Source organism: Pontibacter harenae (genome assembly GCF_020907245.1).
GTDB classification, from domain to species: Bacteria; Bacteroidota; Bacteroidia; order Cytophagales; family Hymenobacteraceae; genus Pontibacter; species Pontibacter harenae.
Genome location: NZ_JAJJWH010000016.1, coordinates 56,748 through 106,657 on the forward strand (window position 1 = coordinate 56,748; position 49,910 = coordinate 106,657).

At 43.1% G+C, this 49,910-nt stretch carries 42 protein-coding genes (1 of these 42 only partly in view); 20 read left to right on the forward strand and 22 right to left on the reverse strand.

Annotated features, from left to right (window positions below; translation table 11 throughout):
• From LN893_RS10450 to ffh, 3 genes are all read left to right on the forward strand, one after another.
• Positions 1-164, forward strand: the 3' end of a protein-coding gene (locus LN893_RS10450; protein WP_229969764.1) for a M14 family metallopeptidase. 2,632 nt of this gene lie to the left of the window's left edge; the window shows 164 of its 2,796 coding nt (coding positions 2,633-2,796); its start codon lies beyond the left edge, outside the window; it ends in the stop codon at positions 162-164.
• A 278-nt stretch (positions 165-442) separates the two neighbouring features.
• On the forward strand, positions 443-838 hold the full coding sequence (locus LN893_RS10455; RefSeq protein ID WP_229969765.1) for a hypothetical protein: 396 nt from the start codon (positions 443-445) through the stop codon (positions 836-838).
• Between the two features lie 329 nt (positions 839-1,167).
• Positions 1,168-2,502 carry a signal recognition particle protein gene (gene ffh / locus LN893_RS10460; protein WP_229969766.1) on the forward strand — a complete coding sequence of 445 codons (1,335 nt, stop codon included), beginning with the start codon at positions 1,168-1,170 and terminating at the stop codon, positions 2,500-2,502.
• A gap of 99 nt (positions 2,503-2,601) precedes the next feature.
• On the opposite strand, the gene LN893_RS10465 is transcribed toward ffh, so the two are convergent.
• The 5 genes from LN893_RS10465 to LN893_RS10485 all read right to left on the reverse strand — a co-directional run bounded on the left by LN893_RS10465 (position 2,602) and on the right by LN893_RS10485 (position 7,892).
• Entirely contained in the window at positions 2,602-4,587 is a 1,986-nt protein-coding gene (locus LN893_RS10465; RefSeq protein ID WP_229969767.1) for a hybrid sensor histidine kinase/response regulator, read from the reverse strand.
• Positions 4,588-4,626: 39 nt separating this feature from the next.
• On the reverse strand, positions 4,627-5,040 hold the full coding sequence (locus tag LN893_RS10470) for a response regulator (protein ID WP_229969768.1): 414 nt from the start codon (positions 5,038-5,040) through the stop codon (positions 4,627-4,629).
• Positions 5,041-5,064: 24 nt separating this feature from the next.
• Positions 5,065-5,772, reverse strand: a complete 708-nt coding sequence (locus LN893_RS10475; protein ID WP_229969769.1) for a sensor histidine kinase — start codon at positions 5,770-5,772, stop codon at positions 5,065-5,067.
• A gap of 5 nt (positions 5,773-5,777) precedes the next feature.
• On the reverse strand, positions 5,778-7,295 hold the full coding sequence (locus LN893_RS10480; RefSeq protein ID WP_229969770.1) for a sensor histidine kinase: 1,518 nt from the start codon (positions 7,293-7,295) through the stop codon (positions 5,778-5,780).
• Between the two features lie 126 nt (positions 7,296-7,421).
• Positions 7,422-7,892: a nucleoside deaminase gene (locus tag LN893_RS10485; protein ID WP_229969771.1), complete on the reverse strand. Its 471-nt coding sequence runs from the start codon at positions 7,890-7,892 to the stop codon at positions 7,422-7,424.
• A gap of 280 nt (positions 7,893-8,172) precedes the next feature.
• Between LN893_RS10485 and LN893_RS10490 the strand changes: the two genes are divergently transcribed.
• Both LN893_RS10490 and LN893_RS10495 read left to right on the forward strand, forming a co-directional pair.
• Positions 8,173-8,496 (forward strand): hypothetical protein, encoded by a 324-nt coding sequence (locus LN893_RS10490; protein ID WP_229969772.1) that lies wholly within the window; start codon positions 8,173-8,175, stop codon positions 8,494-8,496.
• A 395-nt stretch (positions 8,497-8,891) separates the two neighbouring features.
• Entirely contained in the window at positions 8,892-9,494 is a 603-nt protein-coding gene (locus LN893_RS10495; protein WP_229969773.1) for a hypothetical protein, read from the forward strand.
• Here the strand turns inward: LN893_RS10495 and LN893_RS10500 are convergent.
• Entirely contained in the window at positions 9,491-10,114 is a 624-nt protein-coding gene (locus LN893_RS10500; protein WP_229969774.1) for a hypothetical protein, read from the reverse strand. The two genes, LN893_RS10495 and LN893_RS10500, sit on opposite strands and share 4 nt — an antisense overlap.
• A gap of 109 nt (positions 10,115-10,223) precedes the next feature.
• Here LN893_RS10500 and LN893_RS10505 point away from each other — a divergent pair, with 109 nt between their 5' ends.
• Positions 10,224-11,105: a PhzF family phenazine biosynthesis protein gene (locus LN893_RS10505; RefSeq protein ID WP_229969775.1), complete on the forward strand. Its 882-nt coding sequence runs from the start codon at positions 10,224-10,226 to the stop codon at positions 11,103-11,105.
• Between the two features lie 159 nt (positions 11,106-11,264).
• Positions 11,265-12,905 carry a carboxylesterase/lipase family protein gene (locus LN893_RS10510; RefSeq protein ID WP_229969776.1) on the forward strand — a complete coding sequence of 547 codons (1,641 nt, stop codon included), beginning with the start codon at positions 11,265-11,267 and terminating at the stop codon, positions 12,903-12,905.
• A 123-nt stretch (positions 12,906-13,028) separates the two neighbouring features.
• Here the strand turns inward: LN893_RS10510 and LN893_RS10515 are convergent, their stop codons facing one another.
• The 4 genes from LN893_RS10515 to LN893_RS10530 all read right to left on the reverse strand — a co-directional run bounded on the left by LN893_RS10515 (position 13,029) and on the right by LN893_RS10530 (position 17,725).
• Positions 13,029-13,622: a super-infection exclusion protein B gene (locus LN893_RS10515; protein WP_229969777.1), complete on the reverse strand. Its 594-nt coding sequence runs from the start codon at positions 13,620-13,622 to the stop codon at positions 13,029-13,031.
• 135 nt (positions 13,623-13,757) lie between these two features.
• A complete protein-coding gene (locus LN893_RS10520; RefSeq protein ID WP_229969778.1) occupies positions 13,758-15,329 on the reverse strand; it encodes an amidase family protein in 1,572 nt (523 codons plus the stop codon).
• 105 nt (positions 15,330-15,434) lie between these two features.
• Entirely contained in the window at positions 15,435-16,295 is an 861-nt protein-coding gene (locus tag LN893_RS10525; RefSeq protein ID WP_229969779.1) for a M28 family peptidase, read from the reverse strand.
• Positions 16,296-16,408: 113 nt separating this feature from the next.
• Positions 16,409-17,725 carry an NCS2 family permease gene (locus LN893_RS10530; protein ID WP_229969780.1) on the reverse strand — a complete coding sequence of 439 codons (1,317 nt, stop codon included), beginning with the start codon at positions 17,723-17,725 and terminating at the stop codon, positions 16,409-16,411.
• A gap of 341 nt (positions 17,726-18,066) precedes the next feature.
• On the opposite strand from LN893_RS10530, the gene LN893_RS10535 reads away from it, so the two are divergent.
• On the forward strand, positions 18,067-18,831 hold the full coding sequence (locus LN893_RS10535; RefSeq protein ID WP_229969781.1) for an oxygenase MpaB family protein: 765 nt from the start codon (positions 18,067-18,069) through the stop codon (positions 18,829-18,831).
• A gap of 168 nt (positions 18,832-18,999) precedes the next feature.
• Here the strand turns inward: LN893_RS10535 and LN893_RS10540 are convergent, their stop codons facing one another.
• Positions 19,000-21,333, reverse strand: a complete 2,334-nt coding sequence (locus LN893_RS10540; protein WP_229969782.1) for a glycoside hydrolase family 95 protein — start codon at positions 21,331-21,333, stop codon at positions 19,000-19,002.
• Positions 21,334-21,715: 382 nt separating this feature from the next.
• Between LN893_RS10540 and LN893_RS10545 the strand changes: the two genes are divergently transcribed.
• Both LN893_RS10545 and LN893_RS10550 read left to right on the forward strand, forming a co-directional pair.
• A complete protein-coding gene (locus LN893_RS10545) occupies positions 21,716-24,235 on the forward strand; it encodes a glycoside hydrolase family 9 protein (protein ID WP_229969783.1) in 2,520 nt (839 codons plus the stop codon).
• Positions 24,236-24,420: 185 nt separating this feature from the next.
• Positions 24,421-25,785, forward strand: a complete 1,365-nt coding sequence (locus tag LN893_RS10550) for a hypothetical protein (protein ID WP_229969784.1) — start codon at positions 24,421-24,423, stop codon at positions 25,783-25,785.
• Between the two features lie 185 nt (positions 25,786-25,970).
• Here LN893_RS10550 and LN893_RS10555 read toward each other — a convergent pair whose 3' ends face one another.
• On the reverse strand, positions 25,971-27,902 hold the full coding sequence (locus LN893_RS10555; RefSeq protein ID WP_229969806.1) for a M13 family metallopeptidase: 1,932 nt from the start codon (positions 27,900-27,902) through the stop codon (positions 25,971-25,973).
• A gap of 618 nt (positions 27,903-28,520) precedes the next feature.
• Positions 28,521-28,862 carry an STAS domain-containing protein gene (locus tag LN893_RS10560; RefSeq protein WP_229969785.1) on the reverse strand — a complete coding sequence of 114 codons (342 nt, stop codon included), beginning with the start codon at positions 28,860-28,862 and terminating at the stop codon, positions 28,521-28,523.
• Positions 28,863-29,228: 366 nt separating this feature from the next.
• Here LN893_RS10560 and LN893_RS10565 point away from each other — a divergent pair, with 366 nt between their 5' ends.
• A complete protein-coding gene (locus tag LN893_RS10565; protein WP_229969786.1) occupies positions 29,229-29,891 on the forward strand; it encodes a response regulator in 663 nt (220 codons plus the stop codon).
• Between the two features lie 169 nt (positions 29,892-30,060).
• Here the strand turns inward: LN893_RS10565 and LN893_RS10570 are convergent, their stop codons facing one another.
• Positions 30,061-31,629 (reverse strand): N-acyl-D-amino-acid deacylase family protein, encoded by a 1,569-nt coding sequence (locus LN893_RS10570; RefSeq protein WP_229969787.1) that lies wholly within the window; start codon positions 31,627-31,629, stop codon positions 30,061-30,063.
• 388 nt (positions 31,630-32,017) lie between these two features.
• On the opposite strand from LN893_RS10570, the gene LN893_RS10575 reads away from it, so the two are divergent.
• Positions 32,018-32,272, forward strand: coding sequence for a hypothetical protein (locus LN893_RS10575; RefSeq protein WP_229969788.1), 255 nt, complete (start codon positions 32,018-32,020; stop codon positions 32,270-32,272).
• A gap of 129 nt (positions 32,273-32,401) precedes the next feature.
• Here LN893_RS10575 and LN893_RS10580 read toward each other — a convergent pair whose 3' ends face one another.
• Complete coding sequence (locus LN893_RS10580; RefSeq protein ID WP_229969789.1) at positions 32,402-33,955, reverse strand: M20/M25/M40 family metallo-hydrolase; 1,554 nt, start codon at positions 33,953-33,955, stop codon at positions 32,402-32,404.
• Positions 33,956-34,194: 239 nt separating this feature from the next.
• Here LN893_RS10580 and LN893_RS10585 point away from each other — a divergent pair, with 239 nt between their 5' ends.
• Entirely contained in the window at positions 34,195-35,112 is a 918-nt protein-coding gene (locus LN893_RS10585; RefSeq protein WP_229969790.1) for a lytic transglycosylase domain-containing protein, read from the forward strand.
• A gap of 199 nt (positions 35,113-35,311) precedes the next feature.
• Positions 35,312-36,904, forward strand: a complete 1,593-nt coding sequence (locus tag LN893_RS10590; RefSeq protein ID WP_229969791.1) for a hypothetical protein — start codon at positions 35,312-35,314, stop codon at positions 36,902-36,904.
• A 168-nt stretch (positions 36,905-37,072) separates the two neighbouring features.
• On the opposite strand, the gene LN893_RS10595 is transcribed toward LN893_RS10590, so the two are convergent.
• Both LN893_RS10595 and LN893_RS10600 read right to left on the reverse strand, forming a co-directional pair.
• Positions 37,073-37,456: a DUF3037 domain-containing protein gene (locus LN893_RS10595; RefSeq protein ID WP_229969792.1), complete on the reverse strand. Its 384-nt coding sequence runs from the start codon at positions 37,454-37,456 to the stop codon at positions 37,073-37,075.
• Positions 37,434-38,231 (reverse strand): HipA family kinase, encoded by a 798-nt coding sequence (locus LN893_RS10600; RefSeq protein WP_229969793.1) that lies wholly within the window; start codon positions 38,229-38,231, stop codon positions 37,434-37,436. The genes LN893_RS10595 and LN893_RS10600 overlap by 23 nt, the downstream gene beginning before the upstream one ends.
• Positions 38,232-38,786: 555 nt before the next feature.
• Between LN893_RS10600 and LN893_RS10605 the strand changes: the two genes are divergently transcribed.
• The 3 genes from LN893_RS10605 (at position 38,787) to LN893_RS10615 (ending at position 42,066) form a co-directional block, all read left to right on the forward strand.
• Positions 38,787-39,590, forward strand: coding sequence for a polysaccharide deacetylase family protein (locus tag LN893_RS10605; RefSeq protein ID WP_229969794.1), 804 nt, complete (start codon positions 38,787-38,789; stop codon positions 39,588-39,590).
• A gap of 121 nt (positions 39,591-39,711) precedes the next feature.
• Positions 39,712-41,043: a cytochrome ubiquinol oxidase subunit I gene (locus LN893_RS10610; RefSeq protein ID WP_229969795.1), complete on the forward strand. Its 1,332-nt coding sequence runs from the start codon at positions 39,712-39,714 to the stop codon at positions 41,041-41,043.
• A gap of 6 nt (positions 41,044-41,049) precedes the next feature.
• Entirely contained in the window at positions 41,050-42,066 is a 1,017-nt protein-coding gene (locus LN893_RS10615; RefSeq protein WP_229969796.1) for a cytochrome d ubiquinol oxidase subunit II, read from the forward strand.
• A 42-nt stretch (positions 42,067-42,108) separates the two neighbouring features.
• On the opposite strand, the gene LN893_RS10620 is transcribed toward LN893_RS10615, so the two are convergent.
• Together LN893_RS10620 and LN893_RS10625 are read right to left on the reverse strand one after the other, a co-directional pair.
• Positions 42,109-42,585: a redoxin domain-containing protein gene (locus LN893_RS10620; RefSeq protein ID WP_229969797.1), complete on the reverse strand. Its 477-nt coding sequence runs from the start codon at positions 42,583-42,585 to the stop codon at positions 42,109-42,111.
• Positions 42,586-42,708: 123 nt separating this feature from the next.
• Positions 42,709-43,857 carry a putative sensor domain DACNV-containing protein gene (locus tag LN893_RS10625; protein ID WP_229969798.1) on the reverse strand — a complete coding sequence of 383 codons (1,149 nt, stop codon included), beginning with the start codon at positions 43,855-43,857 and terminating at the stop codon, positions 42,709-42,711.
• 180 nt (positions 43,858-44,037) lie between these two features.
• Between LN893_RS10625 and LN893_RS10630 the strand changes: the two genes are divergently transcribed.
• Both LN893_RS10630 and LN893_RS10635 read left to right on the forward strand, forming a co-directional pair.
• Positions 44,038-45,681, forward strand: coding sequence for an ABC-F family ATP-binding cassette domain-containing protein (locus tag LN893_RS10630; protein WP_229969799.1), 1,644 nt, complete (start codon positions 44,038-44,040; stop codon positions 45,679-45,681).
• A 295-nt stretch (positions 45,682-45,976) separates the two neighbouring features.
• Positions 45,977-46,177, forward strand: coding sequence for a hypothetical protein (locus LN893_RS10635; RefSeq protein WP_229969800.1), 201 nt, complete (start codon positions 45,977-45,979; stop codon positions 46,175-46,177).
• A gap of 245 nt (positions 46,178-46,422) precedes the next feature.
• Here the strand turns inward: LN893_RS10635 and LN893_RS10640 are convergent, their stop codons facing one another.
• The 3 genes from LN893_RS10640 to LN893_RS10650 all read right to left on the reverse strand — a co-directional run bounded on the left by LN893_RS10640 (position 46,423) and on the right by LN893_RS10650 (position 48,791).
• Positions 46,423-47,310: a 3-keto-disaccharide hydrolase gene (locus LN893_RS10640; RefSeq protein WP_229969801.1), complete on the reverse strand. Its 888-nt coding sequence runs from the start codon at positions 47,308-47,310 to the stop codon at positions 46,423-46,425.
• Between the two features lie 152 nt (positions 47,311-47,462).
• Positions 47,463-48,185, reverse strand: coding sequence for a class I SAM-dependent methyltransferase (locus tag LN893_RS10645; protein ID WP_229969802.1), 723 nt, complete (start codon positions 48,183-48,185; stop codon positions 47,463-47,465).
• Positions 48,186-48,260: 75 nt separating this feature from the next.
• Positions 48,261-48,791, reverse strand: coding sequence for a carboxypeptidase-like regulatory domain-containing protein (locus tag LN893_RS10650; RefSeq protein ID WP_229969803.1), 531 nt, complete (start codon positions 48,789-48,791; stop codon positions 48,261-48,263).
• Positions 48,792-49,338: 547 nt separating this feature from the next.
• On the opposite strand from LN893_RS10650, the gene LN893_RS10655 reads away from it, so the two are divergent.
• A partial coding sequence (locus LN893_RS10655) for a reverse transcriptase domain-containing protein (protein WP_255709979.1) occupies positions 49,339-49,910 on the forward strand: 572 nt, incomplete at its 3' end.

Sequence of the window (49,910 nt, forward strand, 5' to 3'; positions counted from 1 at the left end):
ACCTACAAGATGGTGTTGCTGCCTTTGAGGCTTCGGTAGGAGCAGGCAAGTTATATGCTTTTGGACCTGAGATCACTTTCCGTAGCCAATCCCACGGTACGTTTAAGCTTCTTTTTAACCAATTATACAAGTTACAAGACCCAACTACGGCTAACTTGCAGTAGAAAAGTATTGTTTGTATCAGATACAAGAGCCCCTAGCGTGACAAATTACGCTAGGGGCTCTTGTATGATAGTTTTCTCCTTTTTAAAACAGGATGGTTGGAGAATGCATAAACCTGTAATTCAAAAAGAAAGGAATCTTTTTTAAGCGTAAATGGCTGGAACAGCTTGCGTTAAATATGTAGTTGATGGAGCTACTACGGTATTTAATTTTTAAAGTTGCGTTTCAGGAATTATTATTTTCTTTTTAATGTCATCTTTGCAGAAACAACTTTACTGTAATGATTATAGATAATCCAATAGTCAAACTAGACTACGATATTGCTAAAGATATATTATGCGTAGAGTGGCCTAATGTGCACGATTATTCCATAAGCGAGACGACTTATGTTTTAGATACTATTGTTAGCACCATCAGATACTATGATATAAAAAGTTTACTTACGGACACCAGAAAAGGAATCATTGGAATAACAAGTCAACAATACCTAGAGATCATCTTTAAGTTTGCTCAGGACTTAGCCAAGACGAGAATAGAAAAGCTCGCCAGGGTAGTAACAGAAGAGACGCTGCGGGCGCAGCAAATATCTGAGGTCTCACAAAAGGCAAATTTAACGGTGCCCATTAGAAACTTCTCAGATTTTGATGAAGCGGTGGCGTGGCTTTGCCAGCGATAGCGTTTTCCTTAAACCCTTGTTAAAAGGGTTCTTTTATGCACACGTAACAACTTATGTAAATACAAGGAGGTTAAGGCAATGTTTGTAGCAAAATCTAACTATAAAACATTCCCTTTTAGGCCTTATGTTACATTTTATACTTGTGCTTCCTTTAAAAATATTTCTGAAACCTTCATCAATATTTAGTAGTTTTGTCTTTAAGGATGGACTAATGAATCATTTTGCTCGTGCTAAAGCTCGCTTTATAATGTGCTTTATCTAATGTTTTGAGCTAAGGTAGGAGCCCATCTTATTGATTGCCTGTTTGATAAGTAAATCCAGAACAAGAGATGTTTGATAATTTAAGTAACAATATAGACCGCGCCTTTAAAACGCTGAAAGGGCAGGGAAGCATCACAGAGATAAACGTTGCGCAAACTATAAAGGAGGTACGCCGTGCCCTTGTAGACGCTGACGTTAACTATAAAGTAGCCAAAACTGTAACCGATAAAATCAAAGAAGAGGCCTTAGGTCGCGATGTATTGATAGCGGTATCTCCTGGTCAGTTGATGGTGAAGATCATGCATGAGGAATTGACAGAGCTCATGGGTGGTGAAAAGAAAGAAATCAATATCAAAGGCGATCCGGCAATTATTCTTATTGCTGGTCTGCAGGGTTCTGGTAAAACAACGTTTACTGGCAAGCTGGCCAACCACATCAAAAAGCAAGGTCGCAATGTATTAGTGGCTGCCTGCGATGTTTACCGTCCTGCTGCCATCAACCAGCTACAAGTGCTGGCAGAGCAGGTAGGAGTAGAGGCGTATACTGAACTGGAAAATAAGAATCCAGTGCAGATTGCTTTAAATGCCATTGAGTATGCTAAGAAAAACAACAAGAAAGTAGTCATCATAGATACCGCTGGTCGTTTGGCTGTGGATGAGGCGATGATGAAGGAAATTGCTGAGATTAAAGCAGCCGTTAAGCCTACCGAAACCCTGTTTGTGGTTGACTCTATGACAGGTCAGGATGCGGTTAACACAGCTAAAACCTTCAACGAACGCATCGACTTTGATGGCGTGGTACTTACCAAACTAGATGGTGACTCTCGTGGTGGTGCGGCTCTTTCTATCCGTGCCGTAGTTGAGAAACCTATCAAGTTTATTTCTACTGGTGAGAAAATGGAGGCGCTTGATCTGTTTTATCCTGATCGTATGGCGCAACGTATCTTGGGTATGGGTGACGTTATTTCCTTAGTAGAGCGTGCGCAGCAGGCTTTTGATGAGGATGAGGCGAAGCGCATAAACAAGAAGATCCGCAAAAACCAGTTCAACTTCGATGACTTCCTGACACAACTGGAGCAGATCAAAAAGATGGGCGATATTAAAGACCTTGTAGGTATGATACCTGGTGTAGGCAAGGCTTTGAAAGATGTAGAAATAGATGAGAATGCTTTCAAGCCTATTGAAGCTATCATTAAGTCGATGACGCCGCATGAACGTGAGAACCCAGATGTGATTAGCGGAAGTCGTCGTGCTCGCATTGCTAAGGGTAGCGGTACAGACATCACACAGGTAAACAACCTGATGAAGCAGTTTAATGACATGCGTAAGATGATGCGCTCTATGAATAAGATGTCAGGTAAACGAGGTGGCCTCGGAAACTTGGCAAATTTGATGAAGCGTTAAATTTTAATCTTTCTATAAAAGCAGAAGCCGCTGTACACAAAATGTACTGCGGCTTCTGCTTTTATAGAAACTTTTGTTAATGAATTAGCTGATTCAGAATTATGCAGGCTGCACTACAGATTTATCTTTTAAGAGCGTTAAAATAGCATCATGAAGATCTTCTGGCTCGAAAGGCTTTGAAATATGAGAATTTGCGCCTGCTTCCAGACATTTAGCTATTTCTTCGGCTGCAGCATGGGCTGTAAGCGCAATAATAGGTAAGTTATAACCCGCTTCAGAAGAAGTTCTAATTTTGCCTATAGCCTCATAGCCGTCCATTTCTGGCATTTGCATATCCATCAGTATGATGTCATAGCTTTGCTGGTTGTAATAAGCCAAAGCCTCGACACCGTTGTTAGCTATGTCAACTGTTACGCCCCAATCACTTAGCACCGTGTTAATGAGCAATTGGTTTATTTCATTATCCTCTGCTAGCAGCACACGAAGTGAACCCATGATCGAATCCACAGTACTAGCTGGTGCTTCGCTTTCTGATGAATGGTTACCTGCTGTCATTAGCTGCTTTTTAAATGGAAGTGTAAATGTAAACGTGCTACCTATATTGGGCTGGCTCTTAACAGAAATAAAACCTCCCTGCAACTCTACTAGATCTTTCGAAATAGTTAGTCCTAGTCCTGTGCCGCCGTATTTGCGAGTTGTATCATTGCTGCCCTGGTTAAAGCTTTCGAAAATAGAGCTAAGCTTATCAGCAGGTATACCAATGCCCGTGTCCTCTACTTTAAATTCTAAAAATGCCGCTTCTTCCGTTTCTGTATACATGTGCACGCTCAAGTTTATTTTACCATCTTGCGTAAACTTAATGGCATTCCCGATTAGGTTTAATAGAACCTGTTTTAAACGTAAAGCATCTCCCAGCACTGTTTGTGGCACAGACTGGCTACTGCTATAGGTAAGTGCGTTGTTTTTTTCTTGCGCTTTAGACTCTAATAGAAGAACAGTGTCTTCTGCTAGTTCTTCTATATTCAGTTCTTCCTGATCAAACGTAAGCTTCTTTGCTGAAATTTTTGAAAAATCCAGAAGGTCATTTATAATCACCATCAGGTTATCAGCAGAGGTTTGAATGGCTTTCAGATACTTCTTCTGGTGCAGGTCTAACGTAGTTTTCTGAAGTACATTTGCCAGCCCTAGAATACCGTTCATAGGTGTTCGTATTTCATGGCTCACACTGGCAATAAACTGCTCTTTAACCCTTACAGATTCCTCGGCAATTTCTTTCGCTTTTTCTAGGGCACGTTCGTTTAAAACGCTGTCTGTTATATCGAAAGCAAACCCTGTTATACCTGTAATCTGCTGCTTATCGTCTAGTATAGGTACATAGTGAGACCTGAAGTAAAAGCCTTTATATTCCAGCACACTTTGTATTGTTTCCCCAGAGAACGCACTTTTAAAACGTTGTACAATCGCTGGAGACTCAGCGAAACCTATACTGTAATGCTTTCCAAGCACGTAGGCAGCATCAATACCTACCATTTCAAAAACTTTTCCTTCTGCATAGGTAAGAACACCATTATGGTCTGTGCGCCAGAAGGACATTGGGGAGTTAGAGATGATAAACTCTAGCTGGTACTGTGACGATTTAAACTGTCTTTCTGCCTCCAGGCGGCTCTGCTCCACTTTATGTATACGCAGCGCCGAATTGATGCTGTGGTAAATACCTTCTGGCGTTAGAAAGTTTTTAGGAATATAATCGGCTGCACCAAGTCGTATGGCATTTGCGGCAATACGTTCGTCGCCGTGAGAAGTAACCACCAATATAGGCACAACGATTTCGATCTCCTGCACCTTCTGCAGAAGTTCTAAGCCATCCATATCTGGAAGTTTAAAATCCAGGAAAACGCAGTCAAAAGTTTTCTCCTGCAACATCTGTATGCCTTTGGAGGCTGTGTCGGCAGTGAAAACTTCTGTTAGAAGATCTGTTTTTCTAAGGGATCGCTTTATTGTCATCTGATCGACGTTATCATCGTCAATAATCAGAATCTTAAGAAGACCTAAATTCTCTTCTATTATAGCAGGGTAATTAATCACAGGCAAAAAAAGGTTGTAAGATATAGTATCAGTAAACGGCTATGGGCGTTCACATAATTTCCAGTAGCTGTTCAGCGTAGCTACTGAGCTGATAAACTTTTCGAAAGAAAGTGGCTTTAAGATATAACCAGCTACATTCAGGTTATAGGCTTTAAGCTTGTCAGAATCTTCGTTAGAGGTTGTCATCACAAAGACACTGGCACTCTTTAGCTTTTCGTCATCCCGAACCTCTTTTAGAAATTCTAAACCATTCATCTTTGGCATATTTATATCCAGGATGATGATATGAGGAAAAGGAACTTGCTCGGTACGAAGCATTTCAAGCGCTTCTAAACCGTTGCGGGCTATGAATAACGGATTCGTGATGCTGTTCTTCTTGAATGCGCGCTGCACATTCATAATATCTACTTCATCGTCCTCTACTAACAGGACATTTACCAGCTTTTCTGACATAAAAATCAATTTATACAAAGAATGTTAAAGTGCTTTTGGCCATGTAAAAGTAAGGGTTGTTCCACCCATTTGGTTCTGCATGGCCTCTATTTTTCCTCCAACAAATTGCACAATTTTCTTTGTAATGGCAAGGCCTGCACCACATGTATCAACCGTGTCTTTGGGTGCAACTGTATAAAAAAGCTTAAATATTTTTTTCAAAGCCTCGGCAGGCATCCCCTGTGCATTATCAGCAAATGAGAACCTATAGAAGCCTTCTTCTTCCTTAACTGCTACTTGTATGGTAGTAACAGGCTTTTGGGCAAAGGTGTAGGCATTGCTGATGATATGGGTGAAGACTCTTTCTAATTTTGCACCATATGTTTTAAAGGTTGGCAGGGAAGGCAGTACTTCTAGTGCTACGGCGTCTGGTTTTGGCAGCTTTGCCTTTACTTCTTGCAGGAGCACTGCCGTATCAACTTTGTTTATTTCTAATTCAGACCTGTTCACGCGCGAAAACTGTAATAAAGCTTCGATCATTCGCTCCATGCGCATAGCCCTGTTGCGTAGCAACTGCATATTTTGCTGTACGTCTTCAGGTATTTGGTCTCCCAAATCTTCTTCTATCCACATCGATAGATTATTGATCGCTCTAACAGGAGCTTTTAAATCATGAGAAACAATGTAAGCGAATTCTTCAAAGTCTTGCTTTAGTTGCGCTAGCTCATCTTCTGGTGAAACTATAAAGCCCATGCTGTTTAAACTGCGTTTAGGGTGGAGGAATAACCTGGTTGCTGTGCGGGTACTACTTGCTTAGGCCATGAAAAAGTAAAGCGGCTGCCTTTCCCTTCTTCAGAACTTATAGCAATAGAACCTCTTTTTTCTTCAATCACTTTCTTTACAATTGCCAAACCGATACCAGTGCTTTCTTTGGTGTCACGAGCTTCCATTGTCTGGAACACTCCGAATATCCTGTCATGAAAGGCTTTTGGTATACCTGGTCCATTGTCCTCTACAAAGAACTCATGAAAAGCATCCTGCTCTTTGTAACCTACATTAACTATAGGTTGTGGCTTATCGTTATACTTGATCGCATTGCTGATCAGGTTACTGAAAACCTGGTGCAACAGAATTTTTTCGGTAGTAAGTGTCGGTAATTCTTCAGGTATATTTACTGTTGCTTCCTGATTTGAAACGATGGATTCGGATATCTCATCCAGCAGTTTTGCGACACTAAAGGTAACCTGTGGCAATTCCTTTCGGCCGATTCTGGAATATTCAAGAATTCCGTCAATCAGGTTTCCCATTCTTTTAACACGCCCTTGCATCAAGTCCAGATTTCTGCTGATATCTGGGTCTACATCTGGTAAGTCTTCCTGTATCCATTCGGCTAAGCTGTTAATGGCGCGTAAGGGGGCTTTTAAGTCATGAGAAACAACGTAGGCAAATTGGTCTAGCTCCTTGTTCATTTTCTGCAGATTAGAGAAACTGTTGTTCAGCTTAGTGGCCATAACATTCAGAGATTGTGAAACCTGGCTGATTTCGTCGTCTTTATTATCTATAACGTGCACATTAAAATGCCCTTCTGCCACTTCGCCAGCCATCGTAGCTATTTCCCGAAGTCTTTTGCTTATTGCGTCCCCAAGTACAACAGCTACAATAGTGCCGAGTACCATACACAGAAGAGTAAGCGAAATAGCCAAGTCGTCAGTAAAAACCATAGTCTCGTTCATGTTGAGCAAAAACTGGTTTTTTATCTTTCTTTCCTTTTCCTCAAATTCTTTAATTTTACTTCGGATGCTGTCTATTACTTCTTTGCCTGCCCCTGTTAAAACAAAGTCCTGAAGAAACTGCTCATAGTCAGCTTTGCCAGCCTCAGATTTTAGGGCGCTCCTCTGAAGAGCAACTGAGCGTTCGGCAAAACTCTGCAGCCAATGCTGATAAGTCGAATCTATAGCCTGTAATCTGAGACGTTGCTGTGGATCTTTAACCAGCTTCTGCAGTAAATTTAAGTTTTCCTTGTATTCCTTCAGACCACTATAGTAAGGCTGCAGGAAAACCTCATTATCAGATAGCTGGAAACCACGTATTCCTGTTTCTGTATCTATAATTGCCTTTTCAAGTCCTTCTGCATGTGTCTGCACATCACTTGCTCTTAAAGCTTCCTGTACATCCTTTTCAACATTATCAGACTGCCGCACATACATAAAAGTTACTACCGCGAAGGTTAGTATAATAAACCCGAAAGATAAGTAGATCTTGGTTACAAGCTTCATTGCCTTTGTTGTCAATCCTTCATCTGAGTGAAAATAGCAGATTAGTGCTACTTCTATTTCAGCTATAAGGCCATAAAAAGTGCAATTTAGCTAATTATTTTAAAGGTCAAGTATTTTGTAATATTTTTAGTATTCCATTTTATCGTTTTTCTTTTGCCAAGCCTGAAAAGCAACCAGAGCTTCGTTCCGCAACAGTTGTTCCATCGGAATATGGCGTTCAGGAAGGGGTTTGTCAATCTCGTCGTAGATGAACTGATCGTCGAATCCTATTTGTGCTGCATCCTTTTTGTTATTGCCATAGTACACTTTTCGGAAGCGTGCCCAGTAGATAGCACCCAAACACATAGGGCAAGGCTCGCAACTTGTGTACAATTCGCAATCAGTCAGTTGGTAGGTGCCTAGGTGTTGGCAAGCTTTACGAATGGCGTCTACTTCGGCATGAGCAGTTGGGTCGTTAGAAGCAGTAACGTTGTTGTACCCATAGGCTACTATTTCTCCATTTCTAACTATAACTGCTCCAAAAGGGCCGCCGAAGTCAGCTTCCATCTTTTCTACTGAAAGCTGAATGGCCTTACGCATGAAATCTTCTTTCTCCATTTTTTTATTTTTTAGCCTATGTTAGCGGCTTAGCTTCAAATGTTTCATCGTTAGAACAATATGACAATCCTTTTCTTATTATTTCGTACTTTATACATGAAAATTATACGTATATGATAAAGCTGTTGAGTTAATTCTACTAAAGGTATTTAACGTTTCTTTGTAGAACCAAAGGTTACAACTGTGGCCAAAGAGCAGTGGTTCTGTATTTAAAAGTAAAAAGATACTGTTTGAATACAGGCCTGTTTGATATACTTGTATGAACAACCATTTTTAAGTAATGATAATATTGTTGTTTTTGTGTCTTCAGCTAAATGTTGGTGTAATAGAAACAGAAAATACGAATCCTCTACCAGCTCCACAACCAACATTTTCAATCACTAACGATACTGTTGCTCAGCTTACCAAAGTGTGGGTGCTTCGCAAAAAGCTTCAGCCAACAGATAACGAGCTTAAACCTGTTTATCCTTCAGAAAATATGGAGCTGATTTTTTACCCAGACTATTCCTACACTCTAATTCGACAAAATGAAATGCCAAACGCTGTAAACGGAGAGGAGATAGTAGAAGAGGGGAGATGGGAGATGGGAGCTGAAGGAGGATGAGGACGTAATAGGAGTAACTGTAAGAAGTGTGGACGGAAGATCTATACTCAGCCCTATGATGTACAGGTGGCAAATAGCTGAAATAGGCAGTAAGCAACTTGTTCTAAAACAATATGGACTAGGGCAGCAGTATCTTGTATTTGAAGAGAGAAGCTAAACTTCTACTCTTACAGCCTTATGCAACAGGTGTAATTTTATACCACTATAGAATTGCATTGAGTGCTACTGATTGAGTGCTACTGTTAGATCTGGTTCATTTTAGCTTTCAATGAACTGGGTGGTGTTTATGTACAGTATAAATGCTAGCTCGGTAGCTTAAACATCTTATGGTTTATTGTTTCGTATGGATATCTGTACAACAATTGATCATTTTAAACAAAATGTATATGAAAAGCATGGATAAACTCTGTTGGAGTTTGCTCATTTTAGTTGGAGTAGTTTTTTCAGCTTGTTCTACTACCAGAGAAGCAGACAACGAGGTGAAGGATGAGTTAACGGATTTTAGAAGCTGGATGAATACACAGAGCGGACAGCTAGCAGACAGAACAAAAGAGGACTGGAAGCAGGCTAAGCAGGACTTTCAGCAACGCACAAGCGAACTGGATAGCAAACAAGATAATTTTACGGATGAGCTAAAACAGGAATACCAACAGTTAAAACAAGAGTTCAGAGATATGGATGAGCGCCACGCCAAGATGGTTGAAGCGAACAGCCAGTCTGCCTGGGAAAAGAACTTGCTTGGGCGCTATGCCGACTTTGACAGTATTCTTCAGGAAAATGTGCGGGACGCTTATGTTGTCTTTATCGAAAACGTTCGGCAGCAGCGAGGCACCTGGGACAACGATGATTGGAAGATGGCCAAAAAGGTAATGGAAAAACTCAATTCCCGTAAAGATGAAGTGAACGATGGCTTGGCTACAGAAGACGAAATTAAAATTAAAGCCTTGCAAATGGAATTCAGGACGCTGGAAAATGCTGCTGATGTAGGAATAAATTAGACAATTATTCTGCCTTCTCTGGAATCGCCATATAGTATAGATATACCCTGCATGTGTCTGAAACCGCTATACCAGGCAAGCAGGGCATCGAATTGGTGCCAGTTCTGAGGAATAGTAGTAAGATTATAAGGTAAAAGGCCATGCAGCGCTTCTACATAAAGAGGCAAAGCTGCAAGGCTTTTTTTATAGCCTGTAAGCTCTGCAAAAAGTAGTTTATTAAGGGCGGCAGGATAAGCCTCCAACATGCCGATTCCTTTTGTTGCTAATTCTGTTCTCAGTTTTATAGCTCTGGCCGTAAGTCCTCCAATAAACATAGGCGACATGGCACCTACTTCAATGTCGCAAACACGATAAAAGAAGTTACTTTCAGGTAATGCTGGCTCCTGAAAGTAAGCTTTAGGCAAAGTGAGCGGAGCATCTATAAAAATCAGTTTAGAGTTGTACTTAGTTATTTGCTGCAATACCCACAAGTCGGCATCTGCTCCCTTAGAACTTTGCTCCACATAAAGTTTTTCTTCCGAAAGGTGCGCTATAGCTGTAGTACCAGCCGTTTTAGAACCATAATCTATTCCAATATGTGTCGAAGGAGCCTGCATCTTCTTAACTTTTAATTTCTTCACACTACGAACCTTTTGAGGTTATAGGTATTTAAAAGAACACGAAGTATAAAGTTTGGCTGTAAGCTGCCGTATCATTACTTTAGCTCTAAGCAACGACAATTAAAGAGAAATGAAGGCACAGGATATCCCAGCACTTTATCTGGTTAAAGCATTTACAGATTCTGCCGTAGGCGGAAACGCAGCAGGAGTAGTGCTAAATGCTGATAAACTAACTAAAGATCGAAAACAATCTATAGCAGCTAATCTGGGTCTTTCTGAAACTGCTTTTGTGTCTGCTTCTGAGGTTGGTGATGTGAAAGTGGAGTTCTTTACCCCAAACCGCCAAATACCGCATTGCGGACATGCGACCGTGGCCACATTTGGTCTACTATTGCACCAAGGTTTAGTTAAAGGAAAGAAAGCTATCAAAGAATCGATTGAAGGCCCACGACAAATTATGTTTGAAAATGGAAAAATTTTCCAATCGCAGTTAGCACCTAACTATACAGCACTTTCTGAAACAACTGTAACGCAAGCTGAAATTGCGGTTTCGTTAGGTCTACCAGAAGACTATTCTTTCTCCGCGACGCCAATGGTGGCAAACACAGGCGTTTCTTTTTTGCTTGTGCCAGTAGAAGGGGAGCAACAATTAAGAGCACTTGTTCCTGATCAGGAAAAAATAAAAGCCATTTCCGATCACCTGGACCTCGTGGGTTATTACGTTTTCACCACTGATCTGACACATGCTGATGCTACTGCCAGAATGTTTGCACCGAGCTATGGCATTCCTGAAGAGTCGGCAACAGGAATGGCCGCTGGTCCTCTGGCTTGTTACCTTCATGATTATGCAGGATTCTCTAAGACAAAATTTCTGATCCAGCAGGGCTACCTGATGCAGCCTTCATCTCCTAGCCAGATTGAAGTAACTTTGGATGTAGATGCTAATGAGAATATAATTGGGTTACGTGCTGGTGGTTATGCTTTTGTGGTGGAGCAGCTTATGTTGGAGTAGAAGGAAGAGAGGCCTCGGTTTAATCTTGTTGCTAATCTGTTTTTTAAAAACGTTTTTATGTTTATCACGTACTGCGACATCAATTAATCCTGTGCTAGTACAGCTGCCTTGTTTGTGCCAGCTGCCTACCTTTTGCTAACTATCATCTCTTTTTAACCCATGAAAAAGCTTCTTTTTCTTCTACTGCTTAGTGCCCAAACAGCGGTTATTGCAGTAGCCCAATCTAACAGAGCTTCCTCTACAAGCGCAAATCGAGTAAAGATAATCAACGGTATTTTAGAAGGAACTACAGAAAAAAGTGGTGTTCGCACCTTCAAAGGTATTCCTTTTGCTGCTGCTCCTGTGGGTGCGTTGCGTTGGAGGGAACCTCATCCAGTAAAAAACTGGAGTGGTGTGCGCAAAGCAGATAAGTTTGGTCCTAGAGCCATGCAGCGCGATATATTTGGTGACATGAACTTTAGGGCTGATGGCATGAGCGAAGACTGCCTTTACCTTAACGTCTGGACTCCTGCCAAAACAAACAAAGAACGCTTACCTGTGCTCGTGTACTTTTATGGTGGTGGTTTTATGGCTGGCGATGGTTCTGAGCCACGATATGACGGTGAAAGTATGGCACAAAAGGGTATTGTAACCCTGACGGTAAACTACAGACTCGGCGTGTACGGTTTCTTTGCGCATCCTGAATTAACAGAAGAATCTCCTAATAACGCGTCAGGTAACTATGGCTTGATGGATCAGGCGGCTGCTTTACAATGGGTAAAACAGAATATAGCTGCATTTGGCGGTGATCCCGAGAAAGTAACTATAGCTGGAGAGTCGGCTGGTTCATTTTCGGTCAGTGCGCAAATGGCTTCTCCTTTATCTAAAAAGTTGATAGCCGGTGCTATTGGGGAAAGTGGTTCGCTACTCTCTTTGCAGCCCCTAACATCTTTAGAGCAGGCAGAAGAGATTGGAGTTAAGTTTGCAAACATGGTCAGAGCTAATTCTCTAAAAGCCTTACGGGCTATGCCTGCTAAGCAATTATTGGAGGCAACAGCTAATCCAGAAGCCCCCCGCTTCTCAGCTATAGTAGACGGTTACTTTTTACCGAAATCTCCTGAGGCCATATTTCAGGCTGGAGAACAAGCGCAGGTGCCTTTGTTAGCTGGCTGGAATTCTGAAGAAATGAATTATAGAGCGCTGATGGGCCAGCTCCAACCGACACCAGAGAACTACAAAAAGACAGTTCAGAACCTGTACGGCAACAAAGCTGATGAGGCCCTACGTCTTTATCCAGGATCAACAGAAGAAGAAGTAATACAGTCTGCGACTGATTTGGCAGGAGATCGTTTTATTGGGTACAGTACCTGGAAATTGATTGATATGCATGCTAAAACCAGCAATAAGCCTGTTTTCCGCTACTACTATACACGCCCACGACCAGCCATGGTGCCAGAAATGGGTGATGCAGCACCTGGTCTTGCCGGTGGAGTCGTGCGCGGCAATGATCCATCCGCTGTTAAAATAGCGCCTTCGCAAGGAGCAGTACATTCAGCAGAAATAGAGTATGCCATGGGTAATCTGTCTTCGAACAAGGTTTACGCATGGACTCCCGACGATTATAAAGTGTCGCAGGTAATGCAGGACTACTTTGCAAATTTCATCAAAACAATAAATCCTAATGGTGCAGGTCTGCCTCAATGGCCAGCAGCTAACACTGGTGACAAAGTACAGGTGATGCATATTGATGTGAAATCCGAAGTTAAACCAGACGAAACAAGAGATCGCTACCTTTTCCTCGAAAGTGCAACAGGTAAATAAGAGAAAGAGTGTTCAACTTTACTAGCTGCGTTGATTAATATGATGAGTAGAGGCGAAACTTTGGGAATATGTATCTCAGAGCTTCGCCTCATTTTTTTTTCTACTTTCTGATTTGGAGAAGCACTAACTCATGAGGTTATCCAGCCTTTGTGCCCACTCGGGGCGGGAACTGAGAATGATAATTTTATCTGCTTCAGTAGGCTTTAAGGGTAAGTCAACATCACCTATAGTCAGCATTTCCGCTGCGTATTTATTTACCGACATCGGAAAGAACATGCCGACAATAAAAGTGCTCTCTCCAATTTGAGAGTTGATTTCTAAAATTTGCTTGTTTAGTAAGCCCGCAACAACAGGGTCATCTATTGGCATTTTAAGCGAGCTTTGCCCATTTATGCTAAACTCCCGCATAACGGCTTTTTCTTTCGCATCTAGCCTCTTTATCTCTTTTTGGAGATCTTTCTTTAGCTGCTTTACCTTAAAGCTGTTTCTAATTGCTTTGATCAGCCATATTACAAAGTTTACAACTATAACTCCTGCGGAAAAAAGAAACAGGCTGCCTACATAAGTGCCATAGGTTTCTAGTATAGGTGCTAAGTTAAGAGCTTGTAGTTGCGCCTCTTTCGCAAAGAGTAGAAAGCCAGTGATAACTGCAAGAAGAAGAAATATCTTAGTAGGCAGCTTAGTTACATCAAAGAATGACTTTACATGAGTCTTCACTTCCTTATCTATTTAGTTCTGTCTATTTTCTTATCAATTCATACATTCAGCTCTATGTTATTTACAGTTGTAAAATTTATTAGTTGTATAGTTACCTAAATTGCAGAAAATGTTTCTGTTTTTTCTGAGATTATACTATTTCTGCTCACTAAATTTAGCACAAGGCACTCTGTGCCTTGTGCCTTGCTCATAAGAGTAAGTTAGTTTTATCAATGTCGGCTCATCAAACATGCCTCCTAAAAACTGTAGGCCAGCAGGGAGGTTATTATATGTGAAACCCATCGGCACCGTGAAGGCAGGCAAACCTGTGTGCGGTGCTATTATCTGACTGTTGTCGCCTTTGTAACCTTTAAAATCACCAACTTTAGCTGGCGGATTGTTCCAGGTTGGGTAAACGATAGCATCTACCTTATACTTTTGCATAGCAGCTACAACAGCCTCTCTGAATGCTATTCTCTTTTTATCGTGGAAAGCGTCGGAGCAGGTCGTGCCGCCTTCTTCGGGAGCATCGTTTTGGTTTAAGTGATATTTTAAATTTTCTTCTATGTAAGGAGAATACTTACCTGAAGCCACAATTTCCTGTAGGTTCTTAACTGGCACATTCTCGCCTAATGAAGATAAGTATGCGTTTATGTCATGCTGAAATACCGAACACCATTGGTCTTTGCTCAGGCTATCAAAGTTGGTTACTTCGAATGGATCTACCACTTCGGCGCCTAAATTTTTAAGATCGGCAATTGCCTGCTCAAACAAAGCCTTCACCTGTGGATCAGGGTTTCTTTCGCTTAACGTTCTGAATATACCGATACGTGCCCCTTTCAGTCCGTTCTTGTCAAGGTACTGTAGGTAGTTATCAGGTACTTTTCCCTGACTATGAATAGTTAAAGGATCTGCTGGGTCGTAACCTGCTATCACTTCTAATATGCGTGTAGCATCTTCCACGGTTCTGGCAATAGGGCCGCCAACATCGTTTCGTAGGTAAAGCGGTGCTATACCATGGCGGCTGGTTAAGCCAAGCGTTGAACGGAAGCCAACGAGAGCGTTGTGCGAAGAGGGGCCTCGGATAGAATTGCCTGTGTCGGTGCCTAAACCCACCGTACCCATGTTAGCGGCTACAGCTGCTGCCGTACCTCCACTAGAGCCTGCAGGCACATGTTCTAAATTGTATGGGTTCAGTGTTTCGCCTGCTATAGAACTAATGGTAACCATAGGGCTGAATGCCCACTCCGCCATGTTAGACTTTGCCAGTATCAGCGCACCTGCTTCTTTTAGCACATGCACTTGGTAAGCATCTTCAGACGGCTCAAAACCTTTTAGAGCCAGTGAACCAGCGGTGGTTTGAAGGCCCTTGGTATTATAGTTATCCTTTACGATGAGCGGTACGCAGTGCAGCTTACGTAGCTTTTTTGTTCTCTTGTACTCCTCATCCAGTTCCCTTGCTATCTGCAAGGCCTCTGGGTTAGTAAGCACAATGGCATTCAGTTTTGTGGGTTGGTCATACTTCTCTATGCGCTGCAGGTAAGATGAAACCAGCTGCTCACAACTACAGCTGCCTTGCTCAAAAGCTGCATGTATCTCGGCAATGGTGGCTTCCTCTACTTTAAATACCTTTGTTGCTGTATCGCTTTTTGTGGTTTTGTTGGAACAATTCGATAGCAGGAGTAGGCAGCATAAATTCCATAGGGCAGCAGTTAAGGTGTTGCGCATGTGTTGGTGTCAGTATCTTTTTCTGTTGAGATTTTAAATTATGAATAATATTCGAATTCTCTACTATTGATGCGCAAAAGCACCAGAGACTTTAATTATTGAAAACTACATTTTGGTGATGCCTCTGTAGGCGCTATTGACTACCTCTGTTATTTTTTCAAAGTCGAGGGTGTCAATCGTGTCTCCTTTGGTGTGGTAGTTAGGGTTTCGGATAAAGGAAGAGTCGTTTATCATGAGCGCGTTATAGCCGAACTCGCAGTAGTTGCGCTGATCAGACAATCCTGCCAGTCCAGCACTAGCAGGAAAACTAATTACCTGTACATCTATAGCTGAGTCTGCTGCCATAAGCGCATGGAACTTTTCGTTGAATGCAGCATACTTTTCGATGCCTACTACAATAATAAAGTTCGCCGTGTGTGGGTATAGTTTTGCCAGTTCAGGAGAAGGAAAAGATTGAGATTCTGGCTCATCTGAAAAATAGCCGATCATCTCCAGGCATATCATCCCTATTACATCCGCTTTGGCATCATGCAATGATTTGGCGTGTACATAGCTTCCCATCTGCTTAGTGGCAAAATAAGGCGGCTCTTCTAAGCAGTATGCCACAAAATCAATCCGATAATCGAGTTCAGGCTGTTGTGCGAAAACTAATCGGGCCAGTTCCAGCATACCAGCTACCGCACTGGCATTGTCATCAGCACCAGGCTGCTCACCGCATACATCGTAATGTGCCCCCACAACCAACCTGTGAGATTTGTCAGAGTTATAAGATGTAATGATGTTTTTATACTTATTTCCGTCTGCTATCCAGGATTGTACTTCGGGTTTGCCGCCAGCTTTCTCAAACTCTTCCGCTATATAATTCGCCACTTTTTCCAAAGATTCTAAGTGTCTGTAGCTTCTTGGGGGATTGACAGATGTCATAAACTCAACATCCTTGTATAGTTGCTCTGTGCTTGCTTTCATGCTGCTAGTGGTTTAACGTCGACTTTTCTATTCCTTACTATTAGTTTTCAGAAGGCATAGTAAAATGTTTTACGGCAAATTGCAGCAGAGGTGTTCTATTAGCTAGCTGCTCGTTAGGCAAGTACCAGCGACAGAATGGCAAAGGCATTTATTACCCATAGAGCAAGGCTGATTTCATGGTGTTTTCCCATGGCTAGTTTTAGTGCAGTCCAGCTCAGGAAGCCCCAGATGATGCCTTGGGTTATGGAATAAGTGAAGGGGATGAGCACCATAGCAAGAAAAGCAGGAATGGCTTCGTCGAGTTGTAGCCAATTGATTTTAACAACAGGCCTTACCATGAAAGCACCGACAAGCACCAAAGCTGGTGCTGTGGCAATAGCAGGTACTACCGATAACAACGGTGCCAGAAACAGGAAGGGCAGAAACAGTACAGCGCCCACCACAGCCGTAAGCCCTGTACGGCCTCCTGCCTCTATGCCTACTGCCGATTCGATATACGCAGTACCTGGGCTAGAACCAATCAAACCAGCCAGGGTGGTGGCAAAAGCATCAGTGGTAAGAGAATTTCTAACATGCTTTGGTTCTCCTTTTTCATCCAGCAGGTTAGCTGCCTCTGCAAGTCCTATAAAGGTGGAGAGGCTGTCGAACATGTCGGTAAACACAAAGGCAAAAATGACAGGAAACACAGAGAGCTGGAAAGAGTTTACGAGGTCCAGTTGGAGGAGGAGACTAAAGTCTGGGGCAGCGAAAACCCCCTGCCAGTTTATAAGAGGAACGATGCCTGTGGCTGTTTCGCCTCCCCACCAACGGCCAATAGGATAAGCTGCCAGCGTAGTAAATAAAATACCAAAAAGAATGGCTCCTTTTACACCTCGGGCAAGTAACACAGCCGTTAGCAGTAGGCCAGCCAGAAAGGTAAGCAAGGTTGGGTTAAGAGGACTTAAGCCAACGATGGTAGCAGGATTAGCTACTATAAAGCCTGCATTGGCAAAACCGATCAAGGTAATAAATAAGCCGATACCAGTTGCAATGGCATAGCGGAGGGGACGCGGAATGGCCTGCACTATGAGGGCTCTGATATTGAACAGTGAAAGCAGCAGGAAAATAATGCCAGACCAAAACACAGCCCCTAACGCTACCTGCCAGGTTATTCCCATACCGATAACAGCTGAAAACGTGAAAAAGGCATTCAACCCCATACCTGGTGCCACCATAATAGGGTTACGGGCATAGAGGCCCATCATCAGGCTACTGAAGAAGCTAACCAAAACTGTGGCTGTAAGCACTCCAGAAAAAGGCATCCCTGCTTGGCTTAACACACTAGGATTTACAACAATAATGTAAGAAGTTGCCAGAAAAGAAGATACTCCTGCTAAGACTTCTGTGTAAAAGGTGGTGCCGTTTTTCCTCAGTTCAAAATAAGACTCCATTCTTGCTGTGTTGAATTCGTTGCGAAATGAAAGCTAAAGATACACTAATAGGTAAAGAAAGTCATAATACGAGAGCCGTGCCGATGGGTACTGAAGCTTCAGAAAGGATAATGGCGCAGTGGTTATGAAATTAATAGTTTAAGTATCAGATGGCTATAGTGTCTGTGCGGTATAATAAGCTAGTGACTTTAGGATAAGCATTTGTATCAGATGCAGCCTTATAGCCGTTTTTATAGTTGTTGCATGCTGCTTTTGAAGCTTGTGCAAAAGCGTTAAATACATTTAAGCTTTTTTCTGATGCTGAATCTGCACATTTGGTTGTGCTTTTGTGTTCTTATACTATGGAATATTTTGTAGACAAAGGATCTATTGTGAGGAAGATATGGGGGAAGGGCGATACCATCCTTTTCATATTTGCAGGAGCCTCTGCTGAGTTTGCCCTTAATAAAGCGGTAGATTGGTTATATTTTACGGGGCGCCTTCCGGCAGATCCATTAGGAAGGCTTTTTTCTACAGTTTCGTATGCCAGGCAAATCGTGTTTTCTGAAAAGCAAGCTGCTTGGAAGGCTATAGATACAATGGCTGCTATACATGGAGCAGTAGAAGCAAAGCGTAGTGCCCGTATACCTGATTGGGCCTACCGCGGTGTGCTTTTCATGCTAATAGACTATTCTATTCGTTCTTACGAAGTGTTGGAGCGAAAGCTGACGAAAACAGAGAAGCAGGAGGTGTTCTATGTTTTCAATAGGGTAGGCAGCCGAATGGGTATAAATGGACTTCCAGAATCTTTTGATGCATGGGTAAAAATGCGAAAGGAACACTTGCAGCAGGACCTGGTAAAGAGCTTGCATACAGAGGATTTGTTCAGGCAGTATCGGAAGCACTTAGGCCCTATACGCTACAGACTTTTAATTGAAGGACAGACACTCATAGCACCTGGCAAAGTGAAAAAACTACTGGGTTTCCGCAAAATATCGCTCCTGAAGCCAGTGCTTTCCGTTTATAAACTGAGCAGAAACATGAATGCTGATTGGCTGCTAAAGGCAATGATTTTGCCGCCAGCTTATAAATCAGAAATAAAAGCACTGGATAATATTCCTGCTTAAAAGAGGCCACTGCTGTTTAGTTAGTAGTGGCCTTTATGTATCGTCACTTAAATATGAACGATGTAGTGAGTTTAAAATTAGTTGCTTGTGGAAGCTGTAGCATAAATAAAATAACCCTGTGTACCTCATTTTTAATTCATAATTTCTAATTTTTAATTAGACAAAGTGTTAGTTCTTTTGAAGTTCCAGATGGCTATTCAACACATAGCTTTTGCCTCTCTCAGTTTTAAAGTTTACCACCTTTTCGCCGTAACGAATTTGGCAGGTGTTACCTAACTTTGATAGTATTTTTACGCCTTCCAGTTTTCCATCTTTCCAGTTCAGGTCCACTTCAAAACCACCACGAGCTACTATGCCGTGTATATAGCCGTTTTGCCAATTTTTAGGTAAGGCTGGCAACACATGTACTTCCCCTGCATGGCTCTGCATCAGCATTTCTGTAATGCCAGCTGTGGCACCAAAGTTACCGTCAATCTGAAAGGGAGGGTGTATATCGAACAAGTTTGGTAAAGTTGACTTCCGTAGTAAAGCCAGCAAATTATCGTAAGCTGCCTCACCGTCCTGCAGGCGTGCAAAAAAGTTAATGATCCAGGCACGGCTCCAACCCGTGTGCCCGCCGCCATGCGATAAACGGTAATCTAAGGTTTTACGAGCTGCTTCTAAAAGTTCTGGATTCTTCTGCTTTGTTATTTCCCGACCTGGGTGCAGTCCGTACAAGTGAGAGATATGGCGGTGACCTGGCTCTGGTTCCTCAAACTCCTCAGTCCATTCCATGATACGGCCATCGCTACCAATTTGGGTTGGGGCAAGCTTGCTCAGCACATTTTGCATTTTACGTCGGAAGGAGGCATCTTTCTTCAAAGCCTGACTTGCTTCTATCGTATTACGGAGCAGGTCGCGAATAATCATGTGGTCCATCGTTGGCCCCATCACCATAGTGGCCACTTCACCACCTGGAGTCTTGAAGGTATTTTCTGGTGAAATAGAAGGGCCAGATACAAGCTGCTTCGTCTCAGGGTGTTCCACTAACCAATCAACACAAAACTCTGCCGCTTCTTTTATAACAGGATAAGCCAGCTCTTTAAGATATGCCTTGTCTTCTGTAAAAAGATAATGCTCCCATAAGTGCTGCGCACTCCACGCCATACCCATTGGCCACATAGCCCACTGTGGCTCACCATAGGTTTCTGTAAATAACCAAGGGTCGGTGGTGAAGTGCGCAACGGTACCTTTTACGCCATACATATCCATGGCTGTTTTGCGGGCGTCTGGCCTGAGGGCATCCAAGAACTGCAGGAAAGGCAGGTGCATTTCTGAAAGGTTCGTTACTTCTGCAGGCCAGTAATTCATTTGTATATTGATGTTTATGTGGTAATCAGCGCTCCAGGGAGGCGTAAGGCCATCGGCCCAAATTCCTTGCAGGTTAGCTGGCAAGCCGCCAGGGCGGGAACTGCTGATGAGCAGGTAACGACCGAATTGGTAATACAGCTTCACTAGTTGTGGATCAATGTTGCCTGCCTGCATAGCAGCTAGGCGTGTGTCGGTCGGGAAGTAAACAGCATCAGTTGTTCCAAGGTCCAGGTCTACACGTTTGAAATACTGTTGGTAATCGTTAATGTGTACTTGTTTAAGAATTTCGTAAGCCTTGGCAGAGGCATCAGAAAGTTGCTTTCCAGAAATGCTAGCAGGGTCGCCACCTCGGTAATCTGTAGCAGCAGCTAGTAATAGAGTGGCAGCAGTAGCTTTATTTATATATATCTTACCTCCAGATACTTTGATAGTACCACCTTCTAGCTTTACTTTTAATCTTGTAGCCAGCTTTACACCAACGCCATCTCCAACGTGCTCACGCATGATGATCTCATCTTTGGCTACTTCAAAAGTTGCTTTGTTGCCAGGCCTGCTAAGGTTTACAGAAAAAGATAAAGCTTCTGGTTTATCAGCAGTCAATCGTACTGCGATGGCCTGATCGGGAGCGCTGGAGAATATTTCACGGCTAAAATTGATGTTGTTGGCTCTATAGCTGACTTTTGCAATAGCGTTCTCAAGGTCCAGTTCCCGCTTATAGTCTCTGGTGTTTTGGTGTAGCGTATCAAAATCCAATTGCAGGTCGCCAAGAGTTTGATAAGTGCTCCATACGGTTTTATCGCCCATCATCTTTTCCTTGGCTACTTTTTGTGCCTCGGCATATTTGCCTGCAAAAAGCAGGGCACGTACTTCTGGCAAGGCAGCACGTGCCTGTGGATTAACGAAGTTAGCAGGTTTTCCTGTCCAGACCGTTTCTTCGTTCAGCTGTATCCGTTCGTTTGCTATGCCACCAAACACCATGGCTCCAAGTCGGCCGTTGCCCACGGGCAAAGCTTCATTCCATTCAGAAGCAGGTTGGTTATACCAAAGTTTTAGATTGTTTTGCTGCTGTGTTTGCGCATGGCTATGCGTAGCTGTAATAAAATAGAGCACCAGTGCTACAAGTTGTTTGGTCCCTTTTGGTGATAGATACATAGACTTATTTTATGTGGTACTAAAGGATCGGAAAACATAGGTAAACATGTGCTGCAGACATAACAGTTTGATCTAAACCATAATTGTTTCTGCTGTTTACATGGTGCAGCATATTAACTCATACTAAAAGTAAAAATTAAAAAAGATAAAGCATCACCTTGCAACATACCATACACACACCTGAAACATTATATACACCTAGTAAAATGATTATCCCTGAATATATTTTGGGGGCTTTACTTATCACTCAGGCGGCTGTAAAATTATAATGATGCTCAAAAACCTTTTCCAACAGTTTTGATAAGTTTTCGTAAAGCAGGTGGCTTTTCTTGTTAAATTTATACTATATAATGTAATAACCATTCAACATAAGACTAACTACATGAAAGAACTTTTACAGCGAAAAAAGCTATGGTTAGCTGGCTGTGCTCTCCTGAGCCTATTGGGTTTTACCCAAGCTTTGGCACAGCAGCAAGGGGCGCAGCAGGTACTCAAAATCAATGATCAGGAATACCTGGAGATGACGGGACTGAACGTAATGCTTGCACATGACTTTTACCCCGAAAGCCACCAAGGTGGAGTAGGAGTTATACAGAATGGATTGCGGGTAGCCACAAACGGAGATTTGCGACTTGAGCCTACACCTGGGCAGTGGCAGCCAGTGCCTAAAGTAGGTAAGCGCATGGTAGATCGGCAGGCACAGGAGATAAGCGTTCGGATGCAATATCCTGATGAGGAGAAGAACCGTAAAGGCTTCAACCCTATTATTTACCCTGACCTTGACTTTAGCTATACTTTAAAGGTAAAACCCGAAGGAAAAGCTTTCCGAATTATAGTTGACCTCGACAAGCCGCTGCCTGAGGAATGGGTTGGTAAGGTTGGTTTTAATTTTGAGCTTTTCCCTGGCTTTTTGTTTGGTAAAACCTATTACATGGACCAGCAGTTCGGTATTTTTCCGCGCCAGCTGAACGGGCCAGGCTTCTACGATCAGGATAAAGCGTACCAGACGGAGCCAATGGCTAGAGGCAGTAAATTGGTTATTGCCCCTGAGACGGATCGCCAAACCATGACTATTCAGAACCTGAAAGGAAACGAGCTGCAGTTGATAGACGGGCGTGCACAGCACAACAACGGTTGGTTTGTGGTGCGTTCGCTGGTGCCTAAAGGTGCAACAAAAAATGCTATAGAATGGCTGGTAACTCCTAACGCGATAGCAGGTTGGAAATATGAACCAGTCGTGCAGGTATCTCAGGTGGGGTATCACCCAAAGCAGCAGAAAGTAGCTGTCATAGAAACGGATAAATCCGATGAGTTAAAGTATCCTGTAACATTGTATCGTATAAATGAAGGTGGCGGTCTGGATAAAGTGCTGGAGTCGCAACCGAAAGACTGGGGTAACTTTTTGCGCTACCACTACTACCAATTTGATTTTTCTCAAGTTGATAAACCTGGTATGTACCTGGTGAAGTACGGCGACTACGAGACCAGCCCTTTTCAGATAAGCGAGAAAGTGTTCAAACGCCATGTCTGGCAGCCAGTGTTAGAAACTTTTCTGCCTGTGCAGATGTGCCACATGCGTGTGAATGACCGTTACAAAGTATGGCACGACCTCTGCCACCTCGATGATGCACGTATGGCACCCACCAACACCAATCATTTTGATGGTTACCTGCAGGGGGCAAGCACGCTAAGTAAATTTAAGCCTGGCGAGCATGTGCCTGGTTTGGATGTAGGTGGCTGGCATGATGCTGGTGACTATGATATGCGTGTGGAATCGCAGGCTGATGAAATCAGAATTCTTTCGCTCGCCTTCGAAGAGTTTGGTGTCAATTACGACAACACAACTATAGATCAGAATCTAAAAGTAGCTGAACTGCATCGGCCAGACGGAAAGAACGACATTTTGCAGCAGATAGAGCACGGTGCCCTGACTATAGTAGCGGGTTATAATGCATTGGGCCGCTTGTACCGTGGTATAATAGAGCCTGACCTGCGTCAGTACGTGCTTTTAGGCGATGCTTCTACCCAGACCGATGAGAAAGTGTTTGACCCTGCTACAGCGCCTTCGCCAGTGCCTGCCATTGGTTTTGAAGGCGCTCCAGACGACCGTTGGGTGTTTACTGAAGAGAATCCTGGCCGTGAGCTATTAGTAACAGCTGGACTAGCCGCAGCCTCTCGTGCTTTGAGAGGCTACAACGACAAACTGTCCGCAAGATGTCTGCAAATTGCAGAAGAACTTTGGGTAAGAACTAAAGAAACAGATAAACTGCAACGCGTGCGTCCTGCTTCGGAACTGTTTCTGGCTACCCGCGACAAGAAATATTCAAAGTTCCTGATTGATAATGTAGAGGCAATTAGCCAGAACATTGAAAGAACAGGTTGGGTTGTTGGTCGCACCTTACCCTTAATCAGCAACAAGAAATACCGCAATACTGTTACTGCAGCAGTTAAGAGCTATAAAGCAAAGGTAGATGAGTTGGAAAGAGAAACACCTTATGGCATGCCTTACAAACCTGATATTTGGGGTGCAGGCTGGGGAATACAGAGTTTTGGCGTAGAGCAATATTTCTTTCATTCTGCCTTTCCTGAGATATTTCCGCAAACATTTATGCTGCATGCTATGAATTTTGTGCTAGGCGTGCATCCAGGCTCAAACACCTCGTCGTTTGCTTCTGGTGTGGGTGCCCGCTCTTTAACTGTAGCCTATGGCAACAACCGCGATGAATGGTCTTATATACCAGGCGGTGTAGGATCGGGTACAGCCTTAATACGACCAGATTATCCAGAACTGTTGGAGTGGCCTTACTTGTGGCAGCAAACTGAATACGTGCTTGGTGGAGGTTCATCAAACTATATGTTTTTAGTACTAGCTGCTGATAAATTGCTAAATAAATCTAAATAAAGGCGTTATCAAATCTTTGTTGTAGATGCTTTATGACCTCCTGCCAACAATCAATGCTGTGGCAGGAGGTTTTTTCATTTGATGAGACAACCTAAATGCTTTTATAGTACTATAGGGTATAGGTAATACCTTAGTATACCTTCGCCCACACGCTTCATGATATTGTAAACCTTTTTTCATCAAAAATGAAAAAGAAACTCTTGGCTATTTTGGCTGCTGCCATAGGTCTATCATCCAAAGTTTTCGCACAAGAAACGCCTTTAACGGTTACTGCACCTGAGGACAAGCCTATAAATGAAATAAAGTATAACCTTACGCCCGATGGTTCAAAATATATAAAGGCGACTTTCATGAATCAGGTTTGGGTTCGCTGGACCGAAGCAAACCGTGGCTCCACCGTTAATGGTGATCTGCAGGATAATATTGTTGATATTGGACTACGCCGTACGCGCTTGCAAATGTTCGGTCAGATCACCGATCACGTGTTCTTCTACACACAGTTTGGGATGAACAACTTTAATTACCTGACGCAAACTTTGGGTAATCGTAAGTTACATGCCTTTTTTCATGATGCCCTGGGAGAGTATAAAGTGTTTAAAGATAACAATAAACTGAAGATTGGCGCAGGCTTAACCGTAACAGGAGGTATCAGCCGTTTCTCAAACCCTAGCGCAGGCACTATTATGACTGGAGATTTACCAATTTTCTTACAAACTACTGTAGATCAGACTGACCTGTTCGCTCGTAAGCTGAGTGTGTATGCCAGAGGCCAGCTTGGCAAACTGGATTACCGAGTAGCGGTGTCTGATCCTTTTCCTGTACAGACAAATGGTCAGGCAGCGCCAGCGCTTGGTGAAAATTCATCTTTCAACACCTTTGGGCATACCAAGCAGTACCAGGGCTTCTTTATGTATAATTTTCTGGATAAAGAACCTCACACCATGCCCTTTATGGCAGGAACATATTTAGGAGAAAAAACAGTGCTGAACCTAGAAGGAGGCCTGATTTACCAAAAAGATGCTATGGCCCACACAGATAATGGATTTGATCCTGTGTATGATGATATGTTTTTATGGTCGGTAGGTGCTTTTGCTGATATGCCGCTTCAGGATAATAAGTATGCCTTTTCTGCTTATGCTGGCTACTCTAACACAGACTATGGCAGAAACTACATTCGCAACAACGGTATTATGAATCCTGCTAACGGCAACAACGACCCAGTTAATTTTAGTGGAGCTGGTAATGCTTTTCCTATGTTCGGCACAGGTGAGTCTATTTATACACAAGTAGGGCTACGCTTGCCAAACGATCTACTCGGCGACCAGGGCACATTAATGCCTTACGCCACATTCCGCCACTCCAGTTACGACCGCCTGGAAGATGGGGTGAATGTATATAATACAGGTATAAACTGGCTCATTAATAAGCACCAATCCAAAATTACGCTCAACTACCAGCTCAGACCAGAATTCAGAACTGCAGCTAACGGAGATATTGTGCGGGGCGGCAACTTAAGTACTGCCTGGTTGCAGTATCAGATTAATTTTTAAGTATAAATAACTGTTCCATAGTAGTTTGAAAAGTACAGCTTATTGCGATTGTTCATGTCAATGATGAAGCTCCAAAAGCTCTTTTCCTTTTCATTTTGGCCGATATTTTTGGATAATGTTCTAGCTAAAAACAAGAAAGCCGCTGCATCTAATGCAGTGGCTTTCTTGTTACTCCTTAGTTCAAATTACCAGAATCTGATTCTATCTTCTGGCTTCTTGTAAAGTTTATCACCTGGCTTCACATCAAATGCTTCGTACCAAGCATCCATGTTAACTGGTGCACCAATGGTTCTGAATTGACCAGGGGAGTGCGGATCTGTCACAATCTGCTGAGCCGCACTTTCTGGTAAAATGTTACCTCTCCAAACCTGTGCCCAAGCCAAGAAGAAACGCTGATCAGGCGTAAACCCATCAATCAACTCGTTCGACTGTCCTTGCTTTGTCATTTTGAAGGCCTCGTAAGCAGCATTCAAGCCACCTAAGTCTCCAATGTTTTCACCCATTGTAAATTTGCCGTTTACATGAATAGTATCCAGCACTGTATAAGCATTGTACTGCTCTTCAAGGGCTTTCGCTTTCTCTTTAAATCGGGCTAAATCCTCTGGAGTCCACCAGTTACGAAGCGTTCCATCCTTGTCGTACTGGCTACCTGAGTCGTCGAAACCGTGAGAGATTTCATGGCCGATCACAGCACCAATACCACCGTAGTTTACAGCATCATCTGCGTTAGGGTCGAAGAACGGGAACTGCAGGATACCTGCTGGGAACACAATCTCGTTCATTACAGGGCTGTAGTAAGCATTTACAGTAGGAGCGGTCATTCCCCACTTCGTTCTGTCTACTGGCTTGCCTAACTGGCTTACCATATCGTTGTAAGCCCACTGGCCAGCGTTACGCACGTTCTGGAAGAAAGACTTTCTGCTGATATCTAAACCTTCGTAGTTCTTCCAGTTGTCTGGATATCCAACTTTAGGAGTGAAAGCGTGTAGTTTAGCAAGTGCTTTTTCTTTTGTAGCAGCACTCATCCAATCCAAGTTATTGATGCGGATTTCGTAAGCCTTTATAAGGTTAGCGATTAGTTCCTGCATTCTTTCTTTAGCCTCTGGCTTGAAGTGCTTCTTAACATATAGTTGGCCAAGTAGTTCACCAATAGTGCCATCTGTTAAAGAAGACATGCGCTGCCAACGAGGAGTCTGCACTTTCTGTCCGCTTAGTACCTGCGAATAGGCAAAGTTTGCGTTCACAAAATCAGAGCTCAAATATGGCGCTGCAGATTTCAACACGTTCCACTGCAGGTATGTGTTCCAGTCTGAAGCAGGTACACTTTGCACTAGGCCGTTTAATTCAGTGAAGAAAGCAGGATTATTTACTAAAATAGTGTCCTGGCCAGTAACCTTCATCTTCGCCATCAGCGACTTCCAATCTATGTTAGGAGTTGTCTTGCTGAAATCGGCTACAGAAAACTTGTTGTACGTTTTATAAGGATCGCGCATCTCCACGCGGCTCATTTGTGCTTCAGCCAGTTTCTTTTCTAGGTTGAAAATGGTTTCAGCATTCTTCTGCGCCTGCGCCTGCTTTACGCCTGTTAGGGTGAAGAGAGTTGTGATATACTCTTTATATGCAGCCTGAATTTTCTGGCTACGAGCATCATCTTTCAGATAATAATCGCGGTCAGGTAAAGTAATACCACCCTGGCTTAGCTGTGGCACCATCGTGTTCACATCTTTGCGGTCCTGGCCAACATAGAAGCCGAACATAGGAGATGCAGCACCAGATGTTCTTAGGTAAGCAACTTCATTTAGAAGGCCTTTAACATTTTTAACAGCGCCAACTCTTTTCAAGTCTTTTTTGATTGGAGTGTAGCCAAGCTTTTCAATGGCAGCACTATCCATGCTAGCGGCATAAAAATCGCCAACACGCTTCTCTATAGAGCCTGGAGCTGCATTTGTGTTCGCAGCAGCATCATTTAAGATGGCCTGTACGGCATTGATGTTAAAATCACGAAGTAAGTTAAAGCTTCCCCAACGCGTTTCCTTAGCGGGTACTGGGTTGTTCTTTAGCCAGTTACCACTAGCATAAATATAAAAGTCATCGCCAGGCTTCACAGAAAGGTCCATATTAGACTTATCTATGAAAGGAGTTTTAGATGCACCAGATTGCTGTGCAGATGTTTCGAAGGCACACATGGTAGCGGCTCCAAAAAGAAGCAGCCTCAGGTGGTTTTTCCAGTTTGGCGTACGCTTGTTAGATGCTTGTTTAGTCATTCTGTTAGTTATAGTTGATACTTGGTAATCTAGGATTCGGTTCAAAGTTAAGCCAGTGATGCTAAAAATAGCATTGGTAGGAGAAGAATTTTATTTTTCAGCAATACTGATTTAGTCAATTCTTGAAGCAAATTAGGGCTTATACCAGCTTAAAATGCAGAACAAGAGCTCATAAGTTCTTGTTCTTATGATTACTAACAGATACCACGCCAAAATAATTTATTCTGCACAAAAATTTATGTCAGCCGTGGGCTTAAGCAGATGCGAAGAATGATTTAAACGAGCTTAGGAGGTAGATAGGATCTGGTATTATGCTTTAATTTTGATGTGCCAATAAATTGGAGCAGTTGCTGCCTCATATTTAAAATGGGGAAAAGAGGGTCTACCTAGAAGCAGATTGAAGTACTTACATCTAAATGATACTGTGTTACTCTAGCTGCAATCAGAAGGAAGAGTAGGAGAGTACTTTGTTTAAGATTTACTTACCTCTTCCTGAAGCGAATCTTTGAAGTCTAGAACTTTATGTAATCCCAAAATTTGAAATACGTTTCTTACTTTAGGCTGTGCTCCACATAAGGCTAGCGAAATACCTTTTAGTGTACAGGCATGGTAGACTGAAATTAATACACCAATACCTGCTGAAGAAATATAAGATAGATTTTGGCAGTCTATGGCAACAGTTGTAACGGCCAAGGATACAACTTTATGTAAGCAACTATCTGCCGCCACACAGGTGCTAGCATCCAACTCCCCATTTATCTTAACTATAGCTTTTGAACCTACCTGGCTATAATCTATCCCAAACTTCTTCATTTCCGTCTACTAATTGATAGGGGTTGTTTAAACTTGCAGTACTTAATAGCTTACATGTAAACCAGATACAAATCTAGCAAAGTAAGATTAGGTATAAACATTCTTATACCGTTTGACAAATATAGATTGATGGCTTATTAAATATTATCGTGGTAATACCTATTTGAGCCGTATAAATACTTATTTATAAGTATGTTGAAGCATTCTGCTTCAAGGTTTAACAAATTTTATTCTTTTTAGTATTATAGTTAAAACAATTGAACAACACCTTCCATGATTATCTATTGGTGAGGGTGTTTAATTGGATATAAGGTAAACAAAATTTAGAACATAAACGATATAAAGTTTTAATTTTTACCCGATGTTATGAGCGACAGAAATGATAAAACAAAGGTGGTTATTACCGATGATCATAAAATTATAAGAGACGGTATAAAAGCCTTGTTGAAGGGTGAAAGTTCGTTTGATGTAACAGGGGAAGCATCTAATGGAGAGGAGTTGTTGGAACTGCTAAAAACAGAAGAAGCAAATGTGGTTCTTTTGGATATTAACATGCCAGGTAAGACTGGTACTGAACTTGCTGGAGTTCTGAAAGCAAAGTACCCAGACCTGAAAGTTCTGATGCTTTCGATGATGGACCATGACAGTTATGTTAGTAAAGCCATAGAAAACGGAGCCAACGGATATCTTTTGAAAAATGCTGGCAAAGAAGAGCTGGTGTCGGCCATTAAGCTAGTTGCATCAGGGGCAAGCTATATCAGCCCGAGTATTTGTCTAAAGTTACTAAACACATCAAGAAGCTCCCTATTAACCGAAAATGAACTGAATGTTGAACACGAAAGCTTGTCTAAGCGTGAAATTGAAGTGCTTCATTTGATTGCAGATGGCTATACAAACAGCGAGATAGCTGAAAAGCTATTCAACAGCAAACGCACGATAGAGACGCACCGACAGAATTTGCTGGAGAAAACGAAATGTAAAAACACTGCCAGTCTAATAAAGTATGCAGTTCAAAACCGCATCATCTAGTGTAGGAGCTAAGGTAAGCTATGCGTTTACCGTTTGATGAAGCTTCTGCTGCATGAAATAGTTGAAAGGCATAAAGCCGCTAAATAATATCAGCGGCTTTATGCTTTTAATGGTGATAGTGGCTAGTATTTCCACAAAAGGATAGTTACAGCAGACCTAGAAGTCATTATTATCTTGTCTGCTTCCTTAGAACCTGACCCACTCTTTCGTCGCTAATCTTATTTCCTTCTTTAGCGATTCTGCCGTTCAAAATTACAAATTGAAAGCCTGACGCCAACTGCTGTGGATTTTCATAAGTAGCATTTTCTCGAATCTCTGCTGGATCAAAGATTAGAATGTCTGCTTTTGCACCTGCTTTAATTATTCCTCTGTCTGTTATGCCAATGGTTTGCGCAGGCAACCCAGTCATTTTCCTGATTGCTTCAGGTAGCGGAAGTAACTGCTTTTCCTGCACATATTCTTCAATTACCTTTGCAAAAGTACCATACCCTCTAGGGTGCCTCATGGTAGTGCTACCGTCTGTACATATCATCACGTATGGGTTTCGTAGAAGTGTCTCCTGTAGTTCCTCATTCATAACGAAATAAGCGCCACTTGCTCCGTAAGGACCAATGTTATCTATTAAAACTTCTTCGAAGGGTTTATTTAGTTCGTCTGCAACTTGTGCTAGCGTTTTACCTTTATATGGTCCTGAGCCAATAAGTGTAGCTTCGGGCCCGTTACGCTGCTTTATTTTGTTGCGTAAAAATTCAGCTAGTTCATTTCTTCTGGTGCGTAATACTTGCTGAAAATCGTTTGGCTTCTTGGCCCATTCTGGAAATAAAATTTCTATACCTGTGTAGCTGGCTGTGTAGGGGTAAAAGTCAGCTGTAACTTGTATGCCTGCAGCCCTGGCACTGTCTAGCAAAGCCAAAATTTCCTGCGCACGCTTTTCACCTTTACCATATACTACCTTTATGTGCGAAATCTGTACGGGACTGTACTTTCCTTGTTCTAACAGCTCTCGGATAGAAGTTTCTACCAGTGCGTCATCTTCGTTTCGCATGTGGCTCATCACCAATCCATTTCTTTCTCCAACCACTTTGGCTAAACTGTGCAGTTCTGCACTTTCGGCGTACAGTCCAGGCGTATACTCCAAACCTGTTGTTAATCCATAGCAGCCATCTTCCATGGCGTTAGCCAGCAAATCTTCCATAGCAGCCATATGCTTAGCAGTAGGCACTGCTTCGTATCCTGCACCTGACAGCAGGCGCAGTGTATTATGACCTGCAAACATGGCAATGTTTACACCTGGTTTTACTGCATTTACAGAATCTATCAAGGATTGCAGTCGCGGCTGTTTTGGACTGAAACCATCTTGGCCTAAACAAATGGTAGTGATGCCCATGGCCAAAAAGTTTTCGAAAGCAGGCGTTTGTAAAGGGTCACCGTGTGCGTGCGCATCTATAAAGCCAGGTGTTAATACCATTCCCTCTGCATTAATAATTCGTAGAGCTGTGTGGTGTCTGGAGGTGTCTCTTTCTATCAGAGCGATGGAATCTCCACTTAACAGAATATTTGCTACATAAGCTTTATCTCCAGTACCGTCTATCACAGTGGCTTTCTGTATCAAAATGTCATAGGCAACAGCATCAGCATCAGCGGATGCGTTGTTCTGTACGTTTTGACACGAAGAAACTAAGGCTGCGCAAACAAGCGCAGTTGTGGCTTTAAGTAGAAATCTGGTGAAGTTTATCATTGGCTATAACTCTAGGTGTAGAAATGGTAAGTAAAGGGACATCAGTATCACGATACACGACTTTTTAATAATGATACTGCTGATATTCAGAATCTTGAAAAGCATGATGCGCTTTATATCAAGTTAAGTTTACTTTGTCTCCTTACTTATAGTTAAAACTATACAGCAAACGCTTGTGATTGCTGCTGAAATAGAAAGATAGCTAAAGATTTAAAATGTTGTAGAATCTGTGGTCCAGAAATAAATGCTAAAGGAGAAGAAATAGTAATGGCTTGTCTGAAGCACAGGTAATCCGCAGCCTGTTTTTTTCCTGGGGTGCAGTGAAACTTATTTTGCTGCGGTTCTCTTTTTTATTTATCTTTTTATTCTGACTCATAAGAAACTATATATGCAGGAATATTCAATGTTTCAGAAGCTTCCTATCAGGAGCCAGGTAGAAACTTTAAGTAAGAACGGAATCATATTAGCGCAGCGCAGACACAAACAGTGGTTAATAACGCTCTATTCTTTAGGTAATGCATATGTGGAGCTGTGGGCAGGGAAGGAGGTGGAAGTTATCGGCATGTTTCATAGCTCTGCCAAACCGATGGAGGTGCTGGAACCTTACATCGACAAAATTGATGTAGACGATCTAATTAACTAAGTTAAGTTTAGTTGTAAGAGCGACATTAGCAATGAGCTATCAAGACAAAAGGGGCTTCAGAATTCTGAAGCCCCTTTTGGTTCTGTTGTTCAAGTACGGAGTCAACTCCATAAACTTTGTAAGCGTTAACTACTCCTGTCCGCCAGATCTGGTTGGCTGTCTTTGGGCAGGCCATGTCATTTGTTCGCCTGTTCTTGGGTTTAGCGGCATAACAATTCTTTCACGAGAGGTTGTCTCAGGATCTTCGCTTGCCATATAAACCAGAATGGCCGCTAAGATGGCATTGTTACGAACATCATCAAATACGATTTTATCGTACGTGTCTCGGTTCGTGTGCCAGGTATACGTGCCGTATGACCAGCTAAGGGAGCTAAGTGAAAAAGCAGGTGCGCCAGCCGCCACAAACGAAGCATAGTCAGAGCCGCCACCGCCAGGCGTTCCAGGGAAGTTTGTTTCTATTTTACTTGTTATCTCTCTAGGGACAGCACTCAACCAGCGGCCCAAATAATCATAAGCATGCAAGAAGCCTTGCCCTGAAATGTTTACTACCCTTCCTGTACCGTTATCCTGGTTAAATAGTGCTTGCAGATTTTTTACAACTTCTGGGTGGTCTTCTATAAAAGAGCGGGAGCCGTTCAGACCTTGCTCTTCGCTTCCCCAATGCCCTACCAAAATCGTTCTCTTCGGGTTAGGGTACACCTGCTTCAGAATACGCATTGCTTCCATCATAATAATGGTGCCAGTTCCGTTATCTGTTGCGCCCGTAGCTCCGTCCCAAGAGTCGAAGTGTGCCGATAGCATCACATACTCCTCTGGTTTTTCTGTTCCTCTAATTTCAGCGATGGTGTTGAAAGTAGGCACAGTACCTAAATTTTTAGATTCAGCCTGAACACGTAGCTGAGGTTTATCGCCATGCTCCACCATTCGGTACAGCATACCATAATCTTCTAAAGAGATATCGATGGTAGGTATTTTCTTGGTGTAGGCGCTAAAAATCTTGTTCACACCAAACCCGTTCGACCAGTTGGACATCACAATACCAGCTGCTCCTGCTTTTTCTAAAGCAGCGGGTAAGGTACGCGTATTATAGCCTGTTTTGTTTATTCTGTCTCTCCAGGCTTGTGTTTGCGCCGAGCGCTCTTCTTTCATTCTTGCAAATGACTCTTCCGTTGCAAATTCCTGCCAGTTATAGTCTGGTCTGCCGGTCGGTTGGTTCATCGAAATCATGACCAGCTTGCCTTTGGCAGATGGCAACCACCTCTGAAATGCAACCGAATCTTGCACATCTGGAATAAGCACCAACTCTGCTGTAACACCCCTGCGCGGAGTAGAGGGACTCCATGCCAACTGCATAGCATCTAAAGTTCTCACTCTAGGGTAGACCATGTCTACATGTGTTATTCCTCTTTCCCAGCCTCTCCATTCGCCCCATTTCTCATTTCGAGCTGTTATGCCCCATCCTTTATACTTGTTTACAGCCCAATCATTGGCCTTTTGCATTTGTGGTGTTCCAACAAGGCGCGGCCCTATCACATCCATCAGCTCATGCCCTAGTAGCTCCAACTGCGAATTTTCAGTAGCTTCTTTTACAATGTTGTCTACGACTGGATTTTTAACCTGTGCAATGGCTAAAGAACCAGAGAGCAGCATGGTGAGAAATAAAAAAGGTACGGGTTTTTTCATGTAGATAGGTTTAAAAAAAATAGATATAAGAGGTATTCTCTAATATTTAAGCAAAATAAGCATTTAGTGTAAATATTGAAAAGCAGGCTGGAGAATAAGCATAATCTTCTGTATTTATAGACTCTTTTATTGCTTTAAAAGGTGAATGGTTTACAAAAGCCTTTAAATTTTTTAACTTTAAGACTAAAGCAGCCAGCGAGGCAGTTATTTAAGGTAGGTAAAGAAGAAAGGAATAGAACATGACTCAGCAGACGTGGAAATTAATAGGAGGAATAATGGTGGTAGGAGTTTCGCTACAACTTTGTAGTCAACAGCCATTACAGTACACGCCTTCTTCCGATCATCCTAGTGCAAAAAGCTTCACCAATGGTCGAATTTACCAATCGCCAACTTTACCTGATTCGCTTTCTTTTGCTGGTGAACCTGTGCCACTCCATGTGCCCGATGTAGCTGAGCGCTTGGATAGAGAATTGCTTTCCAATTCTTATTTTCATTCTAACACACTATTGGCACTTAAGCGTATGCAGCGCTACATGCCCGAGATAAAGCGTCTGCTTCAAGAAAACGATATTCCAGAAGATTTCGTGTATTTAGCGCTGGCCGAAAGCCTTTTTGGCCAAGTAACCTCACCAGCAGGTGCAGCAGGTTTTTGGCAGTTGATGTCAGATACAGCCCGTGGTTACGGCATGGTTGTGAACGAGGAGGTTGATGAGCGATTTCATGTAGAAAAAGCTACCTTGGCTGCTTGCCGCTACCTTAAAACAGCCAAAAAACGTTTCGGCTCCTGGACTAACGCTGCTGCTTCATACAACAGAGGCATGGCAGGCTTAGATCGTGCGCTGGAAAAGCAAGGAGTAAGTTCTTACTACGATTTGTACTTGAACGACGAAACCTCTCGTTATATGTTCAGGATTATGGCTTTGAAGGAGATACTGGGTAATCCGCAGAAGTATGGTTTTAACCACTTAGAAGAACATGGCTATAAGGTTCTTCCAACGCGACAGGTTATTGTTACCTCAACCATTCCAGATTTGCCAGCCTATGCCCAGGAACAGGGCACAAACTATAAAACGCTACGGCTTTATAACCCTTGGATAAAAGATTATAAATTGACTGTAGGCCAGGGAAAAGAATACGTTCTGCATTTGCCTGAGTAGAGGCTTCAGGAAGGAGAGAATACGTATTATTTTGTGACTGTACCAAAGGTTTTTAAGAGCTTTTGCTTCACTTTATGTCCTATTTTGAAAGACAAATTTTAGCATTGAGGCATAGGCAAAATATATTCGTCTCATAGTGTTTTTGCTCTACATCTCTTTTGCTATCTTTAAAGCTTAAATGTTACCCTTTTAGCCTTTTATGAAAAAGAGTATACTTCTTTTCTCTGCTTGTTTGTTTTTTGTCACCCGATCAAAAGCGCAGGAGGCCGTTGCTGTTGTAGAAACACCAACTCCTGTAACTACTGCTTCTCCTTTAAAAATGAATTTCCCTAACGAACCAGGTTGGAATTTGTTAAAGGAAGGGCAAAAACTAGAATTTAAAGTTCGAGCCACAGGCGGCACAGACAGCACTCTAACCTATTCGCTATCGCAAGGAAGGGTGGATGGTATTACATTTGATACCTTAGGCAACTTCTCCTGGACACCCAGTTTTGATTTTGTGGACCGTCTCAGCGGTGCGCGAACAATCCAATTGCTTTTCGAAGCAAGGAATAACAAGGACGAAAGTATCAGCCAAGTAGTTGATTTTAAGGTGGAGCACGTGAACCGACCACCCATAGTAGGGGAGTTGAAGCCATTCTATGTGCAGTACAATCGTGTAAATACTTATACTATAGAGTCGTCTGCCATCAAAGACGAGGATAATGACCCTGTTGTATTTGTGCCAATCATGACTGCGATGCCGCAGGGTGCTACCTTGTCTGCACAGGGTGAATTTACTTGGAGACCATCTGTAAGTATGTTCAACAAATTGCGCGATAACCCGATTATGCTGGAGTTTTATGTAGAAGACCAACCTTCTAAAGCGCGTACAAAAGGTCAGTTCAAGATTGAGGTGACGCAACAGGATTTACCACCTAGCATCACCATGATTCCTTCTCAAAAGCGTTTCGAGTTTAAAGAGGATGCCACTGTTAACCTGATGTTCCAGGTGCATGACCCTAATGGAGATGCAGATATTGCTTCGTTCAGCTTAGTTTCTGAAAATACAGATGTGCCAGCCTCGGCGCTAATAAAAAACACTCCTTCTCAGTATGAGTTTATTTGGAAACCAGGTTACGATTTTGTAAAAGACCCTCTAGACTCCACAACATTTGATATTACATTTTTTGTGATGGATAAATCGAACAGGAGAGATGAACGCACGCTAACCTTTTCTGTTAAAAATGCAGTAAACGAGGTAGAGCGTGACCTAAAGCTGTACAAAGAATACCGTTCTTCTTTGGTAAGAGCTTGGGACTTGATGGAGCAGCTAAAGGAGGCAGAGAAAGACCTGAAAAAGAAATATAAACGTGCTAAGAAGGGAAAGAAAGGCAGATCGCTCACCAATGCATCTTTAGGTGCCGTTACAGGTATATCGCCTGTGGTAGTGGAGGAGCCAACAACTTCTAAGCGCATCACGACCATTGGTGGAACCGTAGTGATGACTATAGGTACCCTAGAGGCAACGGAGGTAATTGGCCGCTCTACAAAAGATTTGGTTGAGAGACTGAACTACATCATGGAAAAACGGAACGAGCTTCAAACTAAGGGAGACATTTTTGCCAGAAAATATGCCTTAAAATCCTCTCGTCGTAAGGCAGAATTTATGAAGGATGTAGATGATTTTGTAGCGGTTATGAACTTGAAAGGCTTAGTTGCCCTGGAATTGGATGCGAGCTGGCAAAATAAGCAAAAGCCTACAAACGAAAACGTAGCCAAAACTTTCAAAGATTTCAGCCCAGAGAACTAGTTTCTGTAACAATGCAGTTCCATTGAGCTGTCAACTATATTTCACCTTAAACAAGAACAGCAGCTTATTCCAGAAATAAGCTGCTGTTCTTGTTTAAGGTGGGGTTTGAATGAGAAGTAACTGTAATTTTAGCTTTATTTAACAGCTCCTTTCTACGGTTGCTATCGCTTATAGTACAAGTTGAGCATGTAGCTTACTAATGGTTTCTTGGGGATTGCTGCACAGGCCAGGGTGAACGGCAGATGTTTGCACAACAGTGCTTCGGGTGGCAGTAAGCCATCTAAAACGAGATGCTATTGGGAGTTTTCCTATTGTTCCGCCGTCAGTTCCGCCTTTGCAAATGTGATCAAAAGCAGCAAGGCGTTCTTTCAGCTCCTCTATATCCAAATCAGGGGAGAAAGCTTTCAAACGTTCTTCGTTCAACTCGTACACCGTCTGCAAAAAGCCCTGAGATCCGCAATAAACTATGACACCTACATTTAAAAACTCTTCACGTTCCACTTTGGGCACAACGCGAATTACGGCGTACTCAAACAAGTGATTTTCTTGCATTTTGTGCTTCTTTAACAAAGATTTCTGATGAGGATAGGCGTATTTCTAAGAACTTAGCATAAGCTTCTCTATGTTCATCAGCAGATTCGAAAGGAGATTCTCCCGTTAACCAATCGTCAGGTATTAGCGCAACAATTGCCTGAAGGCGCTCAAGGTTGAGCAGCGAACGGAATTCTGTATTTATGGTGTCAAGCTCGGTGGCATAGGGTAATAGCACATGGTCTTTTACCTGTACAAATGGCCGCTTGGCCTGCTCTTCCCAATTGTGCCAGGAGTGGTGAAAGTACAGCGAAGCCCCATGATCTATCAGCCACAGCTCTTTGTGCCAAAAAAGCATGTTGGTGTTGCGTGGCGTACGGTCTACGTTCATCAGCAGGCAGTCTAGCCATACAATCTGAGAGGCTAGTCGGGCATCTACTTTATTTACTAAAGCATCGAAAGTAATGGCACCAGACAGATAGTGCAGCCCGAGATTTAGTCCCTCACTTGCCCTAAGCAAATCCTGAATTTCTTCATCAGGCTCTGTGCGCCCAAAAGCAGCATCAAGGTTTGCAAACACTAGTTCTGGAATTCTTAAGCTAAGCGTTCTGGCAATTTCACCACCGATTAGTTCAGCAATAAGAGCTTTTACGCCTTGCCCTGCGCCTCTAAACTTAAGTACATAAAAATACTCATCATCTGCCTCAGCAAGGGCAGGAAGCGAACCTCCTTCGCGCAAAGGCGTGACGTAGCGGGTCACATTTACTGTCCTGAGTTCAGGTTTACTATTATTCATAAGTTCTAAATTCAGCCTGTTTTACCCATACGAGGCTCATTATTACAAAAGGTGCATCAAAAACAAAAGTTTCTCAGTTCAGGGCTGAAGATAGAGGCTTAATTTCATTAGCCAAAATTAAAAAAAACATACTTAAGAGCTGTAATGATGTGTTCTTTTAATAATAACACGTATCTAACCCTTTCCTTCAGAATCTTTAGTAAATTGAGTTTCATAAAGTATGCCGCAATGAGAGAAGACTTCTTGTTAGCCATTCTTTATGAGCGGGAGGTACTTCTACTTAGTCTACTTCTTGTAATATTGATGCGTCAGCTTACTGCTTTTCTGATGTAAATGATGAAGATGTTTGCAATTAAGTATTGGGAAACAAGTATCACGACACAAGACACAAGACTATCAAGTGTAATAACTTGATTATCGAACAATATAAGTGCTTTCGTATTCATGTTTATATTAAACTAATTTTGTCTCTATACTTAGCATTTGTTTGAAAGGCGTTTAGTCGATCAATATTTTGTTAGAATCTTAACCCATAAAATGTATCAAAAAATAACCATGCACTTAAAAAGAACTTTAACGTTTTTGCTATGCCTATGCAGCCTGTCCGTTTTTGCACAGCAATGGAATAAAAAGCAAGCTGCCGTAGTCCTTACCTATGACGATGCCTTAAATGTACACCTGGACAACGTTGTGCCAGCCTTAAACTCCTTGAAACTAAAAGGGTCTTTCTATTTAACAGCCTCTTCGCCAGCCTTCACCAATAGGTTGAAAGAGTGGGAAAAGGTTGCTGCAGGCAAACACGAGCTTGGTAACCACACGCTATATCACCCATGTGATGGAAGTATGCCAGGAAGAAGCTTTGTAACTCCTGATTATGACTTATCAAGCTACTCTGTTCGCCGAATTTCAGATGAGATTAGAATGACAAATACGGTATTGCAGGCCCTTGACGGTAAAACAGAAAGAACTTTTGCTTATCCGTGCGGTGACACAAAAGTGGGCGATATTTCTTATGTAGATGCTATCAGAAAAGATTTTGTAGCGGCCCGTGGCGTACACAGCGAAATGGTACAGGATAAATCAACAGATTTATTCCATATTGGCTCTTTTGTAGTGAACGGACAAACAGGAGATGAATTAATTGCCTTGGTTAAGCAGGCTATGGAAACGAACAGCATGATTGTTTTTCTTTTTCATGGCGTGGGAGGAGAGCATGCTTTAAATGTTTCTCTGGAAGCACATAACGAGTTGTTGCGCTTTATTAAGGCAAATGAAAAGAAGCTGTGGAACCCTACCTTTGTGGAAGCCGCAAACTTTATGAAGGCATCAGCTTTAAGTGCTGCAACAACAACTAAATAATCAGCATCAGCATATAAACTTACAGGCTTTTGCCAATCTCTATTGAAGGTGCTATTCTTGTGATTTTGAGGTTTTTTAATGACGTAGCAATACCTTTATTCTGTAGCTAAACAAATTTGCCATGGATGATTTTCTCGCAGCACGCTCACAAATGGCACTCTCGCTCGGTTTTCATATTATCTATGCCTGTATTGGTATGGTGATGCCTTTTTTTATGGCAGTATCCCATTACCGTTGGCTGAAAACGGACGATGATAACTTTAAAAATATTACGAAAGCCTGGAGCAAGGGAGTAGCCATCTTCTTTGCAACGGGTGCCGTGTCTGGCACTATGCTTTCTTTTGAGCTGGGTTTGCTTTGGCCTAATTTTATGGAGCATGCAGGGCCTGTATTCGGTATGCCTTTCTCGTTGGAAGGAACAGCCTTTTTTATAGAGGCCATTGCGTTAGGCTTTTTTCTTTACGGCTGGGACCGCTTTAACCGCTGGTTTCATTGGTTTACGGGCGTAGTAGTAGGCATAAGTGGCCTCGCCTCGGGTATACTTGTTGTTTCGGCCAATGCCTGGATGAACAGTCCTGCTGGCTTTGATGTGCAGAATGGAGAGTTCGTGAACGTTGATCCTATGGCAGCTATGTTTAACGAGGCTTGGTTTACGCAAGCATTGCACATGACGCTGGCTGCTTTTGCTGCCACAGGTTTTGCGGTGGCTGGCGTACATGCTTTCATGATCATGCGAAAGCAAAATGTTGCTTTTCATGCGAGAGCTTTTAAAATAGCGGCTTCTTTTGGTGCTGTGGCTGCTTTGCTGCAGCCTCTCAGCGGAGATTTGTCTGCCAAAGATGTAGCCGTGCGCCAACCTGCAAAACTAGCTGCCATGGAAGCTCACTTTCATACAGAGGCTTCAGCCCCTTTAATCATTGGTGGCCTACCCGATGAAGCGAACAAGAAAGTAGATTATGCCATCAAACTTCCAGGAATGCTGAGCTTTTTGGTGCACGGAAACTTTACTGGTGTGGTAGAAGGGCTGGATAAAATTCCAGCAGAAGAGCTTCCTCCTGTTACAGTAACACATTTTGCCTTTCAGATTATGGTTGGTATAGGCATGTTTCTGGTGCTGGTATCGTTGCTGTATTTCGGAACACTGTGGCGCAAGAAATCATGGCTGAACAACAGACTCTTTCTGTGGCTTTTCATTATTGCCACTCCACTAGGTTTTCTGGCAGTTGAGGCAGGTTGGGTGGTAACAGAAGTAGGGCGCCAACCATGGATTATTTATGGCATTATGCGTACCTCCGATGCTGTAACACCCATGCCAGGTATAGCTTATTCTTTTTATCTTTTTACGGCTATCTATGTATCGCTTAGCGTGCTTGTTATCTTTTTGCTTTACAGACAAATAAAGATGGTGCCAGTGCTGTACGATGCTAAGAAAGAGTCGCAAATACCAAGCTAATAAACTATGGAATACGTTGTTATTGCTTACCTGTGCCTGGCTATACTGCTCTACTTTTTGCTTGGAGGGGCCGATTTTGGGGCTGGCATTGTGGAGCTGTTCACTTCGCGCAAAAACAGAAACCGCACCCGCGAAACCATGCACCACACCATCGGACCAGTTTGGGAGGCAAACCACATGTGGCTGATCATTGCTATTGTTATTTTGTTTGTCGGTTTCCCTAGAATTTACAGTGTCATGTCCGTTTACCTGCACATCCCGCTAGTGGTGTTGCTACTAGGTATTATTGCGCGCGGGACAGCCTTTGTGTTCCGACACTACGATGCCGTGGTAGATGATATGCAAATACTTTACAACCGCATTTTTGTTTACTCAAGTTTCGTTACGCCTTTGTTTCTAGGGATAATAGCTGGAAGTGTATTAGCGGGTAAAATTGATCTGCAGGCCCAAGACTTTATGTCTGCTTACATCTATAGCTGGCTGCACTATTTTTCTATAGCGGTGGGCTTTTTTACAGTTGCGCTTTGCGGCTTTTTAGCAGCTGTGTATTTGGTGGGAGAGGCTACAGAAAGGCGGGACAAAGACAGGTTTATCCGAAAAGCTATTTCGATGAACGTTGCAGCTGTAATTTGCGGAGCGTTGGTTTTTCTTGCCGCATCTATAGAAGATGTTCCACTGGTGCAGTGGATTTTTGGCTCAGTTATTAGCCTGACGGCAGTGATAGCAGCTACGCTTTCACTGGTTTTGCTCTGGTATTGGTTATCGCAGGGTAAGGCTAAAAAAGTACGTGTGCTGGCAGGTTTCCAGGTAACTATGATTTTGCTAGCCGTAGGATACCCTCATTTTCCAGATTTTCTAATGGTGCAGGGAGGGCAGAACCTGTCGCTGTTGCAGCATCAGGCACCAGTAGGCACAATGGTAGCCTTAGGTTGGGCCTTATTGTTGGGCAGCTTACTCATTCTCCCAGCCTTATTTTATCTTTTCTATAGTTTTCAGAAAAAAGCACCTGGCTACCTGCATTAGTGCTGTGCCAACATTCAGAACCAGACGAGTCATACAATAAAATCAGTGGGCCAGAATTTGCTCCAGATCGTGTAGCAATACTTTTATATCTGGGCGCGCATAAGGAGTACTTTGTACAGAGCTAGCCAAAATCTCCAGATTTGGTTTAAGCACGAACAAGGCGGGTTCTAAAAATTCTTCTGGCTGTTGGCTTCCAAAGCCGTGGCTAATATGCATTCCTAAATCTTTACCATCTTTCAAAGAAAAGCTATGCGCCATAGGTAGTTTACCCGTAAACCATTCCTCTTTCGCTTGCTGCGCACGCAATGGAGTGTCGGTACTTACAGCAACAACTTCAATGCCTAGGTTAGCATATTCTGGGTAATAGGTACCCCACCTGTGCACATACCTATAACAAACACTGCAATGGAAACCTCTGTAAAACACCAGGATGAGTAACTTTTTGTTTTTAACGAGGCTTTCTACATCTACGGTAGCATCGTCCAGTATGGTAAGCTGGTAATTGGGGAATTTTTCCATAGTTAGAGAAATGGGCTCAATATTTCCGAATGTTCTTCGTGTTTGGTTGTACTCTCTGATTTAGTTTATGGTTCTGTTTGTTTACTTCCAACTCAATTTTAGCACCATAAAATCACAAGTGTTTTAAAGCAGTAAAGAGTCAATCCTATGCGCTTGTACCATGTTTTCGCAAGGTGACCAGGAGAAGATGGTGAAGCGCCCATCCTGTGATGCTACCATGGCCAATGCATCTTGCTGGTCGTGTACAAATTGAGCTGCTGAGTAATGCCTGGTGCCACCATTCTCTGATGGATGTACAACCTTGCCACTGTCGCCAATAATAGGCTCAGTCAACATAACTTGATCGATGGGTGTGGCTTGAGGCGGCCTACCAATTTTAGCACCGAAGGCAAGTAAGTTATACTGGTCGTCAATGATGGTTGCACCGTCTACAGCTGTAAGACCTGCTAAGCTGTCAATTTCCTTGCGAAGCTTGCTCTGCCAAAGTGCATCATTTGTATTTTCCTGTTCTTGCAGCATTAAATCGGCCAAAGCACAGTAGGCTGGCTGCACCGCATACATAATGGGCCGAATGATTGACTCTTGCCAGGCAGAAGAGTTGCTTGGCACAACTAATAAGGAGCCGCCCTGATGATGTGCACGCATAGATACAGCCAATTGAATAAGCACATTGGTTGAAGCAAAGAAACCAGGTGAGGTGCTAGAGCTGAGTAAAGACGACAGCAGGTTTGGGCAATCGGGTAGGGCAGCGCCATTTTCATCCACTACTTTTACCTGATCCCCTTTCAGCACAGCCACATTTGCAAATTTTCCATAGCCGTCTGTGCGCCTGTGCTTCACCACCAATAAACCAGGTTCTGACACGTCTACCACAAAGCAAAGGCTGGGAATAGTGCGTGTTGCACCCCAGATGTATAGTTCGCCGTCCTTAGGCCAAATTCCCAGGTGTATACCTGGTCTTTCAACGCCAGGAGCAATTTTTATGAGTGTATCTGGCGAAAAAGGAATTGGCTGCTCAAAAAGCATTGGCATTTCCGCTTGGTCTGGAGGCAGAAATGCTATAGAAATTTTTGGAGGGTTTCCTTCCTCGCGCCGAAGGCTAGCCCAGAACGCGGCATCTAGCACCACCTCAATTGTTCGCTTGCTGGGTGCGTAAGCCAGTACTTCTTTCCCGACAGATTGTGCTGCGTCTATACGCCTGGTAAAGTGTTTTTCAACTGCTTCTGCTACCTCCTGTGCTGCCCTGTAGGTGGATTCGCGGATTATTTGCATGATTATCTTTTTGGTTTGTGCTTCAGCTGTTCGTTCGGTTGCACAAATTTGTACTCGATTTGAAACTGTAAAAGTTGAGCTTATAGCTAAAGTTGCTGCTTTTTCTGCAGTTTAAAAATTCTTTCTGAAATTAATCTAGCGTCAGAATGTTGTATCTTCGCAGCTTAAAATTAAAACATTATGATTTCAGTTGATGCGGTTGCCGTTGAATTTAACGGTGCAGCTCTTTTTAGCAACGTTTCATTTAACATAAACCCTGAAGACCGCATAGCGCTGATGGGTAAGAACGGTGCAGGAAAATCCACTTTACTTAAAATAATTGCTGGAGTAAATAAACCAACGCGCGGAAAAGTATCTGCTCCTAAAGACGCTGTGGTTGCCTATTTGCCACAGCACCTGCTTACCCAAGACAATTGCACGGTGTTTGAAGAAGCATCGAAAGCATTTGCCAATATTTTGGATATGAAGGCACAGATGGATGATTTGAACCATCAGCTGGAAACCCGCACCGACTACGACTCTGATGACTATTATAAACTGATTGAACAAGTTTCGGAACTGGGGGAGAAGTATTACTCAATAGAAGAGACAAACTTTGATGCAGAGGTAGAAAAGACCTTGAAAGGCTTAGGTTTCTCCAGGGAAGACTTCACAAGACCTACAAATGAGTTTAGCGGTGGCTGGCGCATGCGCATTGAACTGGCAAAAATTCTGTTGCAAAAGCCCGACCTGATTCTGCTCGATGAGCCAACAAACCACCTTGATATTGAATCCATTCAGTGGCTCGAGGACTTCCTGGTGAACAATGCCAAGGCTGTCATCGTGATCTCGCACGATAAAACTTTTGTTGATAATATCACCAACCGCACCATTGAAGTGACAATGGGCCGCATCTACGATTACAAAGTTAACTACAGCAAATACCTGCAGCTGCGCACCGAGCGCCGTGAGCAACAGCAAAAGCAGTTTGAGGACCAGCAAAAGGAAATCGCCGAGATTCAAGGCTTCATAGATCGCTTTAAAGGCACCTACTCTAAAACACTGCAGGTGCAGTCGCGGGTGAAGATGCTGGAGAAGATGGAGATAATTGAGGTAGACGAGGTAGACACTTCTGCCTTGAACTTAAAGTTCCCACCTGCACCGCGCTCTGGTAATTACCCTGTAATTGTAGATGGCCTAACGAAGAAATATGGCGATTATACTGTTTTCAAAGATGCTTCGCTAACTATAAACCGTGGCGAGAAAATAGCTTTTGTAGGCAAAAACGGCGAAGGTAAATCTACACTGGTGAAAGCCATTATGGGCGAGATTGATTTTGAAGGAACGCTCCAGTTGGGCCACAACTGTATGATTGGGTACTTTGCCCAGAACCAGGCTTCTTTGCTGGACGAGAACCTAACGGTTTTCCAGACAATAGATGAGATTGCCGTGGGTGATATGCGTACCAGAATTAAAGACTTGTTAGGAGCCTTTATGTTTAGCGGCGATACGGTTGAGAAGAAAGTGAAGGTGCTTTCGGGAGGGGAAAAGACGCGACTGGCGATGATTAAGCTACTGCTACAGCCTGTGAACCTACTCATTCTGGACGAACCAACGAACCACCTTGATATCAAAACAAAAGACATTCTAAAAGACGCACTAAAGGCTTTTGATGGAACGCTGATCCTGGTGTCTCACGATAGAGATTTTTTGGATGGGCTGGCAGAAAAGGTATTTGAGTTTGGCAACAAGCGCATCCGTGAGCACTTCGAAGACATCAACGGCTTCCTCAGAAATAAAAAGATGGAGAACCTGCGCGAAATCGAAAGAAACATTGCAAAATAGTTACTGCTTCAATGTCCTTAGAACAATCTATTAAGCCCGCTACAGAGCAATCTGAGCGGGCTTTTTCTTTCTTGAAGGCGTGATTAGAAGTTTGCTGCGCTGTTGTGGCTAAAAGATATAACCTATTATAGCTGCTGTTCCGTATCTATGGTAAAATCTATTTATATGGATCCACTTAAAATAATGACCTATATGGCGATACCTGGAGCTGTAGTAGTTTTGGGAGTTCGCATTTTCCGCCTAATGCAGAAAAAGAAGGCTTAACCTTTAACAAAACAATTTTAACTCTAAAACTATGGCAGACATCTCAACCAAACAACCACTAAAAGATTTACTTGATAACCCTCAGAAAATTTCTGAAGTGATGGAGGACCCTGGTAAATTTGGCATGGACGTGTACAAATCGTTATCTAACCAGAACAAGATGTACCTTTCCTTTGCTGCAGGAGTAGGTTTAATTATTTACGGGTTTATGCTCAGAAAGCAAGAGAAGTAGTTGTTCGCTTCCCTTGCTACTTGTTACATTAAGAGGCAATAAGCTGTGCTTTTTAATGTAGCTCATGCTCCTATAATGCTTTTTTGCTGGTGCGGGCTTGCGGCTCGTACCTTTATTTTTTTCAGTAGTTCGACCTTTTTCACAAAAATTTTAATCTGAAAGAAACCAGCAAAGCGAACCAACTTATTTGTGCCCAACTACAGGTGTAACGCCAGTAGGCATGACTTAGAAGTAGTTTGTGCCCGCTACTTGAAATAAGCAGCATACTTCTTCGGCATCTCATCTATACTTCTAATCTGGATTTCTTTATAAAATACTTCAGCTGCCTCGCTTTGCAGCTGTATCTTACCTTTCGTCAACGGAATTTCCTGCCCATCTACCACATATCTGGAGTTCTGTAGCACCATTACGACATGCCCGTTCACGATGTGTAGGCTTTTGTCTTCGAAGCAGACTAGTTCTACGTTCGTCCATTCACCTTCAGGGCTTTCATGGTCTTCGCTGCGCAGGCAAAAACTGCTAACACTCTTGCCTGCTCCAACTGGCTGAAACGGCTGCCTGGCACTGGCCACTGTGTTCATATCACCTTCAGGAATAAAAGCTCTTATATCGATGGCAGAATTCGCAATGCTCCAATAGTCGCCCATGTGCCCCTCCATAATCTGAAACTCCTGCGCTAGCATCCAAGACCGCCAATAATCTACGCCCGCTTTTCCTACAGAATGGTAGAGTAGGCCAGAGTCCTTGAGTAAATCTTTTCGCGGTTCCCACTTTTGAACGCCCCATTTCACCTTTAGCTTGAGGTGGTAATTCTCGTATTCCTGCTTCGTATAAACACAGCCATAAATCTCACCGCTGATTTTTAAAGCTGGCTCGCCACTGTCTTCTACCACCGAGAAAACATTCGCTTCGTTTTTATTGTACCCAATAGGCTCTATCGTCTTGCCGTTTTCACCGGAAGGAACGTTGCCGTTGTAGCTTGTTGTATGGCGGTAACTCTGGTACACCTCCCATTGCGACAAGTTTATGTCGAGCAGAGACGTCCACTTGTTTTTAGGCTGAAAAGAGCTGGAACCTATAAAAAGAAGGGCGAAAGCTGCGGGGAGAACAGTATTTATGATTGTTTTTTTCATAGAGGCTTACACAAGAGTTTTGAAAGTTATATGCAGGCTGAAGTTAAGAGTTTTGCCAAAGATAGAATAACAGTTTCGCCCTTATATTATAGGCGATACTGGGTGGCTAGTGCTGTATAGCTTGAACAAAGTCTGGCCAAAAAACAAAGCATTTATTTAATCCCTCCAAAAGCTGCGAAGGCAATGTTCTTGTGCAGTATTTCCACCTCTCTGAAACCGACTTTACGCATCATATCCAATTGAAAAGTAACGGAGCGTGAGCTGTCTTCTTTTTCGATGTAGGCCAGCACGTTATTCTTGTAATTCTCGCCTCCTATACTTACTAGGTATTCGCTATACTTGCTCCAGAAAAGCTGGTTTATCTCTTTTGAATTGTGAATGATCAAATCTGAGATCCAGAAGCTGCCTCCTGGCTTGAGCGACTTATATAGTTTACTGAACACAAACTCCCAATCCTGTTCCTCCCGCAGGTGATGCAACACAGCGCCAGCCAGTACAATATTATAATGATTTTCTGGCAAGGCGATCTCCCGAATATCACCCCGCATGCTTTCGATGCTTCCGTTGGTAGCTTCCTGCACTCTCGCCTTGGCCCGATCTAACATAGGCTGCGACAGGTCGACTAATGTACAGTTAAGGTTAGGCAGCTTGTGCAGCATTTTCAGAGTATAGTTGCCTGCGCCGCAGCCAATATCCAGTAGGTTCTCTGCTTTGGGATTCACCGCTCTGGCCGCATCCGTTATCAGCTCCAAAGACACAGGCGCATCTATCGTTGATTGCTGCCCCGTGCCCAGATTGGCAAACCTTTCTACATCTTTATCAAAGCGTTCTCTTATTTCTTCGTTCGTAGATTTTTGGTGGAGGTTAGTGGACATGAGGGTAGAGGTAAAAAACTAGTGAAGCTGTATAATGTAAAGAGAGTTAAATCAGGCTCTTTTATAAACTTTTTCTTACTTACAGTTTATAAGTTGCTCATAGGAAAAACGAATCTCATTATCTCCTTTTTCATAGTTGAAAAATAGCATTTGAGTAGAGTCTGTAGGACAAGGTATAGCTGTACTCTTATCAAGTTCAGTGATGTCTTGATAGCCTAACAACTTGCCCCAATGTGAGATTGCTCTGCATTTTGTCTTGTCTGCTTTACTCAAGCTTTCATACTCTTGCACCTCCAGAAATTTGTTCCAACGCAACTCCATTCTGCCGAGGTAAATGCTGTCGTTTACATATTTCACACCTGTAATTCGATAGGTAGGAGCACCGTCAGTGGTTAGAAGCACATCAAAATTTTTTGTGTTGTATAGGCTGGTTTTGATCGTAAACTTTCCTTCTAAATCAGTAAATGTATTTACTGCCGTTTCAGCAATTTTGACTTCGCAGTTTGGCAAGGGCTTGCCCTCCTGGTCTACAACACTACCCGTAACGGTTATAAGCGGCCACTGGATGAAAAGCAGTAGGTAGGGGAGCAGGTAAAGCTTTGCCATTTGATTGATTGTTTGGGTGAACGTACTGGGCTATGCGGTGGCGAAGCTGCCGTATAGGTGTGGTGTGCGCCCAGTATGGGCACCTGGTACTAAAGGTATCAAATTATTCCAGAGGGTGAAAGTCCCTTACAGGCGAGTTGGTGAAGCCTGTTAGCAAGCCGCAAGCTGGTTCGTCGTGAGGCGTGCAGTGAAGAAAGCGGAACTGCAAAATCCGGTACTGACGGACAGAAACTGCATAAGAGGCAGGAAGTCGTGGGTAAGCAAGCACCCCTTTGCGATGCCCCTGACCAACAAACGACTTTGTGTAGATGCAGCAGGAATCGGAGGAAGGAATGTGCTCTTACCTGGGGAGGTCTCCCGGTGTCGTGAACACAGTGAGAAGTCAGCAGAGGCCATAGTAGGTAGAAGTAACGAGCTGGGAAGCACCCGGAGGTCTCACAATCTGCTGAAGGGCCGAACGTTAAGTTGCCCCAAATTCGGCAAGGAGGCTGTGCCAGCCTTGCCTTAAGCGGGGCAGAGATTACAAGTAAAAGTAATAAAACAAAAGATGATAGAGAAGGTACTCCACCGGGGCAACATGCTCAAGGCATACACGCACGTGCTGGCCAACAAAGGTTCGGCGGGCGTGGACGGTATGCGGGTGGAGGAGCTGGCTTTGCACCTGAAAGAAAACAGGGACGCCATCGCCACCGACATCTGCAACGGCAGGTACCTGCCTTCTCCCATCTTAGGGGTAGCCATACCCAAGAGCAACGGTAAGAATCGCCTGCTGGGCATTCCCACCGTCACCGACCGGGTGCTGCAACAGGCGGCAAATCAGGTGATAGCACCGCTTTTCGAGCTGGAGTTCAAGGAGCACAGCTACGGCTTCCGTTCCAACCGCAATGCCCACCAGGCCCTGCAGCAGGCGCACAGGTATATCCACGAGGGCTATCAGCATATCGTGGATATAGACCTTCAGAACTTCTTCGATGAGGTGGACCATTGCCTGCTGCTGCAGCTGCTCTACTGCAAGGTAAGATGCCCGCTCACCCTTCGCCTTATCCGCAAATGGCTACGGGCTCCCATTCTTATCAACGGGAGACTGGCCAGGCGCCGCAAAGGCGTGCCGCAGGGAAG

What these genes read in the sequence shown, in the direction of transcription:
- LN893_RS10455 (WP_229969765.1), top strand. Translation starts at nt 443, where the DNA reads ATGATTATAGATAATCCAATAGTCAAACTAGACTACGATATTGCTAAA.
- ffh (WP_229969766.1), top strand. Translation starts at nt 1,168, where the DNA reads ATGTTTGATAATTTAAGTAACAATATAGACCGCGCCTTTAAAACGCTG.
- LN893_RS10470 (WP_229969768.1), bottom strand. Translation starts at nt 5,040, where the DNA reads ATGTCAGAAAAGCTGGTAAATGTCCTGTTAGTAGAGGACGATGAAGTA.
- LN893_RS10475 (WP_229969769.1), bottom strand. Translation starts at nt 5,772, where the DNA reads ATGGGCTTTATAGTTTCACCAGAAGATGAGCTAGCGCAACTAAAGCAA.
- LN893_RS10480 (WP_229969770.1), bottom strand. Translation starts at nt 7,295, where the DNA reads ATGAAGCTTGTAACCAAGATCTACTTATCTTTCGGGTTTATTATACTA.
- LN893_RS10485 (WP_229969771.1), bottom strand. Translation starts at nt 7,892, where the DNA reads ATGGAGAAAGAAGATTTCATGCGTAAGGCCATTCAGCTTTCAGTAGAA.
- LN893_RS10490 (WP_229969772.1), top strand. Translation starts at nt 8,173, where the DNA reads ATGATAATATTGTTGTTTTTGTGTCTTCAGCTAAATGTTGGTGTAATA.
- LN893_RS10495 (WP_229969773.1), top strand. Translation starts at nt 8,892, where the DNA reads ATGGATAAACTCTGTTGGAGTTTGCTCATTTTAGTTGGAGTAGTTTTT.
- LN893_RS10505 (WP_229969775.1), top strand. Translation starts at nt 10,224, where the DNA reads ATGAAGGCACAGGATATCCCAGCACTTTATCTGGTTAAAGCATTTACA.
- LN893_RS10510 (WP_229969776.1), top strand. Translation starts at nt 11,265, where the DNA reads ATGAAAAAGCTTCTTTTTCTTCTACTGCTTAGTGCCCAAACAGCGGTT.
- LN893_RS10520 (WP_229969778.1), bottom strand. Translation starts at nt 15,329, where the DNA reads ATGCGCAACACCTTAACTGCTGCCCTATGGAATTTATGCTGCCTACTC.
- LN893_RS10525 (WP_229969779.1), bottom strand. Translation starts at nt 16,295, where the DNA reads ATGAAAGCAAGCACAGAGCAACTATACAAGGATGTTGAGTTTATGACA.
- LN893_RS10530 (WP_229969780.1), bottom strand. Translation starts at nt 17,725, where the DNA reads ATGGAGTCTTATTTTGAACTGAGGAAAAACGGCACCACCTTTTACACA.
- LN893_RS10535 (WP_229969781.1), top strand. Translation starts at nt 18,067, where the DNA reads ATGGAATATTTTGTAGACAAAGGATCTATTGTGAGGAAGATATGGGGG.
- LN893_RS10540 (WP_229969782.1), bottom strand. Translation starts at nt 21,333, where the DNA reads ATGTATCTATCACCAAAAGGGACCAAACAACTTGTAGCACTGGTGCTC.
- LN893_RS10545 (WP_229969783.1), top strand. Translation starts at nt 21,716, where the DNA reads ATGAAAGAACTTTTACAGCGAAAAAAGCTATGGTTAGCTGGCTGTGCT.
- LN893_RS10550 (WP_229969784.1), top strand. Translation starts at nt 24,421, where the DNA reads ATGAAAAAGAAACTCTTGGCTATTTTGGCTGCTGCCATAGGTCTATCA.
- LN893_RS10555 (WP_229969806.1), bottom strand. Translation starts at nt 27,902, where the DNA reads ATGGACCTTTCTGTGAAGCCTGGCGATGACTTTTATATTTATGCTAGT.
- LN893_RS10560 (WP_229969785.1), bottom strand. Translation starts at nt 28,862, where the DNA reads ATGAAGAAGTTTGGGATAGATTATAGCCAGGTAGGTTCAAAAGCTATA.
- LN893_RS10565 (WP_229969786.1), top strand. Translation starts at nt 29,229, where the DNA reads ATGAGCGACAGAAATGATAAAACAAAGGTGGTTATTACCGATGATCAT.
- LN893_RS10570 (WP_229969787.1), bottom strand. Translation starts at nt 31,629, where the DNA reads ATGATAAACTTCACCAGATTTCTACTTAAAGCCACAACTGCGCTTGTT.
- LN893_RS10575 (WP_229969788.1), top strand. Translation starts at nt 32,018, where the DNA reads ATGCAGGAATATTCAATGTTTCAGAAGCTTCCTATCAGGAGCCAGGTA.
- LN893_RS10580 (WP_229969789.1), bottom strand. Translation starts at nt 33,955, where the DNA reads ATGAAAAAACCCGTACCTTTTTTATTTCTCACCATGCTGCTCTCTGGT.
- LN893_RS10585 (WP_229969790.1), top strand. Translation starts at nt 34,195, where the DNA reads ATGACTCAGCAGACGTGGAAATTAATAGGAGGAATAATGGTGGTAGGA.
- LN893_RS10590 (WP_229969791.1), top strand. Translation starts at nt 35,312, where the DNA reads ATGAAAAAGAGTATACTTCTTTTCTCTGCTTGTTTGTTTTTTGTCACC.
- LN893_RS10595 (WP_229969792.1), bottom strand. Translation starts at nt 37,456, where the DNA reads ATGCAAGAAAATCACTTGTTTGAGTACGCCGTAATTCGCGTTGTGCCC.
- LN893_RS10600 (WP_229969793.1), bottom strand. Translation starts at nt 38,231, where the DNA reads ATGAATAATAGTAAACCTGAACTCAGGACAGTAAATGTGACCCGCTAC.
- LN893_RS10605 (WP_229969794.1), top strand. Translation starts at nt 38,787, where the DNA reads ATGCACTTAAAAAGAACTTTAACGTTTTTGCTATGCCTATGCAGCCTG.
- LN893_RS10610 (WP_229969795.1), top strand. Translation starts at nt 39,712, where the DNA reads ATGGATGATTTTCTCGCAGCACGCTCACAAATGGCACTCTCGCTCGGT.
- LN893_RS10615 (WP_229969796.1), top strand. Translation starts at nt 41,050, where the DNA reads ATGGAATACGTTGTTATTGCTTACCTGTGCCTGGCTATACTGCTCTAC.
- LN893_RS10620 (WP_229969797.1), bottom strand. Translation starts at nt 42,585, where the DNA reads ATGGAAAAATTCCCCAATTACCAGCTTACCATACTGGACGATGCTACC.
- LN893_RS10625 (WP_229969798.1), bottom strand. Translation starts at nt 43,857, where the DNA reads ATGCAAATAATCCGCGAATCCACCTACAGGGCAGCACAGGAGGTAGCA.
- LN893_RS10630 (WP_229969799.1), top strand. Translation starts at nt 44,038, where the DNA reads ATGATTTCAGTTGATGCGGTTGCCGTTGAATTTAACGGTGCAGCTCTT.
- LN893_RS10635 (WP_229969800.1), top strand. Translation starts at nt 45,977, where the DNA reads ATGGCAGACATCTCAACCAAACAACCACTAAAAGATTTACTTGATAAC.
- LN893_RS10640 (WP_229969801.1), bottom strand. Translation starts at nt 47,310, where the DNA reads ATGAAAAAAACAATCATAAATACTGTTCTCCCCGCAGCTTTCGCCCTT.
- LN893_RS10645 (WP_229969802.1), bottom strand. Translation starts at nt 48,185, where the DNA reads ATGTCCACTAACCTCCACCAAAAATCTACGAACGAAGAAATAAGAGAA.
- LN893_RS10650 (WP_229969803.1), bottom strand. Translation starts at nt 48,791, where the DNA reads ATGGCAAAGCTTTACCTGCTCCCCTACCTACTGCTTTTCATCCAGTGG.